The organism is Bacteroidota bacterium (genome assembly GCA_017303975.1).
In the GTDB taxonomy this organism is placed as follows: domain Bacteria; phylum Bacteroidota; class Bacteroidia; order JAFLBG01; family JAFLBG01; genus JAFLBG01.
This window is the reverse complement of record JAFLBG010000012.1, coordinates 1-57,671: the sequence shown is the minus strand read 5'-3', so window position 1 is coordinate 57,671 and position 57,671 is coordinate 1. Positions and strand designations below refer to the sequence as shown.

Here is a 57,671-nt window from a genome sequence, read left to right as displayed (position 1 = left end):
TAATAACTCAATCCGGCAGAATAGTTATTGAAAATTCCTAAAAACATAATCGGCATAAAATACATCATAAACTTCATCCCGGGCATATCGTTATTGGTTGCCATTAATTGACTGTTACTGTATGTGTATAGTATAGTAGAAACAGTCATTAATAAAGTAAACAAGCTTATATGATCGCCATAGAATGGAACATTAAAAGAAAAATCTAATATCGAATCGTAGGTAGATAAATCATCCGCCCACAAAAAGGCTTGTTGCCTTAGCTCGATAGATGCAGGAAAAAATCGGAACAACGCAATTAGGATTGGCATTTGTAATAAAAGTGGAATGCATCCTGCCATAGGATTTACACCCGCCTTTTTGTACAAAGACATCATTGCCTGCTGTTTTTTCAAAGGATCATCGTTGCCAAACTTTTTATTTATCTCATCTACCTCAGGCTTCAAAATTCGCATCTTAGCAGACGACAAATAAGTTTTATATGCAATCGGAAATAATAAGGCTTTGATAATAAGCGTTAATATTAAAATTACAATTCCGTAGTTTAAATTAAATCCATCTAAAAAATTAAAAATAGGAATAACCAAAAATCTATTTACCCAACCTAAAATTCCCCAACCAAGCGGCACCTGCTTTTCTAACGACAAACCATACTCTTTTAATGTTTGGTAGTGGGTTGGTCCAAAATAAAACTGCATATCAAAGCCTTCCTTAGCCAAGTGCTTGTACGGAATTGTAAGATTAGAAGTAAATTCTTTTACATAATTTTTAGAGCCCACAATCTTCTTTGTGGTAGCATCCATTGGCTTTTCGAAGTCTGTTTTTGCAATTAAAACAGATGTGAAAAACTGTTGCTTAAATGCAAGCCATTTAATTTTCGACTCAAACGATTTTGTTTCATCACTTGTTTCGGAAATATAATCAACCTCATCTTCGTTGTACTTAAAATAAATTGTAGATGCTGCTTGTTGATTTTCAATACTTTTTTCTTGCGAAGGAATTTTCATCTCCCAATTAAGCGTAAGCTCATTTGTATTTGAAGGAATAATATCCTGTAGTCCTATTGTGTTGATGGAGAATCCTAATAAATACGTATTGCCCTTTAGGGAGTAGGTATATTCTAAATACTTATCAGAGCTGCCGGCAAATAGTTTAAAGGAAATAGAATTTGAATCCGTTTTATTTACAGAAAAAGATTCTGAGTTAGCAGTAAAATAAAGCGAATCACTAACAATAGCTCTATTTTGAGCAATAAATATTGTTCTAAGAGCAGAAGAGTCTTTATCGAATAACTGTAGCGGTTTGCCGGAATAGGTTTTATAATTTTTTAGTTCTACAGAAACTATTCGGGCGCCTTTAGAAGATATTGTTGCTTTTAAAAATTCGTTCTCCAAAGTGTAATATTTTTCTACACCTTTAGATGCCGAAGCAAAAACACCATACATACTTTTGCTTGCTTCGTTTTGTAACGAATCGGCATTTACAGGCATGGCTTTGCCTGTAGAATCTAGAGCTCCAACAACAGCCATTGCAGCAACGTTAGAATTTGCCGGAATTTTATCAGACACAACATTGCTAGCCTTTAAAAGTGTGTCTGTCTTTTGCTTTTCAATTACGGCTAACGAATCGGCAGTTTTTTTTCTTTGAGCAATTTCTTCATTTGAAGGTGCCGTAATATATATCCACCCAAATAAAATAAATCCTATGAGTGTAAGTCCTATGATTGAATTTCTATCCATAATAAAGCTAAAGTGCCCGCAAAGATAGGAATTGTTTTGGAATAGATATTTTAAAACAAAGAAGGATTATCCTTGCTCAAAAAAGTAGTCAATTAGCTCGTTTATTATCTCGGGAGAGAAATGCTTATTACCTTCAAAATAAGAGTCAATACCTAAGGATATTTCATCCTGAGAAATTAATCCGTCTTTATCCACATCAGCATACTTAAACTTTTTAGGGAGTTTAACCTGTATGTTTTTTGAATTGGTATGAGATACTAATTGTGCATTTTTTTGCTGACTATCAACTTCTTTAACTCTTTGCTCTGCTAATGTTACAGAATTGTAAGTAAGCTGGCCAGAAACGAACAATTCCTCCGAAACTATTTTACCATCGGCATCATACGTTTTCCAAACCCCATCTCGTTTATAATCTAAGGAACCTTCATCATACGCCAAAACACCCTCTTCCTTTATAGTTCCATTATCAAAAAACTCTCTCAATGTATAGGTCTTCTTTTTTTTATCGGTAAGCTTAAACTCACTTATCAGCACACCATTTTCTGAGTACGATTTTCTATTTATTAAATAATCTACATTTTTGTTGTACTCTTCAAAAAAATCAACCTGTCCGTTGGGGTAAAAATCTGTCTCCTTTTGTGCAATCCCATTTCTATAATGTACTATTGCCTTTTGAGTTCCGTCCTTGTAATAAGATTTCATGATGTAACTGCCCAAACCCACAGCCTCAAAACTACGCTCTAATTGACCATTGGGATAGTAATTTTTATAATAATTAAGATGACCGTCTTGATAATAACCTTTGTGAAGTAAATTGCCGGTATTGTAATAATCTAAAGCCCATCCTTGTTTGGGAATATCAATTTCATCCAATCGTGCAGAATCGCCCCCAGTAAACTCATTAAATTTCTCATAAAAACTAATACCGTACTCTTCGGTAGCCACCTGCTCAAAGGAATACTTAGTGCTATCCTTTATCCAGGCTTGCATGTGAACAAATAGGAAGCAAAAAATGAGTACAAAATTGGATTTTCGCATATTGTTTATCAACAACTTGATGTTAATACGAATATGCGCTATAAAAGTTTCATTGTCCAACCAAAATTAGCAAAAAATAAGAATGCTAACACGAACAAGCACGGCATAAGCCATTAAATAACAGATAGTTGAGGGATCACAACTTAATTCTCTACTAATTGAGTCCTTAACGAATTTGAAGTTTTTATTTAAATAACATATTGAAAAAGAAACAACAAAACGAACATCTTAGGTAATTTAACCCCAAACCCAATAATTAAGATTAAAATAAACTATTATATTAGCCGACCAAAAATTAAGTATATATGGAATTAACAGCCAAATTGAGCCAAGTTTTGCCTTTGCAAACAGGAACCGGAAAAAACGGACAATGGAAAAAACAAGATATAATTGTAGAAACGGAAGGTCAATACCCTAAAAAAGTATGTATTTCTATTTGGGGCGATAAAATAAATGAAAGTCAACTGCAAGTTGGCAATAAATTAAACATCTCTTTTGATGTTGAAAGCAGAGAATATAATGGGAAATGGTACACCGATGTAAAAGCATGGAAAATAGAAAGTGCCGGAGGATCGAATAATACTGCAGGGAAAAACGCACCTTCTTTCGAGCAAGAATTACCTCCTCTGCCTGAAACAGAAGACGATTTGCCATTTTAATTAACACAAACCCTTTTAATGGCTCTTATTTTATCACTAGAAACATCTACCACACTTTGTTCGGTTGCATTGAGTCTAGATGGAAAAACTATTGCGTGTAAGGAATTAAATGATGGCTATACTCATGCCGAAAATAGTACCCTCTTTATACAAGATGTTCTTACTATAGCTAACAAAACACTAAACAATGTTGATGCTATTGCGGTAGGTAAAGGACCAGGCTCTTATACAGGACTACGAATTGGCGCATCAACTGCAAAAGGATTATGTTATTCCTTAAAAAAACCTTTGATTGCTATTGACTCCCTACTTATAATGGCAAACGCAGTTTCGTCAATAGAATCTGATGCGCTTATATGTCCAATGATTGATGCTAGAAGAATGGAGGTTTACACCGCATTGTTCTCGGCAGAAAAAAAACAATTATTAGAAACTTGTGCGATGATTATTGACCACAGTTCTTTTGCCGAAGAACTAAAAACCCAAAAAATATATTTTATTGGGAATGGTGCCGAAAAATGCAAACCCATATTCGCCAACAACACGAATGCATTTTTTATAGATACTATTTACCCATCTGCCAAGGAAATGGCAAGCATAGCAGACCAAATGTTCTTACAAAAAAAATTTGTAGATGCTGCCTACTTCGAGCCTAATTATGTAAAGGATTTTTACACGCCCACAAAAAAGTAGAATAGCTATTTATTTATATACACCACTTTTCTAATCTCGGGCTTAGACGCTCCATTTTTATAAATATGTACAAAATATACACCTTCTAAAATGGCTTCTTTTTCCAAGCTAAGAGGAATGCGATGCTTTCCTGTTCCATACGTTCCTCCAAGAATAAGTGTTTCGCGACCTAATACATCTACTAGCTTAACATCTAATTTTGCCTCTTGACTTAACGATAAATACACCAACGTATTTCTTGAAATTGGATTAGCGTAAAGAATATAATCTTCATCATTAGGCAACGCAATAATTTTATGAAAATTAGTATCTACAACTTGTCCATTAGATGTAATTACTGGCGACCACAATCCCGCTCCATTCTTAGCTTTTGCACTAATGTAATAAGTTGTACCATTTTGCAACGCAATAGGATTAATAGTAATGGTTGTACTATCGAAATTGTTTGTCCAACCAACTAAATCAGAATCGCCTGCGGAACTTCCAATTGCAAAATAATATTCTTCAATCCCGGAATGTGGGTCGGAACTGGAAGTCCAATTAGCGGAAATGCTGGTAGCAGAAAAATTGATTGCCGAATCAACCAACAACATGCTTCCATCGTACATATTCTTAATTGCTCCGGGAGCTGTCCAATCGGCATTTATGTAATAATAATCTACCGCAGAAAGATTTCCGGCCGAATCGGTGCAGATAGTTTTTAATCGTGCGGCCTCGGTAAACGGATCTATATTTTGATAACGAATATCGCTAGAAGAAGTACCTACTGTAATATTTACAGATGCTCCCCTGGAGCGATAAATTTTCAATTCGTTTACATAAAACTGAGAATTGCCCGACCTAAATGAAATATGTGTACCACTTGCAATTGGAGAAGAATCAGTAACTGTACCAACTAAAATGTTATTTTGATATACACGAATTAGTCCGGTAATTCTATCATACAATACTTTGTAATCGTAGTACACATTCACAGAAAAGGTAAGCGGCACATCTAACATAGGAGACGCAAAGCTATTATTAATGGTCTTATAGATTTGCAATTTTTGGTCGTCCAATCTAAACCATACAAAATAAGAATTACCGCGCTGCAAGGAATCCGGATTATCGCACATAAAGTGAAAACCGGCTCTTCTATTATTTCCGGCTCCCGTTATTTTACCTACAAAGTGATACAAGTACCTGTTAGATAATGTTTGAGTAAGTGGCGCATAAATATTTGTATTGTTTTGCGTATCGTCCGATTGATAAAGTGCCTGAGAAGTAATGTTCCAAGTACCTGTTTTTGCAGTCCAATCAGCATGAATAGCCTGATCAAAATTATCAGAAAAATAACCTCGTGTATTATTGGCTCTCCACTCTGTTCCATCAAAATCAATAACTTGATAGTATCCCCTATCTACTCCACTACCTCCAACATTATCAGAATCAGTAACTGTTGCAACAAAATCTTGTGTTTGCCAATTTAAATTTGCTTGTATTTGCGTGGTAGGCGCAACTATATCTGTAGTAGATGATGATGAGCCGGAACCATTATAGGTGAGAGCCCATCCACTAGAAATAGTAGCGCAATCTGTTCTAAAATCAAGCAACAAACTCCCTCCGGAGGATGTAATTGCACCAGGATTTGTTGTACCTGAATACCTACCAATTAAAGGTGCACTGGTTGTGCTTCCATCATAAATATACAACCAATCGAAATTAGTTTCGGTGCTAAACTGAGTAAAATTAATAGAAACCGTTTGTGCACCGGATGGTTGAATAAGAATAACTTGTCTTAAATCGTTCGTATAATTACCACTAGCACCGCCATTATCATACAATGTTCCGGTAGTTGCAGTTACTGTGGTAATTGTTGGATTATTATTTATCATGGTATAAAATTTATACCAATTCCAGTTTGGACCCGGATCATTATGTGTTTGTCCAGGAAAATGTTGGTGTCCTTTTATTCGATAACAAGTTGTACTAATTAAACACTGACTAGTACTTCCACTACATGCCGGACCATGATACGTGCGCAAAGGATTAATCCCATAACCACTATTACAAATATCCCTAACCAAAGCAGATGATGCGCTATACATGGCGGAAGTAAACCAACTAGTTTGAGATATCCAACCTTCGTGCTCAATACCAATTGTATAACTATTATTACTCTTTAAGTGAAAGCCTTTATCACTTTCTCTAACCATTTGTGTTATTTGGCCATCTGAAGCGCGAATATTGTAGTGAGCAGATACATTGGAGGCACAGTTTTTAAACCAAGAAATGGAACCTGCATAGGTACCCTGCATAAAATGTATTGTAACATCAGTAATTGCAGCACCGCTTCTAGAACCGTAGTTGCAGCTTGCTGCCGGATCCCACAATGCAGGAGCATAATCTGTAGATTGAAGAGTTGGGGTATTCGAATACTTATAAGACGCACCATTAGTTTCGTCCATTATTTCATAACCATCTATTGTAACACTCTTAGCACTTAACACAGATAGATTTGCACCGAATATTTTTTGCAAATCGATGTGGTGATCTGGAAAGCCATAAATAGATTGGTAAATTCCATTCGTTAAAAATTTATAGATTACATACAACTGCGAGTTTAACGCAAAATTATTTGTAATGTCTGCATCAATCGGAAGCTCACTTAACTCAATAAGAATTGGTACATGATTTTCCGGGTCTGTATTTAAAGCTAGTTTTTGCTGTAATACGGTATACGCTTTTGCATACGCAAGAATAGAGGTACGAACATCTGTCAATATCTGTTGCTCCGAATAACCCGATAACAGAGCTACTTTCGTAAGATTGTTTCTAAAATATTTTTTTCCATCCAAAGTCAAACCCATTACGGTGTACATTTTAGGAATATCAATGCAACTTCCCTCCTCACTATCTGTTAAATTATAAAATCGAGTTTGATTAAAAGATACAGCCTCCAACATTCCCTTGGGAATAGAAGGATTAGTTTGATAAGCCTCGTTAAAGTATAACTGATATGGATTTACAACTTGCTCGTCCGCCTTTAAAATACACGAAAAAAATAGTAGGTATAAAAATAGTGGTAATCTTTTCATACAGTAATTGGTTAAGATTACTGCAATTTAAGAAATCAGAGTCCTCAATCCAATAATTTTATTTCATATTTATGAACTGCACAGGGATCTCGTAATCGTTAGACCGCACCAAACTAATTACTTGCTGCAAATCGTCAATTTTTTTGGCAGAAACCCGTATTTTATCATCCATAACCTGAGCTTGCACCTTTAGCTTTGAGTCTTTTATATCTTTTATTATTTTGCGTGCTGCATCTTTGTCTATCCCCTCCTTTATCTTCAGCTCTTTGCGTACCATATTGCCCGATGCGTATTCATCTTTTCCGTAATCTAAACAAGCAGGATTTAACTTTTGCTTTATCATTCTTGCCCGAATTACATCAATAATTGAATCTACGCGCATAGCATCTTCTGTGGTAATGGTTATTGCCTTGGCTTTTTTATCTAGTTCAATAAGTGTTTTAGAATCTCTAAAATCAAACCGTGTTGCAATTTCTTTACGTGCTACATTTATAGAGTTATCTAGTAACTGTAGGTCTATTTCGTTGGCAATATCGAATGATGGCATAGTTATAAATAATGAATTTTGAATAAAAAATACAAAAAATCAAACAATTACTTAAATATTAGCAGCAGCTTCCGCCACCCGCTCTCCATCAATAGCTGCAGAAATAATACCTCCGGCATAACCGGCTCCTTCTCCGCAAGGGAAAAGTCCTTTTAATTGTGGATGTTGAAACGTTTCTTTATCTCTTGGAATGCGCACCGGTGATGATGTTCTTGATTCTGTAGCAACTAGAACAGCTTCATTACTATAATATCCTCTCATTTTCTTGCCAAACTCTTTCAATGCTTTTTGTAAACGAGTACTTACAAATTTAGGAAGCAACTGATGAAGTTCAGCTGATACTACTCCAGGCTGATAAGATGTTTGAGGTATATCGGCAGATAATTTATTATTTACAAAATCTACTAATCTTTGGGCAGGCGCCACTTGTGTATTTCCACCTGCTTTGCACATTTGTTGCTCCACACTTTGTTGAAAATACATTCCCATTAATGGGCCATAATTCTTAAAGGCTGGAATATCCTTCTCCTCCACACTTACCACCAAACCGGAGTTTGCAAATGGGTTGTTCCTTTTTGATGGTGACCAACCATTGGTAACAACCTCTCCGGGGCTTGTAGCGCATGGTGCGATAATCCCTCCCGGACACATACAAAAAGAGTAAACCCCTTTTCCATCAACTTGTTCAACCAAGCTATATGAAGCTGCCGGTAAGTACTTACGTTGCTCCTCTACTTCTTTTATAGCACAATGGTATTGTATAGAATCTATCAAGCTTTGAGGATGTTCTACACGTACACCCAATGCAAAGGGTTTGAACTCAAGCAAAATACTTTTTTTGTGCAATAAAGTAAATATATCCCTTGCAGAATGACCCGTTGCAAGAATTACAGAATTAGCTGCCAGCTCGTAAATATTCGATGATATTAAATCCTCAACCACAACACCACTTAGCTTTTTATCAGAAGCCAGCAAGTCAATTACTTTTAAGTTAAATAGCACTTCTCCTCCTGCTTCTTGAATTTGCTCTCGCATAGCAGTAATAATCTTAGGAAGTTTATTGGTACCAATATGTGGATGTGCCTCAACTAATATTTCGCGACTAGCACCAAACTGAACAAATGTTTTTAACACCTCAAACACATCGCCACGCTTGGTAGAACGCGTATACAATTTACCATCGGAATACGTTCCTGCACCACCCTCACCAAAACAATAATTAGAATTTGGATTAACTACCTGCTCTTTGTTTATTGCAGCCAAATCTCTTCTGCGCTCTCTTACATCTTTGCCTCGTTCTATGACAATTGGTTTTACACCTAATTCAATTAACTTTAAAGCAGCGAAAAGTCCGGCTGGGCCAGCTCCTACAATAATTACCGTTTTGTTGGAACTTACTTTTTTATATTGTTTAAATTTAAAATCGTGGTCTTTTGTTGGAATTTCATTTACAAAGACTCTAACTTTTAAATTAATTTTAATATTCCTACTTCGAGCATCAACCGACCGTTTTAAAATTTCTACTTCTGTTACTTCGTTTTCTAAAATCCCAAAATTGCTACAAACACTAGCTTTTATTTGATTTTTATCTGCGGCAACAGCAGGAGAAACAACTAAAGAAATTTCTTTTATCATTTTATACTATTTGCAATTATAAAATAGCCTATTTTCCTTTCCTCTCCCTGCCCTCTCAATGAGAGGGATATACATTTGTAGCCTATTTTATAATTACAAATGGTATTAGAATTGGCATTATCCCTCAAAAGTAAATGAAAGCAAGAACATTCTTGAATTTAGTTTATCAAGGCTTTTAGAATAAATAAAATTATCACGAACCAAAATATTACTTAAGCCAAATACCCATTTAAACTCAATTCCAAATTTAAAGTAGGTTAAATAAAAATCAAGTCCGGTGCCTAATTCGTATGCAAAATCTTTGTTGTTTAGTTTAATTATTGCCTCATTGGGGTTAGTTGTTTTTACATCTTTTTGCGAAGCTAAGTCAATTGTATATCTACCGCCTCCCACAACGTATGCACCAAAATTATTAAGGCGTTTAGATCGATATTTTATATTTAATGGAAAATCCAAAAAAGTAGATTCTACTTGCTTGCTCAATAAATACTCTCCTTTGCTATCCTTCATTTGAAACTGAATATTGCGTTCGCTAAAAGCCAAATCGGGCAAAAAACGAAGAGTTACATATTCATGCAATCTAACTTCGGCCATTATTCCCAAATTAAATCCGGTTTTAGGAGCCGATTCTATCACTAAAATACTATCAGGCTTATCAAGACTCGAAATAACCGAAAAATCGGCACGATTTACTCCTAAATAAAACCCGAAATTAAGAACCGACCTGTAGTATTTGGGTAAGTTAGGCACCTTGGCATCTTGAGAATACAAGTAGTTTGCTAGCAATAGCTGAAGTGCAAAAAACAATAGGATATTTCTTTTTATGATACTCAAAATGGGTTATTCAAACTATGTAACGCAATAATTAACTTTTTATTTTTCAGCAATATACAATGTTGCTATACCGAAAGTTAAAGGAATTTGTTTACAATTCGAAAAACCGGCTTCTTTCAATTTATCTAAAAATGCAACTCCGTAAGGGAAGGATTTTACAGATTCCGGCAAATAGCTGTAGGCAGAATAATCTTTAGAAATTAATTTACCGATGAATGGCATTAAGTTTTTAAAATAAAACCAGTATAGTTTTTTAAAAAGAAGATTAGATGGTTGCGAAAATTCCAAAATATAAGCTCTCCCATTTACCGTTAATACTCTTCGCATTTCTTTAAGTCCGGAATTTAAATTTTCGAAATTTCGTACTCCAAACGAAACAGTTACGGCATCAAAAGAAGCTTCGGGGAATTGAATATTTTCAGAATCTCCCAAAGACAATACAACTTTATCCGACAATTTATGCTTTAAAATTTTTTTCTTGCCTACCTCCAACATATTAGCAGAAATGTCTATTCCATGAATTTTTACAGAATTTATAGTTGCTAATGAAATTGCCAAATCTGCGGTGCCTGTAGCTACATCTAAAATAGAAACAGGGTTGCGTTCTTCTACTTTTGCCACCAATTTCTTTCGCCATTTTTTATCTATACCCATAGAAAAAAAATGATTCAAAAAATCGTAGCTGTGTGCAATGTTGTTAAACATTTGCGCTACCTGCTCTTTTTTGGCGGAAGACGATTCTTTATAAGGCACAACAGGATTCAAACTACTTGATGGATTTAGTTAATATAGCTTCTGCCTCTAACAACAATTGTTTCTTATTAACAGGAATAACACCAACATGTTCGCAAACCAAACCTCCGGCTAAATTGGCTAATGAAGCTGTAAATTCAATTGGAAGTTTCAAGGCAGTACAAAGTGCCGCCACACTAACTACGGTGTCCCCTGCTCCGGACACATCAGCAATAGAACGTTTATGAGCCGGGATTATTTTTTTATAGGTACCATCATTTACATATACTCCATGTTCAGATAAGGTAACCATGATGCTATCTATTGAATGTTTTTTTCGGAATGCGTCTGTTATTACATTCAGTTCCTTTTCGTTAATTATTTCAATTTCAATTTTTGCTCCCTCGCACAACTCCTTTAAATTTGGTTTAAACAAGGTGCTTTTTGCATAGTCGTTAAAATTAGCCCTTTTAGGATCGACAATTATTGGGATGTTTTTTTTATTCGCGAGTTTAGTAATGTCGCTTATCAATTCTGGGAATAACAATCCTTTATTATAATCTTCAAATACTACAGCATCAATTTTAGCCTCGGAAAATAAAGAAGTCACTTTATCAACAACCTTTTTCGCATCAGCTTTACTAAGTCTGTCATTCAACTCTTCATCTACACGCACTAATTGATGATTATTGCCAATAATTCTTGTTTTAACAGTTGTTATACGGGCATTACTTACAACAACGCCTTTATGTACTAACTTTTGTTTTTTCAACAGGTCGGTAAACACTTTACCATAATAATCATTGCCTGTAACACAACACAGTATTGGGTTTGCGCCTAAAGCTTGAATATTTAGTGCAACATTTGCCGCACCACCCAATCTGTTTTCTTTTTTTTCAACCGCTACAATAGGCACAGGAGCCTCAGGAGACAAGCGATTTACTTTTCCCCAAACATAAGAGTCTATCATGCCATCGCCAACAATTAATATGTTTAAGCGATTAAAAGATTGAAAAAGTTTATTTAGTTGATGCCTATCCAAATTAATATTTCTTTAATCTAACTTATCCAACGATTTTTTTATTCTTTCCATTGCGTCTTGCAACCTTTCTTCTGAAGTAGCGTAGGAGATTCTAATATTCGTATCTTCCCCAAAAGCCTCTCCCGGCACAAGTGCAACATGCGCATCGTCTAACAAATAATTACACAAATCGGTAGCATTTTTAATTTTATAGCTACCAAACGACTTACCAAAATAAGCTGTAACATCCGGATAAACATAAAATGCCCCCTCCGGAATATTTACTTTTAACCCATTTATATCTTTTAATAATCCAAGCACCAAATCTCGTCTTCGCTTAAACGCATCTCGCATAGGTATAATTTCTGCAGGATCCATTTCCATAGCTGCATACATTGCTTTTTGTGTTATGGAGCTAGTTGCTGAAGTAAACTGACCTTGCATTTTATCGCACGCTTTTGCAATCCAAAGTGGAGCGGCAATAAAGCCTCCTCTCCAACCTGTCATCGCAAATCCTTTGGAAACACCATTTACAGTAATAACTCTATCCTTTATAAAATCAAACTGAGCCATAGACTCGTGCTTGCCAACAAAGTTGATATGTTCATATATCTCATCAGAAATAATATATAACTCAGGATACTTTACAATTACTTCGGCTATAGCTTTTAGTTCTTGTTTAGAATAAACGCTCCCTGTAGGATTACAAGGAGTACTTATCATTAGCAATCGAGTTTTTGAGGTAATGTGTTTTTCCAACTGAGCCGAAGTAACTTTAAAATCGGTTTCAATAGTTGATGGTACAATTACAGCAACTCCATCGGCAAGCTTTATCATTTCTAAATAACTTACCCAATATGGCGCAGGTACCAACACTTCATCTCCAGGATTAACCAAACTTAACACCACATTTATAATTGATTGTTTAGCTCCGGTAGAAACCACAATCTCTTCTGCTGTATAGTCTAAATTATTATCACGTTTAAATTTTCTTGCAATAGCTTGTCTTAATTCTAAATAGCCAGACACATGAGTGTAGTAGCTAAAATTATCGTCAATTGCTTTTTTAGCAGCTTGTTTTATAACATCAGGTGTAGTAAAATCGGGCTCCCCCAGACTTAAACTTATAACATTAATCCCCTGTGCTGCTAATTCTCGGCTTTTACGAGCCATGGCTATTGTTTGTGATTCAGATAGCCTTTTTATACGGTCTGTAAGCTTCATAAAATTGCTTAACCAAACTAGGTTGGTAAGATTATTAGTGAATTATATAGTACATAAATGTAGTATTTTTCAGCTAATTACGGAATAATAAAAGTGCTTTTGAATTAGACCCTATTCCCTATTTAAAGCCAAAAACTTTTTTTAGAATATCGGTAACACGTGCAGCGGGATCTTTACGAATTTTAAGTTCTTCTTCTGCTACAAGTTTAAACAACCCTTGAATAGCCCTATCGGTTACATAACTTTCTAAATCGGGATTAATTTTTTGAACCATGGGTAACTTATTATACTTTTTTGCCAACGGATTCCAATATTTCGTAACATGAACTTTCTTTAATGCTGCAGCAACCTTAGGTTTAAACTGTGCCTTAAGTTGCGCCATAGTTGCTTGTTGCAAATACTGAGTTGCTGCATTATCACCGCCTTTTAAAATAGATATTCCATCCATTATTGACATTTGCGTAACAGCAGCAATAAAAATAGGAGCCGCATCTTTAGCAGCTTCTTCAGCTGCCCTGTTTAAGGTCATTACAAATTGATCTACCTGTTTGTTCATTCCAAGGTTTCGCAATGTTTGATCTACTTGCTTTACTTCCGGAGGAAAAGGTATTTTTATAGCCGTATTTTTATAGAAACCATCCAACTTAGAAGCCTTTGCCGTAGAATTGTTTGTGCCAACAGTTAAAGCTTCTTTTAAGCCTTTTACAACTTCATCATTGGTAAGCGAAGCGCCATTTGAACCTGTGATGGTATTAATTACAGAATTAACGTTAATTTGCCCATTCACAACTATTGTTGAAAAAAGGACTACAACTAAAACTAGATTTCTCATATTATACATTTACACATCTAACTTACAAATATTCTGCCAAACTATACGTAGTAAAAAAGTGCTTTCATTTTATTTACTATAAAAAGCAAAAAAGGGCACAAACTTTTTAACTTTAAACTTTAGAAATAAAACTATGATAGCAGAGTTAATTACTATAGGAGACGAACTTTTAATTGGCCAAGTAACCAATACCAATGCCGTTTGGATGGCACAACAATTGAATCAAATTGGAATTTCTGTAAAACAAATTACATGCATCTCCGATAGTAAAGAAGATATAATTAAAACCTTAAATGAAGCTCAAAAACGAGCTCAAATCATTTTGATTACAGGCGGCTTAGGTCCTACAAAAGACGACATTACGAAACACACCCTGTGCGAATATTTTAACACCCACTTAGTTTTTAATGAGGATGCTTATAAAAATGTGGAACGCCTTTTTGCATTAAGAGGTTTTTCTGTTTCGGAAATAAACAAAAGACAAGCAGAAGTGCCTGCCAATTGTATTGTAATACCTAATAACTCCGGCACCGCTCCGGGCATGTGGTTCAACTACAATGAAAATATAATTGTTTCGATGCCGGGAGTTCCCTATGAAATGAAGGGAATAATGCAACAGTCTATTTTACCCGAGCTAAAAAAAAGATATAAACTTCCATTTATTTATCACAAAACAATTTTAACGCAAGGTGTAGGCGAATCCTACTTATCTGAAATAATAAGCGATTGGGAGGATAGCTTGATTGCATTGAATTTAAAGCTTGCCTATTTACCATCTCCCGGAATGGTAAGGTTGCGCATTTCAGGAAAAAGTGCTAATGAATATGAGCTTAAAAATACTATTGAAAATAAAACAAAAGAACTTGAAGCTATCATTTCCCAATATATATATGGATTTGAAACGTATGGCGAAGAACCGGAAACAATCCAAAAAATAATAGGGACTCTACTAAAGAAAAACAAAAAAACACTTTCGGTGGCAGAAAGCTGCACAGGTGGCTATATTTCTCACTTAATAACAAGTGTAGCGGGTTCCTCGGAATATTTTACCAGCGGAGTATCGCCTTATAACAACAACATAAAAAAACAATTATTTGGCGTGCCGCAACAAATGCTTGATACAGTTGGAGCTGTAAGCGAAGAAGTTGTGAAACAACTCGTTATTGGCTCTATTGAATTATTTAATACAGATTACGCAATATCTGTATCTGGAATTGCCGGTCCGGGAGGAGCTACGGCCGAAAAGCCTGTAGGTACTGTTTGGATTGCCGTAGGCAACAAAGAAAAAATAATTGCCGAAAAATATTTATTTGGCGATGACAGGGAGCGCAACATTCAAAAATCTGCCACTACTGCATTAAATATGTTGCGAAAATTTATTCTAAATGAATCAGAAAAATAAGTGTGGCTCTTAAAATCTCTATTTGAGAAATACATTTATTCCAAATCCTGTTTGTAAATCGGGAGCATTATCAACTAACAAATCCTCTCTTACATAGACACAGTAAGCAATTCGTCTGTGGGCAAAAGTAAAAATAAAACTCCAAGCTTGTAAGCCACTATACAATTCTGAAATAGCGTAATGCCAATGAGAAGTGTGTCTATTACCGGTTAAAACCACATGTTCGAAATCGGAAGGATTAAAATAAGCTGATTGCAAATTATAGTTAAGAGCTAAAGAAATTGCACGTTTCTTTTTTAGTTGCTTTTGATAGGTAACATTACTTTCAAAACTTGAAATAAATTTTCTACCACTAATAGCAACCCTATTTCCATACACAATAGTAGCTTGGCGCAATGCACCAGCACTTATTCCCAATTCTAACGATTTATTTTTTGCAAAATTAATTTTCTTTACACCAGATGTCGAAAAACCTATATCTGCAACAGGATTATACTGCGAGGTGTTTACACCTATGTGAGCCCCAAAATTCAGATATATTTTTCGTTTATCGTTTATTGTTAGTTTAGGATAATACAGATAATCCAATTCAATTCCCGGTATTACAAAATCGCCAGAGTTCATTCTTACATAATTATCGTTTGCATCTTTATACACAATTTGCGCATTATTTAAACCATAAAATTTTCTAGAAAAAGGATCCTCGCCACCCGCAATATTACTATGAAACCACTCAATCGAATTATCCGATGTTACTAACGAAAAAGGACCTTTCCCTTTATCGAGCGAATACGAACGAATTCCAATAGTTATCTCCTGGGTTGTATTTATTGGCAAGCAAAAAGACATTCTGTATGAACGCAACACTCCATCTGCCAAAAACTCTTTCGTTTTTGAAAGGACAGTATTCACATCAAACTTTCCTTCTCGCTCGTGCCAAGGAATACCCTCGGCTATTTTTTGATCAACAACATCTTGCAATTCATATGATTTTACATATGGTAGCCATACATTTCCATTTGATATTTCAAATGAAAAAGATTTTTTTTGCTGTGCATATGTTTTAAAATTGTGATTTATTCTAGCAATATACATTCCTAATGGATGTACTGACAGTGTATTCGGTTTTATAATTGGAAAAACAATATCAACCCCAACAAGCAATGAATCCGAAACTTGGCACTGTAAATTAATTTGAAAAAAAAGCAGTAAAACACAAACTAAAAAAAAACGCATTATAAATTAATTAGTACCCACAAAAAAATTATTCTGCCTCCAAGCTTAGCGTATCTTCTAATAAGCTAGGGAATTTAGAGTTATCAGTTGTTAAAAATATATCGATTGATGCTCCGGAGTTAATATACCTTTCATTCCCCGATACCGGAAATTGCTTGTACACTTTTGATTTTAAAGAATCTGAAGGCACATCGTAACTAACAGAGCCTAGTAATAAAGATAGTTCGCCCAACCGCTCAAAAGCCTCTTGTCTTGTGTAACCAATTAGATAAGGGATTGTAATTTGCTCATCTCCCAATCCTTTCCCAACTAGCAAATCAACAATAGTTCCTTTTGGAACCATCTTACCTATTTCAACTTTTACACCTTTTACTTGTTGCTCCAAAACGCAATTACTACACTGATCTGCCTTGTATTTTATTCTGCCCAAACGCAAACCGTATGTTTCTATCAATGAAACGGCCTGTCTTAATGATTTATCTTGCAACTTTGGCATTGCTACTTGAGGAGGCATAACAGCAGTTACATACAAATAAATTGTTCTATCTTTTTTTACCATTGTTTGAGGCTCCGGGTCTTGCTTTAATACAACACCTTTCTCTGCCTTGGCATCAAAAATAGAATCTATCACTAAATAGGTTACCTCTTTTCCTTTTACAAAATCTTCCAAACGGGCTACGGAAACACCTTTAAAATCAGGAACTTCAACCGTTTTTCCGTGCAACGTATAATAGTTCATCATAAAAAAAACAAGCCATAAAAAAAACACCGCTCCCAGTATAGAGAAAAGTATATTTCTTACAAATGGATGTTTCTTAAAAAAATTTATTACTCCCATTAGGCTAGTTGTTGTGCTGATTTGCGTTTTCGTTGAAATCCAAAATCTAAAATTTTATCAATAAAATCAAATGGTTTGTATCCATTAATTGCCGACTGATGGAAAATACATGTTGCAGGGGTCATCCCAGGTAAAGAGTTTACCTCTATAAAAATAACCTCTACTCTATTCACATCATAAACCCGAACAAAAGCATCAATACGCGTATATCCGTTTATGTTCAATATTTTCGCAGCCTTACCTAATTCTTCTTTTACCTTATTCGAAATCAATTGCCTTTCTTCTTTATTAGCCGAATAGCGCGCAGGAGTAATATTTTGTCCTTGTCCTGCTAAAAATTTTTCTTCTAACGACAATACATCTCCTTCGCTTAATGCTTCCGATGCTTCAAAAACTTCATACGAAACACGTCCAAATTCATCAAACTTAGTAAGCATACCTCCGGTAATTTCTAAAAAATGTATGGCATCGCGCTTAGAAATTAACTCTTCTATCAACATTACTTTTTTTGACGGGAACTCTTCTTTTGGTTTAATATGAAGCATCTCCGCAGCTTTTGTATTCAACTCATTAGAAGTTCTAAATATAAGCTCTGCAAATGCTTCTAGCTCCTCAATGCTTTTAATCTTTTTAACTGCAGAACTACATCCGTCATCCACAGGCTTGGCTATAAGCGGGAACTTAATTTCATTTACAATTTTTTCCAACAAACTATTTTTTGCAGTGTGCCACTCCAAATCGCTTACCAACAAATGATTGGCAATCAGCAACCCGTTTTGTTTCAAAATTTCATTTGTTCTATACTTATCTATAGTAATGCGCGAACTCTCTACCCCCGAACCATTATATGGAATATTCAATTTATCTAATTTCTCTTGCACTGCGCCATCTTCTCCAGGTCGGCCATGCAAAGCAATGAATACACCATCAACTAAATTGGTTAAATCTGAATACGAAATTTTTTGGGGAGCACCCAGCTGATTCTTTGCCGCATATTTAGATGTGATAGAAGAACATTGTGTTATAATATCTCTTACAACGGGATGTGTTTTAAAATTATTTATTTTCTCCTTTATATCATCTGCATTGTCTTTCAAAAGAATATTTATAGGAATTTGGAACAATTCATGTTCTTCGTTACTTCCAGTTAAGAAAATTGGAATAGGTTCGTACTTAGTAGAAGATGACAATTTCTCGTAAATATTTCTACCACTTTCAACCGATATATGTCGCTCGGAAGAATAACCTCCTAGCAATACACCAATTCTTATTTTTGAAGAAACTGCTTTTCTATCTTTATCAATCGCTTTATCTAAGGACGTTACAAGCTTTGCAAATTCTAAGTTCTTAGAGTCGTTGACACGCTGTGCTATTGAGGTTCGAATTATATAAGTTAAAAACTGTGATGGATTCAATCCAATTTCGGCAGCCTGATGAAAAAAGAATGAAGATGGCATCATTCCCGATGTGGTATTGGGGTCGTTTAAAAACACTTCGCCTACACCATTTATAAATCCATCAATGCGGGCATATACACCAAAATTTAAGCTTCTAAATAATCGCTCGCACTCTGTTCTTATTTTATTTATTTGTTCATCGGGCAATTCGATTGGAGTAATTTTTCGAGACAACCCGGGTAAATACTTAGATCGATAATCAAACAATTCTTTTCCCTTTCTTATCTCCGTTGGCGGCAAAGCCAAACCATTTCCATGTTCGTTTTGAACAACAATGCACGAGAATTCTTTTCCCTCGATAAACTGCTCAATCAATACAATTGCTTCGGCATCATGTCCTTCTAAATAAATAGAATCAAAACCTTCTAGTTTTTCGTTTACAAAACTCAATAATTTTTCCGGATGGTAAATAGTTTCTACAGATCGTCCAACTGCACAATCTACAGGCATTCCAATGCCCTCTCGAATATCTGTTAACACGCGAATATATTCAACTCGCTGCTCAGTTTGTAGGGTTTCCCAAAATTCTTTTTTTATTTCTCTGCAAAAAAAACTTTTATCAATGGCATCTGCAATTGCTTGATGAGATTCTTCCGACACAATACTTATCCCAATAGAAGAGCCTTGTGTAGCCGATTTAACAACACAAGGAAAACCAAGGGTACTTTTAATTTTAGCAGCAATTATAGCAACTGTATTATGGTCTTTTTGGTAAACCCATTCGTTTCTTTTGATTGTAAAATACGAAGGGCTTTTAAACCCCGCATTTATCATCAACTCTTTTTGAATCGTTTTGTCTATCCCAATTGCTGACGATAAAATTCCTGCTCCAGAATAAGGAATTGACAAATACTCCAACAATCCTTGAATACGACCATCTTCACCATTAGGACCATGAAGACACAAAAAGGCAAAATCTATTTTCTTTTTCAAATCTTCGGCAGACAATACTTTGCCCAGTGTACTTACTAATTTCTTTTGTTGCGACTTCGTTAACTTACCAATGTTTTCCGCATAAATCTGATATCCATTCTCCGAAGTCGGCAAACTATCTACCGGTGGATAAAAATCACGCACACTACCTTTATAAATATACTCCCACCTCAACTCCACAAAATTGCCAAAACTATCCACAAAGATAGGCACTGCATCAAAAAGCGATTTATTCAAATTATCGTAAACCGTTCTCCCTCCGGCAAAAGATATTTCGCGTTCGCGAGAACTTCCCCCAAATAAAATTCCAATTCTAATTTTTCCCATAGCAACTATATTGCATCGTTGGTTTGTAAATTTTTATAGCCAATTCCCTTATTTAAGAAAATCTGCTTCAACTAAAAATAGGTAAAAGAGTAACTTAAAAAACTATATGTTGGTTAAGTAATTAACTAACTTTTTAACAGCTAAGGCTCGGTGGCTAATTTTATTTTTTTTAACCAAATCCATTTCTGCAAATGTTTTAGTATATCCATTAGGCATAAATACTGAATCATAGCCAAAGCCCGAACTACCTTTTCTTTCGGTGGTTATACTTCCCTTGATAACGCCTTCAAACAGTTCTATTCTTCCATCAAGGAGCAAACACAAAACCGTTCTAAATTGTGCTGTTCTGTCTGATTTACCACCTAACTCATTCAGAAGCTTGGTTATATTATCTTCTGAGTTTTTATGATTTCCGGCATAACGAGCAGAGTACACACCCGGGGCACCATTCAATGCATTTACCTCTAATCCGCTATCATCCGAAATACAATTACAACCATAGTTTTGATGTACAAATGTTGCTTTTTGTATTGCATTTTGTTCCATTGTATTGCCAGTTTCCGGAATATCTTCATGGCAATTAATATCACCTAGCAGGCATAGCTCTATTTGCGGAAGGTCTAGCAAGCCTGATAATTCGGTTAACTTACCCTTATTGTGCGTAGCAAGAACAATTTTAGTCATGCGATGAATTGTATTATTCAGATACTAAAATAATCAAAGAATACAGTATTATATGCCAGACAATACATAATTGCCTAGATACCAAACTAAAAGAGTTGACAACTGTCATTTTTAAAAATTTGACTTGTATGTCAATAATTAGGATATTTGCAGCCAATTATTAACTTAAAACTTAACCAAATGGCAATACCTTCAGTAGATTTAGCAGATTTTTTATCTGGCGACCCGGCAAAAAAATTAGATTTTGTAAACAAATTAGGAAAAGCATACGAAGATGTAGGATTTGTGGCTGTAAAAAACCATGGAATTCCAATGAGTACAATAGATGATTTATACAAGTACGTAGAAAGTTTTTTTGCACTGCCGGTAAATGTAAAAACCAAATACGAAATACCTGAACTTGCTGGACAAAGAGGCTATACATCTTTTGGGCGAGAGCATGCAAAAGGCTCTGACGCTCCGGATTTAAAAGAATTTTTTCAATATGGGCAAATTGTAGAAAAAAACCACCCTTTAAAAAATGAATATCCTGATAATGTTGCGGTAAAAGAAATACCAGCTTTGAATGATACTTTTTTTAATGCTTACCGCTCGTTTGAAAAATCGGGAAAAGCTCTATTACAAGCCATAGCATTGTATTTGGGGTTAGATGAATTCTATTTTGACAAGTTTGTAAACAACGGAAACTCTATTTTAAGAGCCATACACTACCCTCCAATTAAGGAAGAACCAAAATCTGCAATTAGAGCTGAACAGCATGAAGATATAAACCTTATTACCCTATTGGTAGGCGCATCTGCAGATGGTTTGCAAGTATTAGACAAACAAGAGCGCTGGGTTTCTGTTACATCATTACCTGACCAAATTGTGGTAAACGTTGGAGATATGTTACAAAGATTAACCAATAACAAATTACGCTCAACTACACATCGTGTAGTTAATCCTCCAAGAGAATTATGGGGGACTTCACGTTTCTCAATTCCATTTTTCTTACATCCAATTGCTAACATGTCGTTAGCATGTTTAGATAGCTGTATTACTAAAACAAATCCAAAGGATTATGATGATGTAACAGCAGGCGAATACTTAGATGAGCGCCTAAGAGAAATTGGATTAAAAGCCTAATACTAATTTTTAGTACAATCAAAAAGCCCAAACTGTACTTGACAGTTTGGGCTTTTTGATTGTGGTTTGGAATAACCGATTGGTAGTAAAGAAATTTAATCCTTCAGTACTTGGATTTTTTGGCTTAAGGCGCCAAGTTTTACAATATAAAAACCCGATGCCAATTGACTTATATCAATAACAGTGTTTTCATTTACAACGTTACCTTCAACTACAATTGCTCCTTTAAAATCTAGTATCGAATAAGATTCTTCTAACATAGTATTATCTCGCAATTTAATTGTTAGTTGATGAATTGACGGATTAGGGAAAACAAGGAAACTATTCGAAGATGACTCAACAAGCCCCAAATTATTTAAAACTGTAAGATTAGCTGCATTTGTAGTATCAACACATCCTCCATTTGACAAAATACAACGGAATAAATAATTGTTCATCGAAAGAACCGTATTTGAGACAGTTAAAGTAGGGGTAGAAACACCACTATACGGACCAGCATTACTCAAATTTTGATAGCCAAAACCAATATCAGCTTGCCATTGATAAGAAGTAGTTGCAGAAAAAGATGTGGCATAAAAAGCACTATTTCCAACAGTAACTGTTTGAGAGATTGGATGAGTTAAATCATGAGAATTACAACTATTATAAATTTTTAATATTTCTTGTTGAGTAAGTTCTTTATCCCAAAAACCAAAATCATCTAACTTACCATCCAACACCTCATTATTAGCAGCTATTGGATCTGCACAACCCAAATATAATTTATAGAAGTAGCTCTGAATGGAAGTTGCATTTGTAACCGACTTATCAAGTACACCATTTATATATAACTTATATGTCGATCCAGCTTTTTGATAAACGATATGATTCCAAGTGCCAATAAATACATTAGTATTAGATGTAGCGTTTAACAATACATTCCAGGAAGAAGCAGGAGCTCCGTTACCTATCCACATTGCATATTTATTGGAATTCCACCAATTTGAAGAAAAGCTTATTCCATTGTGAGGGGTAGAATTTAAAACAGAATAGGTTGATCCAACATTATTAGGATTCTGTTGATTATTTTGAAGTAACCAAAATGCTATTGTAAAATTGCTCCAGCCGTTATTCCAAAAACTGTGGTTAATAAAAATATTATCATTAATTCCATCGAAAGAATAAGCAGAATTCAAACTATTAAATCTATCGGTCGTAAGCGTTGCACCATTTACAGTTCCATGATTACCTTTCCCACTTTCATCGTTGGCATTACCATTAAATGGATACCAAGCTTTCAAACTATCTGTTGGAAGCCAAGATGGAATTTGAGCAAAAAAGTTGGAATTACAGAATAATACAATACAAACAAAACTTATTACTTTTTTCATTGAAAACATTTTGTGTAAAGTTAAAATAAATTAGGGACAATCAATAAGTACTTAAGCGTATAAAAACCAAATCTAACCTGTAAAACACTATCAAAAACAGAGATAACATACTTTACCATTATCTCATCAATCATTGGTGTAACACCTATCCAAAAAGTATTATGAAGAATATCCAATACATTCCTAAGTTCGCAAAGTTACTTAACTCCTTTTGATATTTTTATTTCAGCAATATTCCCTAAATAAAAATTTGATGTATTTTGCATACTACCCATGCATAGTGGTAATTGACTATTTTCAAAAGCCTCTGTTACCAATATGTTAGATTGTAGGCGATTATCTATATAACTAGAAATAGTTACTCCATCCACCTTAAAAGTCATTTTTGTTTGCTTGTTCAATTCAACATTGCATAAAACTCCTTTGCCTTTGAATCCAAATATGTACTGATTCGGATTATCTTTTTGTTGCTGAATTACAAAACCCTTATTGCCATCAAGATTAGACAATACAGCTCCTCCTGTATTAATGCCAGTAATACTGTTTGAAGGTGGTGTGAATAAAATATCAATAGTAAATGCATTACCTAATTGTAATGGGGTTACCTTGGCCTCACATAATTTCAAATTCTCTTCGCCATCTGTATTGGCATTAATATAAAAAACGGTGCTATCATCTTTAATTAACTTAGATTGATATTTACCAAACTCTCTTCTTTTATAATAATATAGTGATGGTAACCCTTCTATCGGATTAAGTTCGTAATATGCTGCAATGACATTTAAAAATTTCGTATCGAACGGCCGGTAAAACTGCGGTTCAACAAAAAGTTTTTTATTTTCATTTTTTATTTTTTCAATAATTTTTTCGTAATCTTTTTTAAAAAATAGTTCAACTCTACCGGGACTTGCAATAGAAGCGGTCTTTGACAAACCATGATGAATACCCTGATAATGATCGGCCGATAGAATATAAATTTTCTCTCCATCATCGCATAATTTATCAATTGCAAAGGCGGTGTTTTTAATTTGATTTTCTTCCGATTGCTGAATCACCTTACTTTTTTTATCATAAACCAAATCCCATAGCTTGGGCATACTTTTCAACAATTGAAATGGGGCAAAAGCAATAAAATAAAACGAAAGCAGAAATACCGGTATATATATTTTTTGATCCTTTATTATTGAAAATAATTTGTCAGTATAAATTGGCAATAAAATAAAAGCAGGAAAGTAGCAGCTATACAACTGCCAGTTATGACTTCTGCCTTGGTAGTAAATCAAACCTAGTGTACCTAAAAAGGTAACAACAAATACAGCACTAGAAAATTTCGATTTATTATTTTGCAAGAAACTATTTACAGTTATTACCCAACCTATACCATAAACAATAGCCACTAAAATCCATGGTTGCATACCAGTTGGCATTGGAAGCATTCCAAAACCAATAAAAGAAAAAGTAGATATGGTTTTAAATAGCATTGAAAAATCAGGACTAGCGCCATAAAAAAATCTAATAAAACAAGAATAAGTTAAAAATGCAGCTACTAATAACACAACTGCTTGTATAAAAATTAACCCTGTTTTAATTAAGGAAGTTTTGAAATCACTAATATTAAACTCATAATAAACATAATAGGCAATTAAAACTATAAAAGAAAACAAACCAAAATCGGGATTCCATAACACACCAAAAGCAAATAAATAAAACGAAAGAATTTTTATTGGGGTAATGTTCAATGCATTATTATTAAACAAGTTTTTAAACAGTTTCCCCTGATTTACTTTTTTTGCGTTATATATAACTACATACATAAATAATGTTAATGGCATAAGCCACCTGATTGGTGCACAAGAAAAACCAGAATAATAACTTAACGCAATGGCTTGAAACATATAAGTCATCGAAAAAAACAAGCAAAAACCCAATAATAGAATCAATTTATTCTCTATAACTTTGTTCATGAAGTATATCAAAAAACATAGACAGGAAAACAAAATAACCCCCATTGTCATAGTATAACTCAATATACTTAACCCGGCTAATTTTAAAATTGGCATTATAAAATGAGGGTATAAGCCGTAGGTGTTTACAAAGCCATCCACCAACAATGGCGAACCATTATAAACCTGTACCGTTGAATAAAAGTTAGCGCAAAAATTATATTTATTCTCATATGTGTATGGAAACTTAAAAGAAGAAATGAAAAATGTTATCAATGCTAATGAAACACAAAAAACAATTATTAGTTTATGTAAAACAGAATCAATTTTTCTTGTTAATTTTTTTATCGTTAAATAAGCAATAAGGGGAAATAAAATAAGGGAATAAAACAGTAAGTTCTTATATAAAAAAGTATCAATGAAAAAGAAATCAAAATTGGTTTTAGAAATATAATCGTGAGAGTTTAAAGGCGAGGCGTGCCAAGGATTGTCATTGGTAAAACAATAATATAAAAAATAACATGAAGCACCAATGTTAATTGCAGAGATTATATGAATAATATTATCTTTTAATTTAGTGGTGGTTTTAAAAAAATAATCAAAAGCAAAATACGTAACAAATAAAGTTAGTATGGTTAAGATGATTGTTCCCAAAAAAACAATTTTTTCCTTAGGCTCTGGTATAGCCTGAACTACCATTGGACTTATTAATATTTCTTTTGCCTTTTTAATTGCTTCATTGGAATTGTCCGGAGCAAACTTCGATAAGACTTTTATTGCGACCATGGATGCTAGAACACCTATCCATATCATTATTGAATATTTAAAGTACTCTTGCCTTAAATTTGTATTTGTTGATTTTGCCATTTTCCTATGAAAAAATTTAATTAAAATTATACTTAAAATGGATTTTCAATAATTGTAAAGGAATTTGCAAAAGATGTATCAGTTTTAAGTTTGAACCTTGTATTTCTTCCCATTGAGAAACCGAATGCTCATATAACACACTAGTAGTTTGCTCTTTTTGTTGATTCCGTAGCCTCAATAATATTTCGGTATCAAATAACCAACTTGTTAAAAAACCATCTCCACATACAAAAGGCACAATATCACTTTTCATAATTTTAGCCCCACATTGTGTATCATGTATTGGAAATTTTAAAATTAAACTGGCCAATGAAGCAAAAATTCTACCTAATAAAAGTCGGTGCGGTTTTCTATTAATTTTTGCTCCTAATCTTTTTATACGTGAACAAAATATGAGTAATAAATTGGGGTTCCGAAAGGCAATTTCTTTTAACCGACTCAACTCTGATAAAGGAGTTGCCAAGTCTGCATCAAAATAACCAATATATATAAATTGATTCATTTCATAACACTTAACCATCCCCAACCTTACTGCTTCGCCTTTGCCTTTGTTTTTTTCTAAACTCAAAAATTGCGAGTTTTGAGGTCGTGTTTTGCATATTTCCTGCAAAACTGACTCTGTAGAGTCAACACTACCATCGTTTACAAATAGAAAAAAAAAAGAATTTTCATGTTCCTCTAAGAAACGTTGAAAAGCCAATCTATTTATCCGTTTGGCTTCATTAAAACAAGGAACCACTATCGCTATTTTTTGCATGAAAAGTCTTTCTAGTTATTATTAAGTGTATATGAAACCAATTTACGTCTAAAAAAAATGAACCATTAAGTATCTATAATTTCAAAGTATAAAAATTAAATTATTTACCCGTTATTTTTGGCTCAATTTTTTTTGCAATAAATACATTTGTCAGATATATGGACTCATTATTAGGCAATAGCTTACTTAATCCTTTTCCAAACAAATTAATTAAGAATATTACACATTTTTTAAATAAGCCAATTTCATTACTCTTATACCTCACCTCTTTTTTCGAGAAATAAGTGAAGAATAATTGAGTATACGTTTCTATAAAAGTTCCAGATTTATAGCAAGAAACAACTTCGAAATTATTTTTTTCAAATTTATGATTCAATGCAAACATTGTATAGCGGGCATAGTCAAATGGAACCTCATGTTCGTTCCAAATGAATGGACAAGTGACAAATATTAATCCATTTGATTTGAGCACTCTATTAAACTCAATTAGCTTTTCATCCAAATCAAATAAATGCTCAAAAACTTCAGTACAAAGTATGTAGTCGAATTGTTCATTCTTAAAGGGAAGTTTTCCTCCATCATATAGCACATCAATTTGTTCATTTTGATGGGGATGTCCCTCATTTTCATAATCAAGCCCAATATACTCAGACACATTCATCAAGCTTTTATATGGCTTACCTCCGCAACCAAAATCTAACAGCCGCCCCCCTTTCACATATTTAGAAAAATCTAGAGCTGCTTGATACAACCCTTTTCTAGCAAAATAAAAAGGTGATGTTAATTTGGGATCTATAAACTCTGACATTCTATCAAGAAATAATTATATAGCCAAATGTAATAAATAATGGTCTTTAAAATTTATATTTATGGTATATTTATAAAAACACCCTTAATCAAATGCCAATTAATACACTTATTGCAAATGAAGACGCAACTATTGTTGATGAAATAAATGCAAATAAGTTAATCTCTAATTACAAAAAAAAATACAACCTGGATGTATCCTATTTATTTAAAGATACACCTAACGTGAAAATTTTAAAATGCAGCAAAACAGGGTTTCGTTTTTATTATCCCATAGAAGTTGAAGGTGATAATGAGTTTTATAAAAATTTATATTCTAACCACACATCTAATTTATATAAAACTGAAAAATGGGAATTTCTTGAAGTTGCGAAAATGATTTCTGCTAATTCTACTGTTTTAGATATTGGTTGTGGTGGGGGTGAATTTTTTAAATTTTTGGACGGTAAAAATTGTGAATGTTTTGGATTAGATAAAAGTGATTTTGCAGCTGAACTGTTACTATCTAAAGGCATTAAATTCAGTAAAGAGTCTATCGAAGATTTTTCAGAAAAAAATAAAGAAAAATTTGATTACATCACAGGATTTCAAATTTTAGAGCATGTAAAGAATCCCGGTACTTTTTTAACGTGTTTATGCAAAATGCTTAAAAAGGGAGGAACTCTTTTTATTGCAGTTCCAAACAATGAGCCCTATTTTTTGAAATACGACAAATACCATACCTTAAACTTACCACCCCACCATATGGGGCTTTGGAATGAAGAGAGCTTAACCAAAATGGCCCCATACTTTGGGCTAACATGTAAGACTATAAAATTTGAAGGTTTTGATTATGCCTTAGATTTCTTTAGTCGCAAAACGGGCATAAATAATACTGTAATTAGAGGACTACTGAAAAGTTTATTATCTCTTTTTTTCACGAACACATTGGGGAAGCGTACCGTGTTAGCCATTTATACCAAAAATTAATTTAAAAATGGGGACTAGATGTAATATAGGCTGTGCAACTGATAAAAATTATGCCCAACATCTAGGTATAATGATTTATAGTTTGTTAGTAAATACAAAAACTCCAACCAATTTCGATTTTTATATAGTTGATGGAGGTATTTCTAATGAGGACATTAAACGCTTTGAAGAAATTCAGAAGCAGTTTAATTGCAAAATGTACTTCTTGAAACCAGATAGAAAATATTTTGAAAAATTAAAGGTTTATGAAATATATAGCGAGGCTACGTACTACAGATATTTCTTGATGGATACTACTGCTGTAGAAAAAATGCTTTTTTTGGATTGCGATATGATTGTGGAAGGAGATGTAAGTGAGCTTTACGAAACAACCCTAAATGGGAATATCTTGTCAGCTGTTTTTGATCCCTTAGTGCCTAAAAAACATTTAGAAAAATTAAAACTAGAAAGCTATTTTAATGCGGGTTTGTTTTTAGTTGATTGTAAAAGATGGCAAAAGGAAAAAATATCACAAAGAGCATATCAATTTCAACTAGAAAATGAAAAAATGTTAGAGTTTCCTGATCAAGATTCTCTAAATATAGTTTTGAAAAATAATTGGCAAATGTTGTCCTTTAAGTGGAATGTTCTAGCAAAAGTAGGGTTAGTAAAATATGGACTAGGAAATCTAAACTGTAAATACGCTTCAAAAAAAGAGATAATTGAAATTTTCAATAACCCACAAATTATTCATTATGCAAATAGATTATTTAAACCTTGGAATTATTTAGATCCAACACCATACAAAAAAAACTATTTACATTATAAAAATCTATCACCATGGTCATCAGTGCCTCAATTTGGCAATTCTGCTTTGGGAATAATAAGTAGATTGAGTTTTTATGTATCCTTTACACTTAAATACTTTTTCAGGAATTTTAAATAGTAAAATTTTAGTTAACCTATGCAATATGGCAAAAAAAACGAAAAATAATCAACCTGCTAAACAATCAGCTACAACCAATACAGGAGCTTCGTCAAATATTAAAAAAAACAATTCAACGATAGAAGAGAAAGTATGTTTAGGACTGCTGGTTTGTCTAATTATTCTTATTTACATCATTCGTTCCAAATTCATTAACATCCCATTTGAGCGGGATGAAGGCAGTTATTGCTATAATGGCTTACAGCTAATTGATGGTAAAATTCCATATAAAGATTTCTACGAGATGAAATTTCCTGGTATTTTTTATTTATACGCTTTTGTGATTAAATTTTTTGGCGAAACAGTTCAAGGAGTTCATACCGGTTTTATGTGGATTAACATTTTATCGATAGTGTTTGTGTACTTGGCGTCTAGAAAAATGTTTAGTCCTATTGCAGGAATTATTTCTGCTACAACAATGGCATTCGTCTCATTAACGCCTAGTTTAAGCGGTTTTACAACTCAATCAGAACATGGTGTTGCATTATTTATAAGCTTAGGTTTGTTACTATACGCTTATGCTCGAAGCAAAAATCATTTTTTATTCTATTTATTTGCAGGTGCATGTATGGCAATGGCTGTAATGATTAAAACTACAAGCATTTTTATGGCAGTTTGGGGTGGAATAATAATAGTTACAGAGTTTCTGTTTGAAAAGGAAAAGAAGTACAAATATTTTTTTAAAAATATTGCAGCATATTCAGTTGGAGGCTTTTTAATAGTTGGAATTTTCTTTTTAATTATAATAGTAAAAGGAGGCTTAAACGAAATGCTGTATTGGACTTTCGAATACTCAAAAAAATACACCCAACTAATGCCTTTTGAAGAAGGAGTTAAATACTTTAAATACACTCGAGATGCTATATTACAGAATCATAAGTTTTTTTGGTATCATTCGATATTAGCTTTGGCAGTTTGTTTATTTCGCTTTATACCTTACCAATTAAAAGCTTTTGGAATTACATTATTGGCTTGTTCATTTTTAACAATAGTTCCTGGTTATTTCTTTTACGGACATTATTGGATACAGGTTGTGCCTGGATTAGCTGTTGTTGCGGGACTAACATATCATTGTATAAAAACTGCTTTTGAAAAATTAAAACTTGGCAAGTTCAGTATAAAATATATTTACTTGACAGTTTTCGGAATTCTAGTTTTTAATCATACCAAAGCACAAAAATCATATTATTTTCATCCCAATTACGAATTAATTCTAAGGCAAACCTATGGAAATAATCCATTTCCAGAGGCAATGAAGATTGGTGATTTCATAAACGCCAATACCAAACCTGAGGATAACATAGTGCTTCTTGGATCTGAACCAGAAATTTATTTTTACACAAAAAAAAGATGTCCATCTCGTCACTTTTATTTTACGGCACTTGTAACAAATGTGCCGGAACATAAAGAATGGCAAAGGCAATTTGTAAAAGATACAGAAAAAGCAAATCCCAAATATTTGGTTTATTTCGACCATCAAATCTCATTAATGGTTCAACCAAATGTAGATCATTATGTTTTTGAATGGGCTAATGAATATGTAACAAAAAACTACAAATTGGTTGGTTTGATAGATATGACAGATGGTCAGAGAAGTAAGTATTTATTTGGAAATGAAATTGGAAATTATCAGCCATCACCAGGAACTAATATTTTTATATATGAAAGGAATAATTAAAACTGATGTGATTTAATCGTTGATTATTTCTTTCAATACAGTAGAAATGTTTTCTATATCAAGGCCCGATTCTTTTTGATGAAACCCTTGATCTCCATACCTTTTACTTAGATAACCTTTTGCACAAAGAGACTTAAAAACTTTTAACTGTATGCCTTTTTTTAAAATTTCAACGGAAAGTTGTTGAGCTAAACCACCAACACTTACATGCTCTTCCACTACTACAAGTTTGCCTGTGGATGAAAATAAACTCTCTACTTCTGTAGTAAATTCGAGAGGAAGAGAATTACATGTTAAAAGATTTACACGATTTTGAATATTATTCTGCTGAATGGCCTTAATAGCATTATCCACAACAGGTCCCATGGCAACAATCGTAACTTCCGCTTTCTGATTAAAAAGTAAAACATTAAAACTTCCATAGTACTTGTTATCAAAAGGGTTTTCATTCCCTAACCCGAGTCTTAGGTAGGCCGGTCTTGAATTTTTTATAATTGCATTTAAAATAGACCGCACATCTCCAGTAAATGCAGGAACCCAACAAGTATTATTAGGAAGTCCACTTAAACAGGCAATGTCCTCAATAGCGTGATGCGAGGATCCCATAATACCATAACCATAACCTCCTCCATTACCAACTATAAATACAGGTAGGTTATGAAAACAAACATCGTTACGAAACTGCTCTAAACAACGATAAACAATAAATGGAGCAATGCTATAACAGAATACCTTATAGCCTTTATAAGCCATGCCAGCCGCCATACTTATCATGTTTTGTTCGGCAACACCTGCATTTATAAATTGTTTAGGAAATTTATTTTGTAAATTTTCTAGCGCATTGAACCCAAGGTCTCCTGTTATAAAAACGACTTTTTCATCTTCCGATAATATCTTTTCAATATGAATAGAAAATGTTTTTCTCACAACTTTTAATTATTTATTTGCAACAATGAATATAGATTGAGACATACGGTTTATACCAAATATCTTTTCAGCTATATTACCAATAAAAATTACAGACTTAATCAAGAAAACTGGAATAATTGGAAGCAAGAAATCCTTGTAACTTACTTTAATATTTTGGAACCCAGCTGTTTTAAGTTTGTTCTGAATAAATTTGCGTGTAAATGCCATTTCATCAGGCTCAAGATGAGCAAGTTTTCTAAAATATGGGAACGAAAAAATTACATAACAGTATGGGTTTTTTAAATTGGGTTCAAGAAAAATCATTTTGCCATTTGGTTTTAGCAAAAAACGAATGTTCTTCAAAGCTTCATCAAGATTATAATATAAGTGGTGTAAAATACCATTGCCTATTATGTAATCAAATTGTTTTCCTTGTAGTGTTTCAGGTTTATTAAAATTCAACACTTCAAAAGATAAATTAGGCAAAATGTATTTTTCTTTTGCTTCTTCTATAAAAGGTATACACAAATCTGTACCTAAAACTTTTGCACTGGAAGTTGACGCTATTAAATTTGAAATTTCTCCAGTACCGCAACCAATTTCAAGAACATCTACATTCTTTGTTAATTCCATTTCATCCATCATAATCTGGCATCTTCTTTTAGTTCTGATCACCAATGTTTTTGATGGAGCAAAACCTTGATTATAGCCTCTATCATCTTTTATTGAAAACATACAACGTTATTTTTTAGCTTTTTAAATACGATAATTAATCATTTTTTAACTGCTGAGAAATAAATGTATTTATTTCCTCATTGGTATTATAACGTTTATCTCCTTTACGAATAGTTGTACGAATAAATTTGGGTCGTTTTTTTGTCTCTTCAAATATTTTGCTGATGTACTCTCCTATGAATGACATTGCAAGTAATTGAACACCTCCAAAAAAAAGCACTAATACAATTATTGTTGTTATACCATGTGGTATATTAGGATACAACAACCTTGCTATAATTTGAAATATAGCTGCTACAAAAGCTACGGCAGTGCAAATAAATCCCAAATAGCTCATAAACTCAAGAGGTGCAAAGCTAAAAGAGAATATGGCCTTTTTTGCCCACCAGAAATTTTTCCTCCAATTGTTAGTCGATACTCCAAACATCCTTTCAGGTCTAACATAATCAACCCCAGTTTGCTTAAACCCTACCCAGGCTCGCAACCCTCTCAAAAATTGATCTGTTTCAGGCAAAGCCACTAATTGCTTAACAGCCTTTCTATTTATCAAAGAAAAATCCCCAGCATCCAAAGGTATTTTTACGTAGGATAATTTACTGAAAAGACGATAGAAAAGTTTATAAAAAAAGTTAAGTAACAATGATGTTTCCCTCTTAACCCTTCTTCCATAAACAATATCATACCCCTCTTGCCATTTTTTAATAAATGCAGGTATAACTTCAGGAGGATCTTGCAAGTCACCATCCATAAGCACTACAGCGTCTCCTGTGGCAATCTCCATTCCACTTAAAAATGCCGACTGGGAACCGAAATTTCGCGAATGAGTTATTGCAACAACATTAGAATCTTTATTGCAAATTTCTTCCAACACTTCCAATGTATTATCCGGAGAACAATCATTCACAAAAATAATTTCATAACGAACTTTTACATCATTAAACGTCTTCACTAAACGCTCATACATAAAAGGGATTGCTTGTGCATCTTTATAACATGCAATAATTGCACTAATTACGGGGTTGAGTTGCGGTTTTTCAAATGCGGGAATAATTTCATTTTCATAATTGATTTTCTCCTGCCATTCGTATGTTTTTCTTAAACCATCTACCAATGACACTTTTGCTTTCCAGTGTAAAAGTAAGTTGGCTTGAGAAGGATTACCATACCATTCTGCCAGATCCCATTTCCTGTTTTCCATACTTCCCCAAACAGGAACAGTATTAACAGCAAATGTCTTTATTGCTGTATCTACAAGATCACGCATCGTTATTTTTTCTCCACTCGCAATATTAAAAGACTTACCAGAGGTTTCTCGATTTATATTGTTTGCAGCACAGATAAATGCTTCAACGGCATCGGAGATATAAACAAAATCCCTGCTTATATCAGGCGATACAAAAGGAGGGAGTTTTTTCTGACGAACATTTTCAATAAGCCTAGGTATTAACCTGTCTGGTTCTTCCCAATCTCCATAAATAGAATATAAACGAAGATTGACAGTAGGTATATGATGGACTTTTGAATAAAATTGAACTAGATAACTTGCAGAGACCTTTGAAACCGCATAATGGCTATTGGGCATAACCTCATCCTTTTCGGTTGGTGCTGCGCTATTATATCCATATTCCGAACTACTCCCGGCATGCACATAGGTAATTTCAGAAGTACAATTTTCTAATACATTAACTGTGCCAATCACATTTGTGTCATAAATCAAACCAACATTCGACTGCTTTGAGTATGCACCGTATGCGGCTAGATTGAATATAGTTTTGGGTTGATATTCATTAAATGCTTTAGTTACAGATAAAGAGGATAATATATCACAATGTATAATATTGCCAAATGGAACATTAAGCAATTTCAACCTCCATGCTTTCGTTGAGTCGTGAGTAATTGCAAAGCAATCTTTTCTGACTTTAAAAATAGTGTCGAAAAGATTAGCTCCTATAAAACCACTGGCGCCAAAAACAAAAATAGGACCATTTAATTGCTTTATTTTTTCTTCAACGCTCATTTTTTAGGTAACTATTGTTAATTTCGCTTTGTGCTTGTTTGTATTGCAGCTCATTCATTGGTAAATAGTGCCATTCCATTTTATTTTCCATATAGCTTACCCCTTTACCTTTTGTTGTATTTGCAATGATCACTTTTGGGGTATCATTGGTTGATTTTTTTAGAATTTCGATAGTGTCAACAATGACATCAATATCGTGTCCATCAATTTCAGCGCATTCGAAACCGAGTGCTTCCCACTTTTCCTTTGATGCCGAATCTCCAAGTATATCTATAGTATTTCCAAATCCTTGTATTTTGTTTTTGTCTATTAACACAATTAAATTATTAAGTTTATGTTGTACTGCAAAATGCGCTGCTTCCCATGTTGTGCCCTCATTGGTTTCTCCATCTGACATTAAAACATACACCCACGCCTTATTATTTAAAAGCACATTCGATTTAGCTATTCCACAAGCAATTGGGAAACCATGGCCTAATGAACCTGTTGCAAATGGAATTGATTTAAAAGCATTTGGAGCAGGATGAGCTGGCAACAACGTGCCATTTTTATAAAATGTTTTTAATAATTCGTCTGATATCTCTCCTATGTGATTTAATGAAGTATACAAAGCAGCGGCAGCATGTCCTTTTGAAAGAATAAAATCATCCTTTTCTTTCTTATGGTGAATCATACACGCAATCAACAAATCAATACAACTCAATGAACAGCCAATATGACCAGCTTTTGCCAGAAAATACATTTCTAATATTTTTAAGCGCAAATTGCCTTGTAATGATTTATAATTTAACGTTCCCAAGAACTACACTTTTTGATTATTACTGCAAGCAAAACTATAAATTTATCGATATAATATACAATATTTTGACAACTTAAGGACTTCCACAAAAACGGTTGAAGGAATTCTAAACTGTTGAATGAGTTGATTATCGAATATTCAATACATATATTCTTATCCAAATAACCTATAAAATTTGTATCATTACGACACTAAATTCTATACCATGTCTTTGACAACTAATTTTAAAATAGCACAGGATGTTTTGAAGGATTTTTCTACTCCTGAAAATTTCAAAAAAATTGAACTAGCTGCCTCTTGGATTATTGAAACTTTAAAAAAAGATGGAAAAGTTATTAGTTGTGGTAATGGTGGATCTATGTGCGATGCTATGCACTTTGCAGAAGAAATGACAGGAAGATATCAAAAAAACAGACCTGCATTAGCGGCAGTTTCTATATCTGATCCCTCACATATAACTTGCGTTGCCAATGATTACGGCTATGAATTTATTTTCTCTAGATATGTCGATTCTGTTGGCAGAACAGGCGATTTATTGTTAGCCATAAGCACAAGTGGTAATAGTGAAAATGTTATTAAAGCAATAGAAAGCGCAAAAGCAAAAAACATTAAAACCATTGCCCTAACGGGAAAAGATGGGGGAAAGATTGCTTCATTAGTAGATCTTGAAATTAGAGTTCCTTATGCAGGATTTGCTGATAGAATTCAGGAAATACATATTAAAATAATTCACAATCTTATTCAGTTGGTGGAACAAGCTATCTATCCTGAATTGTGTAAATAATGAATGCTAGTTCAGATATTCCTGTAATTATACTTGCCGGAGGAAAAGGTACGCGTATAAAGCATCTATTGGGCGATTTGCCTAAACCAATGTACCCCGTTTTTGAGATTCCTTTTTTAGATTATGTAATATCATATTTAAAAAAATTTGGCTTGTCTAAATTTATTATTTCCTCAGGGTACCAATCGGAAATAATAGAACAACACTACAAAAACAAACCTAATATACTTGTAATTAAAGAAGAAGAAGCCTTGGGCACAGGTGGAGCTATCATGCATTGCATGCAAAAGGATAATTCTTCTGAAAACTATTTAGCATTAAATGGTGACACCTTGTTTCTAATTGACTTTAGCAAATTTTTAAACTTCTCGCTTATTTCAATGCGCACGTGTATTGCATTAAAAAAAAATCAAGACACTGCAAGATATGGAAGCATTGCGCTAAACACAGAGAGTACGATTATTTCGTTTAGCGAAAAAAACACAAGTAATGTAGAGGAACTAAAATTGATAAACGGAGGCATCTACTTTTTAAATAAAAAAGAAATTGAAAATTTAGACTTGCCTAAAATTAACAGTCTCGAAGTAGATGTGTTTCCTCAATTAGTTTCAAAAAGAACTCTAATGGGCTATTCACAAGATTTTAATGCTGAATTTATCGATATAGGAACACCTGAAACCCTTTACCAGGTAGAGGAGTTTATCTCAAAACATAAACTACAAATAAATTAAGTTTAATTTGTGTATTTTTAAATAACACAAATTAAAAATGATTATATCTAAAACTCCTTTACGTATAAGCTTCTTTGGAGGTGGTACAGATTACCCGGATTATGTTTTTAAACATGGAGGTATGGTGCTATCTACCACCATTGATAAATATATTTATATCACATTAGACAAAATAAATCCATTAAGCGAAGTAAAGTATAAGATTGCTTATTCCAAATTAGAGTCTTGCAATACACTGGATGAAATCCAACACCCTTCCGTACGTGAATGCCTTAGATTTGTTGGCATAACAGAAGGAATTGAAATTCACATCATGAACGACCTTCCTGCAAAAACAGGATTAGGAGCATCTTCAACATTTACTGTTGGCTTGCTGAATGCATTATATACCTACACCAACAAAAAAGTAAGCAAAGAGCAGTTAGCCAAAGACGCCATTTATGTAGAGCAAAAACTTATTGGCGAAAAAGTAGGCCTGCAAGATCAAGCTGCTGCTGCAATTGGGGGCTTTAACAAAATCACCTTTGAACAAAATGGAGATATTAAATCCACCCCATTAAATTTAGACCAGTCTAAATCTAACGAGCTACAAAACAACTTATTATTATTTTACACAGGAGTGCAGCGCTTTGCAGAGGACATTTTAAACGAGCAAATAAGTAAAACAAAAGAAGGATCTATCAACACGGACCTTTCTGCTATAAAGCATATGGTGGACAAAGGACATCAATTGCTTACCCAAAACCAACATGCCAATTTTGGAAAACTGTTGCACGAAGCATGGATTTCAAAAAAGAAACTATCTTCTGCTATTTCGAGCAATGCACTAGACAACATGTATGATTTAGCAATGCAAGCAGGTGCTTTAGGAGGAAAACTGCTTGGTGCAGGAGGTGGAGGTTTTTTTGTTTTTTATGTAGAACCTAAAAATCATGCACAAGTAAGAACAGCACTTAAAGAGTATCAAGAAATACCTTTTAGATTTGACACGCATGGCTCACAAATTATCTATCAATAAGAAAAAAAGTCATTATGCTAAACAAGGCTATTTTTCTGGATAGAGATGGTGTAATAAACCACGAAAACGGATACACAACTAGTTTATCTGAATTTAAAATTTTGCCGGACGTGCTATTGAATTTAAAAAAATGGCAAGAATTAGGCTATTTACTTTTTATCATTTCTAATCAAGGAGGAATAAGTAAAGGGTTGTTCACACAACAGGAATTAGAAAAGATGCATACATTTTTTTTAGACGAGTCTAAAAAAGCAGGAGTATCAATTTCTGAAATTTATTATTGTATGCATCATCCGCAATCCAACTCGGGTAAATGTATTTGTAGAAAACCAGATTCGGTTATGTTAGAGAAAGCAATTGCTCGATTTTCTATTGACCCTAAACAATCCTATTTTATTGGAGATAAAGATACTGACATGCAAGCAGCTCAAAAGGCGGGAATAAAAGGCATTTTGGTTCCAATCAATGATTCATTAAATAAAATTAACATTCACTAACTACTCACTCCTATCTCAAATGCTAGCATCTATTCTTTTCGAAATTATTGGCTATACAGCGGCAACATTAACTACCATTGCATTCCTACCCCAACTCGTACGCATCATAAAAACACGTTCAACAAAAGATGTATCGTGGGGAATGTATTTTATAATGCTTACCGGTGTTGGTCTTTGGCTTACCTATGGTTTACTTATACAAGCCTGGCCAATTATTTTTGCCAACACTATTACTATTGTTTTAGTTGGTGCTATTCTATATATAAAATGGAGTGTGGAGAAAAAAAAATAACCTTCTCTATTCTTCGTGCCCTTTGCCCTGCAACGCTTGTTTAGGAGGATAGATAGTATCCAAAGGAGTTGTATCAAAAGTATCAATCTCTACCAATTTATCTAAATCTGGTTGCCCCGCATTTACCCATGCGGTGTACCAATAGCTACCTACCATTAAAATAGCCTCGCGCATTCTTCGTTCTACCATACCGTTCAACATTCTGTCGTATTCATTCGCATACTCAATTGAGTACACTTTTACATTTTTTGCTCCGCGTGTTTCGTAAGAATATTTTTTATCTGAATCAAACCTAGAATTTAGACTCGCCTCAAAATTCAATACCGAGTCTTTTGCAGCAAAACTAGCCCTTACAATTTGCCATGCTGTATATTGCGATTTATCTATGTATTTAGCCCTACCTACAAAGTAGTCGTATTCATTACCTTTCAGCTCAGGAATACGCGACTCCCAAAAGCCATGTATGCCCTTTTGGTTAGTTAATTGTCCATTGTAATTTTTGGTAGTATGTAATGGAACATGCGCATCTGCAACATAGTGACCAATATCAGCAGAATAACGAAGAATTTTATTGATATTATTTTCTTTAAAGGCAAACGTTAACCTTCCTAACATTACCTGAATATGCCATGGCACAATACCATGAGCCTTCAGGGAGTCTTCTGAATATTTAACAACAGCTTTCTCCCACAACATTGGAATACTGTCAAAAGGATGATCTCCATATCTATCTATATCAATAAAATGACGTGGAGCTTCTTGTTCGTCAATACTTCTTCGACTATCAGCATCTACAGCATGCTCCGTAATAAAATCAATATGTTTTTTGTAGAACCCAATCATAGCCGGAGGAAGTGTAAACACAGCCATGTTGTTAATTTTTTTGTGTCCATAAAATCCCCACGAACTAATTTTAGGCGAGTCTAAAATTGTGAATAATATGAATAGAAAAGAAAGTACAACTGTTTTTTTCACAACATTAAGATAGAACAAACTAACATTTATAGCAATATCCCACTCTTACACCAAACCTTTTCTCGAAACAAAAAAAATTGTACATTTATATAATTGAAAAAAATAATTTCCATATTTCTCTTACTTCAATTCTTAACAAATCAAACATTTGCAGAAGAATTGGTTAAGCTGCCTACTTTATTTATTCATTTTAACCATCACGCTCAAGAACATAAAGATGTAACAGGTTTTTACGACTTCTTAAAAAAACATTATTCTCAAAAAGACCAAGAACATGAACAACATGATAAGAATGAGCATGGTAATATGCCGTTTAATCATGATTCAAACTCCTGCATAAGCTCGCATAGCCCAATTAGTGCTTATTTACCAATTACCTTAAGTACGTCCTTCTTAAACAACATTGTTGTCGATCAAAAATATTATTTAACAGACGATCAGATAAAAGATTCTTGCTTTTATTCTATTTGGCAACCGCCAAAACTTGGCTAGTCCTCTTTTCTAATAAACCAATTAGATAATACCTATCTAATTTACCTCACACAATTAGTAATGCTAATAGTGGCATTTTGCCATAAATATTAATTACAAGTATATGTTAAACAAAATCATATTGTTTTCTATTAAAAACAAAATAATAGTTGGGCTTTTTACTATTGCACTCATTATTTGGGGAAGCTACTCTGTTACTCAACTACCTATTGATGCTGTACCAGATATTACCAATAACCAAGTTCAAGTAATCACAACATCTCCATCTTTGGCAGCAGAGGAAATAGAACGTCTTGTAACATTTCCTGTAGAACAAACAATGGCTACCATTCCTGGAATTGAAGAGATACGTTCCTTTTCCAGATTTGGCTTATCGGTCGTAACCATCGTATTTAAAGACGACATTGATATTTATTGGTCAAGACAACAAGTAAACGAGCGGCTAAACCAAGCCAAATCACTCATTCCAAATGGCACCGGTAGTCCTGAGCTAGCGCCACTCACATCGGGGTTGGGAGAGATATATCAATACGTATTGCACACACAACCAGGCTTTGAAAAAAAATACAGTGCGATGGATTTAAGAACTATTCAAGACTGGATTGTTCGCAGACAACTACTAGGAACAGAAGGAGTTGCAGATGTAAGTAGTTTTGGAGGGTATGTAAAACAATACGAAATTGCTCTAAACCCAGACAAGCTAAGAAGCATGAACATTAGCATTGGAGAGGTATTTAAAGCACTTCAAAAAAACAATCAAAACATTGGCGGTGCATATATCGACAAAAAGCCAAACGCCTATTTTATAAGAAGCGAAGGTTTAATAGGCAGCATAGAAGACATTGAAAAAATAGTGGTAAAAAACAATAATAATGGTACTCCTATCCTCATTAGTAATATTGCGTCAATTAACTACGGCCACGCTACACGTTACGGTGCAATGACTCGCAATAATGAAGGCGAGGTAGTTGGAGCAATTGTAATGATGCTCAAAGGAGCTAACTCTTCGAAAGTAATTAGCAATGTAAAAGAGCGAATCAAGCAAATTGAAAAAACATTGCCAGAAGGAGTTGTAATAGAGCCATTCTTAGACCGAACCAAACTAGTAAACAATGCAATTCATACTGTATCAAAAAATTTAGCAGAAGGCGCTCTCATTGTAATTTTCGTGCTGGTCTTATTACTTGGAAATTTTAGAGCAGGATTAGTTGTTGCTTCTGTTATTCCGTTAGCTATGCTATTTGCAATTGCCATGATGAATTTATTTGGTGTATCGGGAAACCTGATGAGCTTAGGCGCAATTGACTTTGGTTTAATAATTGATGGCGCAGTAATCATAGTTGAAGCAACGCTACATACAATTACGTCAAAAAAATTAAACAAACGGCTTACGCAAACAGAACTAGATACAGAAGTGTACGAGTCGGCTTCTAAAATGAGTAAATCGGCCGTATTTGGAGAGATCATTATACTTATCGTATATCTCCCTATACTAGCGTTGGTTGGCATAGAAGGAAAGATGTTTAAACCAATGGCGCAAACAGTTTCGTTTGCAATTACCGGAGCATTTATACTATCGCTTACTTATGTCCCAATGATATCGACTTTATTCTTAAGTAAAAATCAAACAAATGCAGCTACAATATCCGATCGCATAATGATATTTATTCAGCGTATTTACTTGCCAATAATTAATCTAGCCTTAAAAAGAAAAATACTCGTTGTGACAACGGCAGGTATTCTGCTTATTGGGAGTTTTTTTGTATTTATAGGATTGGGAGGTGAATTTATCCCCACATTAGATGAAGGTGATTTTGCAGTAGAAACTAGAATATTAACCGGAAGCTCGATTTCTCAAACAATTGAAACCTCCTTAAAAGCTGCAAAAATATTGAAAGATCAATTTCCGGAAGTAAAGGAGGTAATTGGAAAAATAGGCACAAGCGAAATACCAACTGATCCAATGCCTGTAGAAGCCTGCGATTTAATTATTGTGCTTAAAGATAAAGAGGAATGGATATCAGCAGACAATCGAGAAGAGTTGGCAGAAAAAATGTCGAAAGCTCTGAACAGTTTAGCAGGCGTAACATTCAGCTTTCAACAACCTATTCAAATGCGATTCAATGAACTAATGACAGGAGCTAAACAAGATGTTCTAATAAAAATTTACGGTGAAGATTTAAATACTCTTTCTAATTATGCCACTAAAATTGGCAAGCTATGTTCCACGATAGAAGGAGCTCAGGACATTTACATAGAACAAGTAACTGGTCAGCAACAAATTGTAATAAAATTTGACAGAGATAGAATTGCTCAGTTTGGCTTAAACATTGAAGACGTGAATCAAGTAATAAAGACGGCATTTGCCGGAGAAAGCGCAGGACTTGTATATGAAGGTGAAAAAAGATTCGAGGCTATTGTTCGGTTAGAAAAAGAAAATCGACAAAGTATAGACGATATACGAAATCTATTTGTGAGCGCGCCTAGCGGGAATCAAATACCCTTATCACAATTGGCATCGGTGGAATTTAAAATTAGTCCAAACCAAATACAACGTGATGATGCAAAACGAAGAATCACAGTTGGTTTTAATGTTCGAGGTAGAGATGTGGAAAGCGTAGTAAATCAGGTAAAAGAAAAAATTGATTCAAAAATTAATTTTAGTCCAGGATACTATCCAACCTATGGTGGAGCATTCAAAAATTTACTAGAGGCACGAAAACGACTATCAATAGCATTTCCAGTAGCACTGCTTCTCATATTTATACTATTGTATTTCACATTCAATTCTATTAAACAAAGTTTACTCATTTATACAGCCATACCCTTGTCAGCAATAGGAGGCATAGTGGCACTTTGGATACGAGGCATGCCGTTCAGCATCTCGGCAGGTGTAGGATTCATTGCACTATTCGGAGTAGCGGTATTAAATGGTATTGTGCTCATTGCAGAGTTTAACAATTTAAAAACAAGAGGTATGACAAATATACAAGAGATTATTTTAAAAGGAACTGCAACAAGATTGCGTCCCGTAATTATGACAGCCATGGTGGCATCATTAGGCTTTCTACCTATGGCACTTTCCCATGGATCAGGAGCTGAAGTTCAAAAACCGCTCGCCACAGTAGTCATTGGAGGTTTAATTTCTGCAACTCTATTAACATTATTGGTACTTCCTGTTTTATACTTTCTTATGGAAAGTGTAAAAAAAGACAAAAAAAGAATTCCATCCGTTACACTCTTATGTATTCTACTGGTGGGTGTACCAATATTTAGCAGAGCGCAAAGTAACACCTCTGCAATTACAATTGAGCAAGCAATTGCAGAAGCACTAAAAAACAATGGCAACTTAAAAGCAGCAAGCTACGAAGTAGAATATAATAAAAAGCTTAAGCAAACAGCTACTGAAATAGGTAAAACAAATTTTAATCTAATGCACGGTCAATACAATTCCATAAACATAGATAACAACATTTCGATCAATCAAACTATTCCATTCCCTTCATTATTTATACATGAAGCCAAGCTATACAAGGAAATGACAAAAAGTAGTGAACTGAAATTACAAGTCACTCAAAACGAAATAATACACCAACTAAAATCAACGTATTATCATTTACAATTTCTAAACTCGGAACAATCTCTACTACAAAGTCAGGATAGCATATTTCAATCTTTTTACAAAGCATGCGAAGCTCGATTTAGAATAGGAGAAAGCAATTTATTAGAAAAGACAACTGCAGAAACACAATTGTTGGAGGTTAAAAATTTGTTGCTCCAGAATCAATCCAACATCAAAATATATTTACACAGGCTTCAATCATTAATAAACACTCCAAATGCTGTAAAACCAATCAATTCGGAAATTAAGAAACTTGAGTTAAATATACCATCCGACAGCAGTAACTACATACAAAACCCTTCACTTAAATACGTAAAACAGCAAATTGAAGTATGCAACAGGCAAGCAAAGCTAGAAATGGCCGCCACACTGCCCGATTTTAATATTGGGTATTTTAATCAATCATTAATTGGCTATCAAAATACTACCGGAACTGATCAATATTTCAATGCATCTAAACGTTTTATTGGAGTACAATTAGGTGTTTCAATTCCAATATGGATTGTCCCACCATTAGCAAAAGCAAAAGCCGCCAAAATAAATAAGTCTGTTACAGAAAATAATTATGAGCAGTACCAATCAACTGTAAAATCGGAATACAATCAAGCAATAGAAGACTTCTTAAAAAATAAAAACACCCTCTATTATTACGAAACCAGCGCACTTTCAAATGCAAACCTAATTATAAGCCAAGCAGGCATAGGTTTTGCAAATGGAGATATCGGCTATATAGAGTATTTGCAAGCCTTAAAAAATGCATTACTTATAAAAGGGAATTACCTGCAATGTTTAAATCAATACAATCAAAGCATCATAACCATAGAATATTTATTAGGAAAAAATTAAAAAAAGATACATTATGAAAACAATAATTAGCAAATATAAATACACAGTAATAGTTGTTATAAGCGCACTATTTATAGCATGTGAAAAAAAAGCGATTCCTACAGAAGAAACAACTCCCACCCAACAAGAAAGTGACATAGTGGAATTGACAGAAGAACAATACAAAAATGCAGACATAAAAATCGATACTTTTGAAATGAAATCAATTAGCGGAACCATTAAAGCAAATGGAATACTGGATGTACCACCACAAAATTTAGTTAGTATTTCCGCTCCAATAGAAGGCTTCTTAAAAACCACCGAACTGTTGCAAGGAATGAAAGTAACAAAAGGGCAAGTAATTGCCGTACTTCAAAACATGGAATACATTCAGCTACAGCAGGATTATAAAGATGCACAAAGTCAATTGGAATTTTTAGAATCAGAATACAAAAGACAAGAAGAATTAGGAAAAGAAAACATCAACTCAAAAAAAATAGCGCTACAAGCAAAAACACAATACCAAAGCATGCTTGCAAAATGGAGTGGATTAAAATCAAAGCTTTCATTACTAAATATAAATCCCGAACAAATCAAAACAGGAGAATTTCAAAGTACGATAACCCTTACAGCTCCAATAAACGGATATGTTACACAAGTAAATGTAAATATTGGAATGTATGTTACGCCAGCAGATATTATGTTTAAAATTGTAGATACAGAACACCTACATGCAGAAATAACAGTATTTGAAAAAGATGTTATGAAGTTAAAAATTGGACAAAAAGTACGCTTTACCTTGGCCAACGAAACGAAAGAACGCCTTGCAACTGTTTATCTAATTGGAAGGGAAATTGGAGAAGATAGAACTGTTCGTGTTCATTGTCACTTAGATAAAGAAGACAAGGAACTATTACCAGGTATGTATTTAAAAGCGTATATCGAAACCAACCAGCAAAATGTAACTGCTTTACCAGAAAGAGCTATTATAAATTTTGAAGACAAAAATTACATTTTTGTATGCCAACCAAAGGAAAATAAAAATATGTATCGTTTTAAAATGACTACAATTTCTACTGGTATAACTGAATCAGGATACACAGAAGTAATTCTTCCTCAAACATTAAATAAAGACAGCAAAATAGCAACAAATGGAGCGTATCATCTGCTCTCAAAAATCAAAAATAGTGAAGCAGAATAAATTGTAATTAATAAAGCTACTTATATAAATTATACCTAAACCCTCCAAAGCCTCTAATTCCTTGAATTGGAGCATAATTGTAGGTTGGGTCAAAAGTGTAATTATTAGGATTATCTATACTAACATATTTATCAAATGGATCGAATGGTCGAATGATAGGATGTTTTGGAATAAAATTGAAAATATTTTTAAGCCCAGCAAAAATTTCAAATTTACTAGTTAGTTTCTTTGTAAACTGAATGTTTTGAATAGTGTGCCAAGGAGACTCTTCCGGTCTGAAATCATTTGGCAATAAAGGTAAGCGCATTGGACTTTTTACAATACCTGTATAATCAACAGTAACGCCAAGTGATTTAAAAGTATAACTAATTGTAAAATTTCCGGAAACAAGAGGAGTAAATAATTGATTAAAACGCACTAAAGAATTGGTAGAATCTGCTTGCATCAAGTAAGATTTCATAATAGTGGCGCCCAACAAACACTTAAATCCATTGGTCATACTCCAATCAATAGAAAAATTAGCTCCATTAGAAATACCATACCCGTCTAGGTTAGCATAAATAATTTTATTGGCATCTGTAAAATAATCGGGAACTATCTTATTAGCAAAATAGGTATAAAACAAACCTGCATCTAAATTCAAATAACCAGACTTCAAGACAAAAGTGGATGTGTAATTTAAATTTGCATTCCATGATTTCTCAGGACTCAAATTTTCCTTTATCACCACTTGCCTAGAACCTGTAAGGGCTGCATGATCTTCGGTAAATACGTTTACTACTCTAAATCCATTTCCAACAGAAACTCTTAACGTATTTACATCATTCAACTTTTGCTTGAGGGCCAATCGAGGTGAAACAATTAGCCCATGTACTGAATTATAATCAATTCTGCTACCAACAAGTATAGTAGTTGATTTTACTTTATGCTCATACTGTATAAATACACCAGGCATAAAAATTCGTTGCGGATTATTTGAAAATTTAGACGAGTCTAAATTACGTTGTGTTGCAACAGTATTATCATCATAAAAAGTAAAACGCATAGGAAAACCAAGCAATATCTTTCCATTGCTACCAACTTTTCTATCGTTCAACGACTGCAAAAAAGCTATGTTTTGATTTGCCATATAGGGCACAAAACCATAAAAAGAATTTTGTTTGTGAGCCGTAAACGAATATTGAAGAAAACTATTCCACTTAGTAATTGGCAACTGATAATTTCCCAATACCTCTATCCTATTGGTATAAATAGACTCTCCATAAATACTATCCGTGCCCCTAAAAGATTTGTTCCAGTTTAACTCTCCACCAAACCTATCTTCGTAAATATATCTAATAGCAACAGTTGCAGCATAGTTATTCTTTCTTACAAACGACAATTTATTAAAAACAGAAATTCTATTTTGTAGTGTTATATCTGTAAATCCATCCTTATTTACATCTACCCTATTCGATAGATTAAAATAATTCACACCCAGTAAACCTTCTATGTTTTTGTACTTGTACTTAACCCCTACATCTGTATTACTTTCAAGCTGAGAAGACATCCATGACTCAACACTTACGTTTGGAGCAGTGTTAGGACTTTTGGTAATAACATTAATTACACCTGCAACAGCTTCCGATCCATACAAGGTAGAAGCCGGACCTTTAACCACCTCTACTCTATTAACCAAACTATTAGGAATACCGCTTAATCCATATACTGTAGCCAATCCGCTAACAATTGGCATTCCATCAATTGTAACCATCGTATAAGGACCTTCCATACCATTTATATGAATATCTCCTGTACTGCACACATTGCAGTTTATTTGAGGTATTACTCCATTTACCATTTGCATAGCATCAAATAAACTAGAGGTAGGATTTTTTTGAAATAATTTAGGAGTAATTACATCAACTGAAATAGGTGATTCATTTTTTGATATTTCTTGCAGCGTACCGGACACAACTACCTCATTCAAGGCATTTGTAAATTCCTTCAAAACTATTACAACGGAATTCTGCTTAATAGAATCAATAGTAACTTTCACTTCGTTATCCTCAAAACCAACGCATTTTGCCAAAATAGTATATCTACCATAACGAGGCGTTTTTAATGAAAACTTACCATTTTCATCACTTACAGTCCCCAACTGCGCACCTTTTATTCCTACAGTGACAAATGGAACTGTGCCACTACTGGAACGAACTACACCTGACACAACTTGGCCCAACACATTACTAGGAAGATAAATCAACACAAATACTAAAAAGAATACCGTTTTCATTTTAAGCAATTATACAAAATAAATTTAGACCAGTCTAAATTTTTATTTATATTTACATAAATAATTTATTCATGCATTCCAATACCGAAGAAAACTATTTAAAGGCTATTTACAAACTAGCCGAACTAAATGACCATTTAGCAGTAAGCACCAACTCTATTGCCAATCAAGTTAAAACAAAGGCTGCGTCAGTGAGTGATATGCTTAAACGACTACACAACAAAAAGCTTATCAATTACGAAAAATACAAAGGTGTAACACTATCTGCAAAAGGGAAAAAAGAGGCTCTTCATATTATTCGCAAACACCGTTTGTGGGAACTATTCTTAGTAGAAAAACTTTCCTTTGCATGGGATGAAGTTCATGAAGTAGCTGAGCAATTAGAGCATATACACTCAGACGAATTAGTAGATAAGCTAGATAAATTTTTAGGGTACCCTAAATTTGACCCTCATGGAGATCCTATTCCAGACAAAAACGGCATAATGCACACCCGAAAAACAAAATTGTTATCAGAGATTAAAACAAACATCAAATGCGTTGTTACAGGGGTAATTGACCACACCTCTACTTTCTTAAAGTATCTCGATAAAATTAAAATCAAAATTGGTGACGAAATAAAAGTTACAGAAATAAACGAGTACGACAACTCATTACACATTATACTAAAAAAGCAAAACTCGCTTTACATAAGTAATACTATTGCTAAAAACATTATTGTAGAGTTAGAATAACCATATGCAACCTATCATAGATTTTCTTACAAGCATTAATCCTATTTGGGCAGCTTTGCTTGCAACCACATTTACTTGGTTTTTAACGGCACTCGGAGCCTCTCTTGTGTTTTTCTTTAAAACAATGGACAGAAAAATACTCGATCCTCTTTTAGGATTTACGGGAGGAGTAATGATTGCAGCCAGCTTTTGGTCATTGTTAGCGCCTGCAATCGAAATGTCAGAAGGCAAATCATTGCCGGCCTGGTTTCCACCTGCGGTAGGCTTTTTGGCTGGAGCACTTTTTTTGTATGGATTAGATAAAGTACTACCTCATTTACATATTAACTTTAAAGAATCGGAAAAAGAAGGAGTTAAAACAGATTGGCATCATACCATTTTGCTTGTTTTGGCAATAACTTTACACAACATTCCCGAAGGATTGGCAGTAGGCGTTGCTTTTGGAGCAGTAGCACATAACTTGCCACATGCCGATATTGGAGCTGCAATTGCACTAGCAATCGGTATTGGTTTGCAAAATTTCCCGGAAGGTATTGCTGTAGCTATGCCTCTTAGAAGACAAGGGGTGAGTCGTGCAAAAAGCTTTTGGTGGGGACAATTGTCTGCCATTGTTGAGCCAGTAGCTGGAGTAATTGGTGCCATTGCTGTTTTATACGCACAACCAATATTGCCCTATGCGCTTTCATTTGCAGCAGGCGCTATGATATACGTAGTAGTGGAAGAAGTAATACCCGAAACTCAACGAGATAAATATACAGATCGATCTACCCTAGGCTTAATTATTGGATTCATTATTATGATGGCTTTAGATGTTGGATTAGGCTAAGGTTTAGATTAGTCTAAATTTTACTAATTTTGTTCGTACAATAAAATTTAGAGACGTTGTTGCACACTCATTTCTTTGGGACTAAATACAAAAACTATCAGCTTAACTGTTTGCTGGTTCTTATAATTGCAATTTCATCCTGTACAAACAACACAAAAAAGCAGCACCAAAAGGTTGATTTAATTGCACCGGATACAGTTTTAGCTGAATCCCCTACAACCATTTATTTAAAAGATGTTCCGTTACCTTCAGAAATAGATTTAACGAATTCCGCGCAAGAATATTATACAGCTTTAAACGGAAGATTTGAAGAGACCGTATTTATATCTCCTCCAAAAACAAACAATAAAGGTTTTAATGGTTTATTTAAATCCTTCACGATAGAAGATGGACTTCCTGTTGATATGATATTCACTTCGTATGCAGATAGTAAAGGAAACATCTGGTTCGGTACATCTGGCGGTGGATTAAGTTGCTACAACGGAAAACAGTTTACAAATTTCAATGCCAGTAACGGATTAGCGGGAAATCAAATTATTTCCATTTTAGAGGATAGTAAAAAAAATATTTGGGCGGGAACATACGGAAGCGGGCTATATAAGTACAACGGAAAAACATTCATGTGCTTCAATGAAAATAATGGCTTACCCAATAATTACATTACAGCTATATGCGAAGATAGTAATGGAAATTTATGGTTGGGGACAATTGAGAAAGGAGTGATTTTTTATGATGGAAAAACATTTAAAAATTATACAATTAAAGAAGGTCTTCCCAGTAACTTTATTTTATCTATTACTGAAGACTATACCAAAAAAATATGGATAGGCACAGAAAAAGGTATTGCGACCTTTAGTAACGAAAAGATTAACATAAATAGCAAATTAAAATTCTTATCAACTAGTAAAATAAGATGTCTCTACCAAGACAATGAAAACACCATGTGGATTGGCACCTCAGGAGCAGGGTTAATTGCATGCAAGGGAGATTCTACAAAAACATACTCTGTAAACGATGGAATACCTAGCAATATCATATTTACTATTTCTAAAGATAAAAATTCCGGGTTATGGCTTGGAACACCCTTAGGAGCTAGCTTTTTAAAAGATAATAAATTCACAAACTATACAACAAACGAGGGACTTCCAGAGAATGAAATAAGAAGCATTTGTTCCGATCTATCTGGTAATGTCTGGCTATCAACAATTGGAACGGGAGTGGCTTGCTTTTATGGAACCTCATTTACTAATTTTAATCAAGCTCATGGACTATCAGAGAGTATTATAACCGCTATAGAATCTGACTCTAATAAACATATTTGGCTTGGAACCTACGGTGGTGGTTTGATACAATCAACAGATACAGCATTCATTGTATATGGGAAAAACCAAGGTGTACCGCACAGTGTTGTTCATGCTGTAAAACGAACCAAAGATCATAAAATATGGATAGGTACAGAAAATGGATTAAGTTGCTTTTACAATAATAAATTTACTAATTACACTACAACCCAAGGACTGCCTTATAAAATAATCACTTCTATTGAAGAAGATAAATTTGGAAACTTATGGTTGGGATTTCAAGAAGGAGGGTTAAGTTATTTTGACCATTCAAAATTCGAAAATTACAGCACAAAAGAAGGACTGTTAAGTAATAAAATTAAAAACCTATACGTAGATACTAAAAACAGAATATGGATAAGTTATAGTGAGAATCTGAGTTGTTTTGATAAAAATAAATTTATAAACTATACATCTAAGCAAGGCTTATCTAACAACAAATGTAGAGATATTGTAGAAGATAAATTTGGCAATGTATGGATATCAACATATGGTGGTGGGATTAATCGATTTGACGGAACCAGCTTTTTAAATTTAACCACAAAAAATAATTTATCTAGTAATTCAGTTTTTCAACTTGAAATAGATTCATCAGGCCTGCTTATTGTTGCCGGGAATGAAGGTATTGATATTATTAGTGGCTTTAAAACTCCTAATCACAATACAATTCCTATTGAGAATAATTACAAAAATGACAAACTAAAAAACCTCGATTTTCAATTAGAATCGTTCAATTCATCTACAGGCTTTCCTTTTAGAGATATAATGATGAGCCAACGAACAGTAAAAAACGTAAATAAAAATACAACCTTGATAGCAAGTGGTTCTTCTAAAACAGGCTTGATACAATTTAATTTAAACGAACTAAATAGAAACAAAAATGCGTTGCAAACCGTTATACATAGCATTAAAATAAATAACAGATCGTTACCGTGGAGCACTTTATCTACAAGCATTTCAAATAGCGACAGCTCTATAATTACTGAAAATACTATTCAAGAAGGAATGCTATTCGGTACTTTTCTAAAAGAAGTAGAAGTTGATTCTATGAAACAATTGTACCAATCAATTAAATTTGATAGCCTAAGCAACTTTTATTACCAACCTCAAAATCTAATACTACCTTATCATTACAACGATATAACCATCGAATTCACTGCAATAGAACCTGCAAAACCGTTTGCCGTAAATTACCAATGGATGCTAGATGGGCAAGACGATAATTGGCAACCTGTTTCAAAAGAAACCAAAGTACATTACGGAAATTTAAGAGAAGGTGCTTATACGTTTAAACTCAAGTGTCAAAGCCCTGATGGTATTTGGAGTGAGCCTATTTCCTACCGTTTCAAAGTACAGCCACCTTTTTACAGAACGTGGTGGGCTTACTTGTTTTATTCTGCGCTAGCAGGCAGTTCTTTCATCTTAATTTATAGATGGCGAACAAGAGCCCTGTTGGAAGAGAAAAAAGAATTAGAAAAAATTGTAAAAGAACGCACGATACAGGTTGTTAAGCAAATGGAAATGGTTGAAGAACAAAAAGAATTAATTGAAAAACAAAAAGAAGAAGTTGAAGCACAGCATGAATTAATCGAAGAAAAAAACAAAGAAATAACGAGCTCCATTAATTATGCACTTCGCATACAGCACTCCATATTGCCTCCGGAAGATAGATTAAAACAAATTTTTTCCGAATATTTTATTGTTTACAAACCAAGAGATATTGTAAGTGGCGATTTTTATTGGGCCGAAATTACAGATAATAATTTTTTCTTTTCGGTAGCTGATTGCACCGGACATGGCATACCGGGTGCTTTTATGAGTTTGCTAAACATATCCTTAATGAATGAAGCGGTATTAAGCAAAGGCTACACCTCTCCTTCCGAAATATTTGGATTTGTGCGAAAAATACTAAACATATTTAGTGAACGTCAACAAAACAAAGATGGAATGGATGCCGTTTTATGTGTTTTAGACAAGTCTAAAAAAACATTACAATTTTCATGTGCCAATAATACACTATGGTTAGTCAGAAATAATGAGTTAATCGAATACGATTCCGACAACATGCCTGTTGGTAAATATTATGTTGACGCTCCATTTATGGTACACACACTGCAGTTGCAAGATGGAGATACAATCTACCTTACCACCGATGGATACCCGGATCAATTTGGAGGTGAGAAAGGAAAAAAATTCAAATCTAAAGCCCTAAAAGAGTTATTAGTGAAAATATCTCCACTTCCATTACTAGAACAACAAAATATTTTAGACAAAGCATTTGAAGATTGGAAAAAAGGATACGACCAAGTAGATGATGTGTGCCTAATGGGAATTAGAATTTAGACTAGCCTAAAATAACTGTAAATTATTATTCTCAGAAAATCTACTTTTTTTTCTTAATTTAAGCATTCACAATATTCACTTATGATTACTGCTGAAACTCATATAACGTTCGATAAAAAAAAGTATTCTAACGAAACTCTTATTTCTCTTTACAACAACATTTTACTACCAAGATTAATAGAAGAAAAAATGTTGTTACTACTCCGACAAGGAAAACTATCCAAATGGTTCTCCGGAATTGGCCAAGAAGCCATATCGGTAGGCACTTCCATGGCAATGAATAAAGAAGAGTATTTACTGCCCATGCACCGAAATTTAGGTTTGTTTACTTCACGCAATATTCCTTTAGTTAAATTATTTAACCAATTGCAAGGCAAAAAAGACGGCTTTACCAAAGGGAGAGATAGATCATTTCATTTTGGCACACAAGAGTATAAAATTGTTGGAATGATATCTCATCTCGGCCCGCAGCTTGGAGTAGCAGATGGAATAGCACTTGCCAACATCTTAAAAAAAGAAAAAAAAGCTACTCTTGTATTTACAGGAGATGGCGGTGCTAGTGAGGGTGATTTTCACGAATCATTGAATGTTGCTGCTGTTTGGAATTTACCTGTAATATTTGTAGTTGAAAATAATGGATATGGTCTATCAACCCCATCTAACGAACAATTCAAGTGCAAACAATTTATTGATAAAGGAATTGGCTACGGTATAGAAGCAATTCAGGTGGATGGAAACAATATTCTAGAAGTTTATAACACTGTTCAAAACCTTGCTGCATCTATCCGAGAAAAACCACGCCCAATTTTATTGGAATGTATTACCTTCCGCATGCGCGGACACGAAGAAGCATCCGGCACCAAATACGTACCCAAAGAGCTTTTTGATGTGTGGGGCAAAAAAGATCCTGTTGCTAATTATGAAAAATATTTGATTGAACAATCTATCTTAACAGCAACGGAAGTCGAACAAATTAGAGCTAAAACCAAGGCAGATATAGATACCGCAGTAAAAGAATCTTTTGTGGAAGAAAAAATTATTCCCATTACAAAAGAAGAACTGGACGATGTGTATGCTCCATTTATTGGCTCTTCCACTGCACCTGCGAATCAACACAAATCAGAAAAACGATTTATAGATGCAATATCAGATGGGCTACGATTGGCTATGCGTAAGCATTCCAACTTAGTTTTAATGGGACAAGATATTGCAGAGTACGGAGGTGTCTTTAAAATTACCGATGGTTTTGTTGAAGAATTTGGAAAAGGCAGAGTACGCAACACTCCACTTTGCGAATCCGCAATATTAGGCTCCGGATTCGGTCTATCTATAAATGGAATGAAAGCCATGGTAGAAATGCAGTTTGCCGATTTTGTAACAGAAGGGATGACACAAATTATAAACAACCTTGCAAAATCGCACTACCGTTGGGGACAAAAGGCTGATGTAGTAGTACGCATGCCTACAGGCGCGGGCGTAGGAGCTGGTCCATTTCATTCACAAAGTAATGAAGCCTGGTTTTTTCATACTCCGGGATTAAAGGTAGTGTATCCTGCATTTCCGAGTGATGCAAAAGGTTTATTGCTTAGCGCTTTTGAAGACCCTAATCCTGTTATGTTTTTTGAGCACAAAGCATTGTACAGAAGCATTAATGAAGAAATTTTTGAAGACTATTATACAGTAGAAATTGGCAAGGCTAAATTGCGCAAAGAAGGAAACGATTTATCTATCATAACATACGGACTAGGAGTACACTGGGCTCTAGAGATCTTACAAAAACACTCCAATATAAATGCCGACTTATTGGACTTACGTACCCTACTACCTTTCGATAAAGAAGCCATTAGTAAAACAGTAAAAAAAACAGGTAAAGTTTTAATATTGCACGAAGACACACTCGTAGGTGGTATTGGTGGCGAACTTTCTGCATTTATTTCAGAAAATTGTTTTGACAATTTAGATGCGCCTATACTGCGCTGTGGTAGCTTAGAAACTCCAGTGCCAATGTCTATTGAATTAGAAAATAATTTTTTAGCGAAATCTAGGTTAGAGGAACAATTACTGAAATTGTATAACTACTAAATTACACCTCCTTCTTAATTACTAGTAGAGCTCTAAAGGTATTGCAATTAGTTAGTTCTAGCCCAGTCATCCTGAGCAGAGTCGAAGGATTTTGAATGGGCTAACGCGTACCCTTCGACTAGGCTCAAGGTGACCGACCAACAAAATATTTAACCGTAATTAGACAGTAGAAGCTTTTGAAAAAAGCGCACTATCTGTCTTAGTACGGGTAACCCCAATTTAGTATTAGTAAGGCTTTCTTACTTATTCAAAAACACTAAAAGCCTTACTAATGCTTAGTTGTAGGCAGTTGTATTTTTCAACTGCCTATTTAGGGTTAAAAAAAAATTCGAATTTTGAAAAAAGTATTTGTCTGAATTTTTAAAATGTGAAATTGAACGAAACTCTCAGACTCTTACTGAATAATAATTTTCTTATTGTACAATTTATCATTGCTTGAGGCGCTAATGGTATACAAGCCCGGAGACAAATCAGAACCACTAGCCAATTGAATCATTAATGTTTCGCTATCTAATACAAACACATTGGAGTAATATTCTTTACCTAACACATCGTGCACCACAATTAGCACTTCCTCTCCAACGGCTCCATCAAACAATACATTTAGATTAGAACTACTAGCAGGATTAGGATAAACAGCAAACTTTCCGCTTTCTGATGTTAAACTTCCAAATTCCACCGCCACTAATTCAGAATAATCATACGCACCATTAAAATCGGTTTGCTTAAGGCGATAATAGGAAACTCCTTTGTATGGCTTAAAGTCATTAGTATCGTACTTTAATACCTGTGTGCTATTGCCCGCACCATCTACTTTGGCGACAAATTCATAATTAATTCCATCTTGTGTTTTTTCAATCGTAAAATAATCGTTGTTGGTTTCGGTGGCGGTAGTCCACTTCAATTTAGCATATTCGTTGTTTATATTCTCAACTGTAAAGGTTAGCAATTCTATTGGCAAACCAACCATACAAGAACCGGCTAACTGTGAGGTATTCCAAGTGCCATTATCGGTCGCAGTGGCAGTAACACTTTCTCCATTATTTATGGTTAAACTACCTAAGCTCCAAGCGCCACTTCCGTTAGCAGTAGCTGTTCCTAAATAGGTCATGGCATCCTCGCAATTGCCTGTTGTGTTTTTAAACACTTCTACCAAAGCATTTGCAGGGGCTGTACCGGAAGCAGAAGTACCAGAAAATGCAGACACAACCGGAGATGCAAAATTAGTATTTCCGGCACCTTGCAAATCAATACCTGCGCTGGTATTGGAATAAATTAAATTTCGAGATATTAAATTGTTAGGGTCTTGAATCACTACTATTCCGTTGGCATTCTGAGTAATTATATTCCTATCTCCGGAAGCAGAAGATCCTCCTATAGTATTATTGGTACAATCTGCATCCCAATAAATGCCAAAGCGTTGGTCTCCTTGAGCCCCACCTGTCAGCAAACTGCCCGTACTAGCCCCACCACCAATATAGTTTCCTTTAACTTGAGCTCCTTCTAACCTACTGCCATAAATACCATACAAATCATTTCCAGATATTACATTGCCTTCTCCAGCAGCAGAACCTCCTATATATATTGCTGTTGAAGGGAAACACTTTATAAGCACAACACCCGACTCTTGAGCACTAGATGCTACAAAAGAAGTACCATTGGCTTGGGGACCAATGTAATTGCCTTGTACCTTAATCTCTCCACTCGAGTTTTCAATATCTATCCCTGCTGTAATATTTCCGGAAATTACATTTCTATCGGATGCTGCGGAACCACCTATTGTTAC

The 57,671-nt window shown here is 34.1% G+C and carries 44 protein-coding genes (1 of these 44 running past the window's edge); 19 read left to right on the top strand and 25 right to left on the bottom strand.

All coding sequences use genetic code 11. From position 1 onward, the window contains the following. Together yidC and J0M08_06335 are read right to left on the bottom strand one after the other, a co-directional pair. A protein-coding gene (gene yidC, locus J0M08_06340) for a membrane protein insertase YidC (GenBank protein ID MBN8702664.1) crosses the window boundary here: on the bottom strand, positions 1 to 1,739 show its 5' portion. 178 nt of this gene lie to the left of the window's left edge; the window shows 1,739 of its 1,917 coding nt (coding positions 1–1,739); its start codon is at positions 1,737 to 1,739; the stop codon falls past the left edge of the window. A 66-nt stretch (positions 1,740 to 1,805) separates the two neighbouring features. After that, positions 1,806 to 2,777: a hypothetical protein gene (locus J0M08_06335; GenBank protein MBN8702663.1), complete on the bottom strand. Its 972-nt coding sequence runs from the start codon at positions 2,775 to 2,777 to the stop codon at positions 1,806 to 1,808. A 305-nt stretch (positions 2,778 to 3,082) separates the two neighbouring features. Here J0M08_06335 and J0M08_06330 point away from each other — a divergent pair, with 305 nt between their 5' ends. Next, positions 3,083 to 3,436, top strand: coding sequence for a DUF3127 domain-containing protein (locus J0M08_06330; protein ID MBN8702662.1), 354 nt, complete (start codon positions 3,083 to 3,085; stop codon positions 3,434 to 3,436). Positions 3,437 to 3,454: 18 nt separating this feature from the next. After that, a complete protein-coding gene (gene tsaB, locus J0M08_06325) occupies positions 3,455 to 4,129 on the top strand; it encodes a tRNA (adenosine(37)-N6)-threonylcarbamoyltransferase complex dimerization subunit type 1 TsaB (protein MBN8702661.1) in 675 nt (224 codons plus the stop codon). Between the two features lie 5 nt (positions 4,130 to 4,134). On the opposite strand, the gene J0M08_06320 is transcribed toward tsaB, so the two are convergent. The 8 genes from J0M08_06320 to J0M08_06285 all read right to left on the bottom strand — a co-directional run bounded on the left by J0M08_06320 (position 4,135) and on the right by J0M08_06285 (position 14,031). After that, a complete protein-coding gene (locus J0M08_06320; GenBank protein MBN8702660.1) occupies positions 4,135 to 7,206 on the bottom strand; it encodes an N-acetylmuramoyl-L-alanine amidase in 3,072 nt (1,023 codons plus the stop codon). Between the two features lie 58 nt (positions 7,207 to 7,264). Continuing rightward, positions 7,265 to 7,753 carry a YajQ family cyclic di-GMP-binding protein gene (locus J0M08_06315; protein ID MBN8702659.1) on the bottom strand — a complete coding sequence of 163 codons (489 nt, stop codon included), beginning with the start codon at positions 7,751 to 7,753 and terminating at the stop codon, positions 7,265 to 7,267. Between the two features lie 51 nt (positions 7,754 to 7,804). Then, positions 7,805 to 9,388, bottom strand: a complete 1,584-nt coding sequence (locus J0M08_06310) for an FAD-binding protein (GenBank protein ID MBN8702658.1) — start codon at positions 9,386 to 9,388, stop codon at positions 7,805 to 7,807. A 117-nt stretch (positions 9,389 to 9,505) separates the two neighbouring features. Then, entirely contained in the window at positions 9,506 to 10,195 is a 690-nt protein-coding gene (locus J0M08_06305) for a PorT family protein (GenBank protein MBN8702657.1), read from the bottom strand. A 66-nt stretch (positions 10,196 to 10,261) separates the two neighbouring features. Beyond that, positions 10,262 to 10,927, bottom strand: coding sequence for a bifunctional demethylmenaquinone methyltransferase/2-methoxy-6-polyprenyl-1,4-benzoquinol methylase UbiE (gene ubiE / locus J0M08_06300; protein ID MBN8702656.1), 666 nt, complete (start codon positions 10,925 to 10,927; stop codon positions 10,262 to 10,264). A gap of 61 nt (positions 10,928 to 10,988) precedes the next feature. Continuing rightward, the gene (locus tag J0M08_06295; protein ID MBN8702655.1) at positions 10,989 to 11,924 is read right to left on the bottom strand and encodes a D-glycero-beta-D-manno-heptose-7-phosphate kinase; all 936 of its coding nucleotides are present in this window, start codon (positions 11,922 to 11,924) and stop codon (positions 10,989 to 10,991) included. A gap of 84 nt (positions 11,925 to 12,008) precedes the next feature. Next, positions 12,009 to 13,199, bottom strand: coding sequence for a pyridoxal phosphate-dependent aminotransferase (locus J0M08_06290; protein ID MBN8702654.1), 1,191 nt, complete (start codon positions 13,197 to 13,199; stop codon positions 12,009 to 12,011). Between the two features lie 118 nt (positions 13,200 to 13,317). Continuing rightward, a complete protein-coding gene (locus J0M08_06285; protein ID MBN8702653.1) occupies positions 13,318 to 14,031 on the bottom strand; it encodes a DUF4197 domain-containing protein in 714 nt (237 codons plus the stop codon). A gap of 133 nt (positions 14,032 to 14,164) precedes the next feature. Here J0M08_06285 and J0M08_06280 point away from each other — a divergent pair, with 133 nt between their 5' ends. Next, entirely contained in the window at positions 14,165 to 15,433 is a 1,269-nt protein-coding gene (locus J0M08_06280; protein MBN8702652.1) for a competence/damage-inducible protein A, read from the top strand. A gap of 18 nt (positions 15,434 to 15,451) precedes the next feature. Here the strand turns inward: J0M08_06280 and J0M08_06275 are convergent, their stop codons facing one another. The 4 genes from J0M08_06275 to J0M08_06260 all read right to left on the bottom strand — a co-directional run bounded on the left by J0M08_06275 (position 15,452) and on the right by J0M08_06260 (position 20,908). Then, complete coding sequence (locus tag J0M08_06275; GenBank protein MBN8702651.1) at positions 15,452 to 16,669, bottom strand: hypothetical protein; 1,218 nt, start codon at positions 16,667 to 16,669, stop codon at positions 15,452 to 15,454. Positions 16,670 to 16,697: 28 nt separating this feature from the next. Continuing rightward, positions 16,698 to 17,507 (bottom strand): PASTA domain-containing protein, encoded by an 810-nt coding sequence (locus tag J0M08_06270; protein MBN8702650.1) that lies wholly within the window; start codon positions 17,505 to 17,507, stop codon positions 16,698 to 16,700. Next, a complete protein-coding gene (locus J0M08_06265) occupies positions 17,507 to 20,215 on the bottom strand; it encodes a D-alanine--D-alanine ligase (GenBank protein ID MBN8702649.1) in 2,709 nt (902 codons plus the stop codon). Before J0M08_06265 ends, J0M08_06270 begins: the two co-directional genes overlap by 1 nt. 111 nt (positions 20,216 to 20,326) lie before the next feature. Next, the gene (locus tag J0M08_06260) at positions 20,327 to 20,908 is read right to left on the bottom strand and encodes a non-canonical purine NTP diphosphatase (protein MBN8702648.1); all 582 of its coding nucleotides are present in this window, start codon (positions 20,906 to 20,908) and stop codon (positions 20,327 to 20,329) included. Positions 20,909 to 21,088: 180 nt separating this feature from the next. Between J0M08_06260 and J0M08_06255 the strand changes: the two genes are divergently transcribed. Beyond that, positions 21,089 to 22,033 (top strand): isopenicillin N synthase family oxygenase, encoded by a 945-nt coding sequence (locus tag J0M08_06255; GenBank protein MBN8702647.1) that lies wholly within the window; start codon positions 21,089 to 21,091, stop codon positions 22,031 to 22,033. 95 nt (positions 22,034 to 22,128) lie between these two features. On the opposite strand, the gene J0M08_06250 is transcribed toward J0M08_06255, so the two are convergent. The 4 genes from J0M08_06250 to J0M08_06235 form a co-directional block, all read right to left on the bottom strand. Continuing rightward, positions 22,129 to 23,403 (bottom strand): T9SS type A sorting domain-containing protein, encoded by a 1,275-nt coding sequence (locus tag J0M08_06250; protein ID MBN8702646.1) that lies wholly within the window; start codon positions 23,401 to 23,403, stop codon positions 22,129 to 22,131. Between the two features lie 197 nt (positions 23,404 to 23,600). Then, on the bottom strand, positions 23,601 to 26,213 hold the full coding sequence (locus J0M08_06245) for a hypothetical protein (GenBank protein ID MBN8702645.1): 2,613 nt from the start codon (positions 26,211 to 26,213) through the stop codon (positions 23,601 to 23,603). Between the two features lie 16 nt (positions 26,214 to 26,229). Beyond that, positions 26,230 to 26,970, bottom strand: coding sequence for a glycosyltransferase (locus J0M08_06240; GenBank protein MBN8702644.1), 741 nt, complete (start codon positions 26,968 to 26,970; stop codon positions 26,230 to 26,232). Between the two features lie 100 nt (positions 26,971 to 27,070). After that, positions 27,071 to 27,778 carry a class I SAM-dependent methyltransferase gene (locus tag J0M08_06235; protein ID MBN8702643.1) on the bottom strand — a complete coding sequence of 236 codons (708 nt, stop codon included), beginning with the start codon at positions 27,776 to 27,778 and terminating at the stop codon, positions 27,071 to 27,073. A gap of 224 nt (positions 27,779 to 28,002) precedes the next feature. Between J0M08_06235 and J0M08_06230 the strand changes: the two genes are divergently transcribed. The 3 genes from J0M08_06230 to J0M08_06220 are packed head-to-tail and all read left to right on the top strand — an operon-like array spanning position 28,003 to position 31,388. After that, complete coding sequence (locus J0M08_06230; GenBank protein MBN8702642.1) at positions 28,003 to 28,746, top strand: class I SAM-dependent methyltransferase; 744 nt, start codon at positions 28,003 to 28,005, stop codon at positions 28,744 to 28,746. Positions 28,747 to 28,753: 7 nt separating this feature from the next. Next, positions 28,754 to 29,671, top strand: coding sequence for a glycosyltransferase family 8 protein (locus J0M08_06225; GenBank protein ID MBN8702641.1), 918 nt, complete (start codon positions 28,754 to 28,756; stop codon positions 29,669 to 29,671). A gap of 25 nt (positions 29,672 to 29,696) precedes the next feature. Then, positions 29,697 to 31,388, top strand: a complete 1,692-nt coding sequence (locus tag J0M08_06220; protein ID MBN8702640.1) for a glycosyltransferase family 39 protein — start codon at positions 29,697 to 29,699, stop codon at positions 31,386 to 31,388. 12 nt (positions 31,389 to 31,400) lie between these two features. On the opposite strand, the gene J0M08_06215 is transcribed toward J0M08_06220, so the two are convergent. Genes J0M08_06215 through J0M08_06200 form a run of 4 tightly spaced genes read right to left on the bottom strand, consistent with a single transcriptional unit; the run spans position 31,401 to position 35,791 of the window. After that, complete coding sequence (locus J0M08_06215; protein ID MBN8702639.1) at positions 31,401 to 32,315, bottom strand: transketolase; 915 nt, start codon at positions 32,313 to 32,315, stop codon at positions 31,401 to 31,403. 9 nt (positions 32,316 to 32,324) lie between these two features. Beyond that, positions 32,325 to 33,032, bottom strand: coding sequence for a class I SAM-dependent methyltransferase (locus tag J0M08_06210; GenBank protein ID MBN8702638.1), 708 nt, complete (start codon positions 33,030 to 33,032; stop codon positions 32,325 to 32,327). 34 nt (positions 33,033 to 33,066) lie between these two features. Further along, positions 33,067 to 35,049 carry an NAD-dependent epimerase/dehydratase family protein gene (locus tag J0M08_06205; GenBank protein MBN8702637.1) on the bottom strand — a complete coding sequence of 661 codons (1,983 nt, stop codon included), beginning with the start codon at positions 35,047 to 35,049 and terminating at the stop codon, positions 33,067 to 33,069. After that, positions 35,039 to 35,791, bottom strand: a complete 753-nt coding sequence (locus tag J0M08_06200) for a transketolase (protein ID MBN8702636.1) — start codon at positions 35,789 to 35,791, stop codon at positions 35,039 to 35,041. Before J0M08_06200 ends, J0M08_06205 begins: the two co-directional genes overlap by 11 nt. Positions 35,792 to 36,053: 262 nt before the next feature. Between J0M08_06200 and lpcA the strand changes: the two genes are divergently transcribed. Genes lpcA through J0M08_06175 form a run of 5 tightly spaced genes read left to right on the top strand, consistent with a single transcriptional unit; the run spans position 36,054 to position 39,170 of the window. Then, positions 36,054 to 36,632, top strand: a complete 579-nt coding sequence (gene lpcA / locus J0M08_06195) for a D-sedoheptulose 7-phosphate isomerase (protein MBN8702635.1) — start codon at positions 36,054 to 36,056, stop codon at positions 36,630 to 36,632. Further along, complete coding sequence (locus J0M08_06190; GenBank protein MBN8702634.1) at positions 36,632 to 37,363, top strand: NTP transferase domain-containing protein; 732 nt, start codon at positions 36,632 to 36,634, stop codon at positions 37,361 to 37,363. Before lpcA ends, J0M08_06190 begins: the two co-directional genes overlap by 1 nt. 37 nt (positions 37,364 to 37,400) lie before the next feature. Beyond that, positions 37,401 to 38,381, top strand: a complete 981-nt coding sequence (locus J0M08_06185) for a kinase (GenBank protein MBN8702633.1) — start codon at positions 37,401 to 37,403, stop codon at positions 38,379 to 38,381. 14 nt (positions 38,382 to 38,395) lie between these two features. Continuing rightward, the gene (locus tag J0M08_06180) at positions 38,396 to 38,878 is read left to right on the top strand and encodes an HAD family hydrolase (protein ID MBN8702632.1); all 483 of its coding nucleotides are present in this window, start codon (positions 38,396 to 38,398) and stop codon (positions 38,876 to 38,878) included. A 19-nt stretch (positions 38,879 to 38,897) separates the two neighbouring features. Then, the gene (locus tag J0M08_06175) at positions 38,898 to 39,170 is read left to right on the top strand and encodes a SemiSWEET transporter (protein MBN8702631.1); all 273 of its coding nucleotides are present in this window, start codon (positions 38,898 to 38,900) and stop codon (positions 39,168 to 39,170) included. 6 nt (positions 39,171 to 39,176) lie between these two features. On the opposite strand, the gene J0M08_06170 is transcribed toward J0M08_06175, so the two are convergent. Beyond that, a complete protein-coding gene (locus J0M08_06170; protein ID MBN8702630.1) occupies positions 39,177 to 40,145 on the bottom strand; it encodes a S1/P1 Nuclease in 969 nt (322 codons plus the stop codon). 93 nt (positions 40,146 to 40,238) lie between these two features. Here J0M08_06170 and J0M08_06165 point away from each other — a divergent pair, with 93 nt between their 5' ends. The 3 genes from J0M08_06165 to J0M08_06155 all read left to right on the top strand — a co-directional run bounded on the left by J0M08_06165 (position 40,239) and on the right by J0M08_06155 (position 46,285). Further along, positions 40,239 to 40,637: a hypothetical protein gene (locus J0M08_06165; GenBank protein ID MBN8702629.1), complete on the top strand. Its 399-nt coding sequence runs from the start codon at positions 40,239 to 40,241 to the stop codon at positions 40,635 to 40,637. Between the two features lie 103 nt (positions 40,638 to 40,740). Next, a complete protein-coding gene (locus J0M08_06160) occupies positions 40,741 to 45,105 on the top strand; it encodes a CusA/CzcA family heavy metal efflux RND transporter (GenBank protein MBN8702628.1) in 4,365 nt (1,454 codons plus the stop codon). 13 nt (positions 45,106 to 45,118) lie between these two features. After that, on the top strand, positions 45,119 to 46,285 hold the full coding sequence (locus J0M08_06155; GenBank protein ID MBN8702627.1) for an efflux RND transporter periplasmic adaptor subunit: 1,167 nt from the start codon (positions 45,119 to 45,121) through the stop codon (positions 46,283 to 46,285). Between the two features lie 16 nt (positions 46,286 to 46,301). On the opposite strand, the gene J0M08_06150 is transcribed toward J0M08_06155, so the two are convergent. Next, positions 46,302 to 48,560: a TonB-dependent receptor plug domain-containing protein gene (locus J0M08_06150; protein MBN8702626.1), complete on the bottom strand. Its 2,259-nt coding sequence runs from the start codon at positions 48,558 to 48,560 to the stop codon at positions 46,302 to 46,304. 71 nt (positions 48,561 to 48,631) lie between these two features. Here J0M08_06150 and J0M08_06145 point away from each other — a divergent pair, with 71 nt between their 5' ends. The 4 genes from J0M08_06145 (at position 48,632) to J0M08_06130 (ending at position 55,885) form a co-directional block, all read left to right on the top strand. Next, the gene (locus tag J0M08_06145) at positions 48,632 to 49,294 is read left to right on the top strand and encodes a metal-dependent transcriptional regulator (protein ID MBN8702625.1); all 663 of its coding nucleotides are present in this window, start codon (positions 48,632 to 48,634) and stop codon (positions 49,292 to 49,294) included. A 4-nt stretch (positions 49,295 to 49,298) separates the two neighbouring features. Then, complete coding sequence (locus J0M08_06140; protein MBN8702624.1) at positions 49,299 to 50,120, top strand: ZIP family metal transporter; 822 nt, start codon at positions 49,299 to 49,301, stop codon at positions 50,118 to 50,120. A 110-nt stretch (positions 50,121 to 50,230) separates the two neighbouring features. Next, complete coding sequence (locus tag J0M08_06135) at positions 50,231 to 53,803, top strand: SpoIIE family protein phosphatase (GenBank protein ID MBN8702623.1); 3,573 nt, start codon at positions 50,231 to 50,233, stop codon at positions 53,801 to 53,803. A gap of 81 nt (positions 53,804 to 53,884) precedes the next feature. Further along, entirely contained in the window at positions 53,885 to 55,885 is a 2,001-nt protein-coding gene (locus J0M08_06130) for a dehydrogenase E1 component subunit alpha/beta (protein MBN8702622.1), read from the top strand. Between the two features lie 394 nt (positions 55,886 to 56,279). Here J0M08_06130 and J0M08_06125 read toward each other — a convergent pair. Continuing rightward, positions 56,280 to 57,671 (bottom strand): right-handed parallel beta-helix repeat-containing protein (locus J0M08_06125; GenBank protein ID MBN8702621.1); only part of this gene is annotated, 1,392 nt, incomplete at its 5' end.

Coding starts and splice junctions, on each gene's coding strand:
- J0M08_06335 (MBN8702663.1), bottom strand. CDS start 2,777: ATGCGAAAATCCAATTTTGTACTCATTTTTTGCTTCCTATTTGTTCAC.
- J0M08_06330 (MBN8702662.1), top strand. CDS start 3,083: ATGGAATTAACAGCCAAATTGAGCCAAGTTTTGCCTTTGCAAACAGGA.
- tsaB (MBN8702661.1), top strand. CDS start 3,455: ATGGCTCTTATTTTATCACTAGAAACATCTACCACACTTTGTTCGGTT.
- J0M08_06320 (MBN8702660.1), bottom strand. CDS start 7,206: ATGAAAAGATTACCACTATTTTTATACCTACTATTTTTTTCGTGTATT.
- J0M08_06315 (MBN8702659.1), bottom strand. CDS start 7,753: ATGCCATCATTCGATATTGCCAACGAAATAGACCTACAGTTACTAGAT.
- J0M08_06310 (MBN8702658.1), bottom strand. CDS start 9,388: ATGATAAAAGAAATTTCTTTAGTTGTTTCTCCTGCTGTTGCCGCAGAT.
- ubiE (MBN8702656.1), bottom strand. CDS start 10,927: ATGTTTAACAACATTGCACACAGCTACGATTTTTTGAATCATTTTTTT.
- J0M08_06295 (MBN8702655.1), bottom strand. CDS start 11,924: ATGATAGACTCTTATGTTTGGGGAAAAGTAAATCGCTTGTCTCCTGAG.
- J0M08_06290 (MBN8702654.1), bottom strand. CDS start 13,199: ATGAAGCTTACAGACCGTATAAAAAGGCTATCTGAATCACAAACAATA.
- J0M08_06285 (MBN8702653.1), bottom strand. CDS start 14,031: ATGAGAAATCTAGTTTTAGTTGTAGTCCTTTTTTCAACAATAGTTGTG.
- J0M08_06280 (MBN8702652.1), top strand. CDS start 14,165: ATGATAGCAGAGTTAATTACTATAGGAGACGAACTTTTAATTGGCCAA.
- J0M08_06275 (MBN8702651.1), bottom strand. CDS start 16,669: ATGCGTTTTTTTTTAGTTTGTGTTTTACTGCTTTTTTTTCAAATTAAT.
- J0M08_06270 (MBN8702650.1), bottom strand. CDS start 17,507: ATGGGAGTAATAAATTTTTTTAAGAAACATCCATTTGTAAGAAATATA.
- J0M08_06260 (MBN8702648.1), bottom strand. CDS start 20,908: ATGACTAAAATTGTTCTTGCTACGCACAATAAGGGTAAGTTAACCGAA.
- J0M08_06255 (MBN8702647.1), top strand. CDS start 21,089: ATGGCAATACCTTCAGTAGATTTAGCAGATTTTTTATCTGGCGACCCG.
- J0M08_06250 (MBN8702646.1), bottom strand. CDS start 23,403: ATGAAAAAAGTAATAAGTTTTGTTTGTATTGTATTATTCTGTAATTCC.
- J0M08_06245 (MBN8702645.1), bottom strand. CDS start 26,213: ATGGCAAAATCAACAAATACAAATTTAAGGCAAGAGTACTTTAAATAT.
- J0M08_06240 (MBN8702644.1), bottom strand. CDS start 26,970: ATGCAAAAAATAGCGATAGTGGTTCCTTGTTTTAATGAAGCCAAACGG.
- J0M08_06235 (MBN8702643.1), bottom strand. CDS start 27,778: ATGTCAGAGTTTATAGATCCCAAATTAACATCACCTTTTTATTTTGCT.
- J0M08_06225 (MBN8702641.1), top strand. CDS start 28,754: ATGGGGACTAGATGTAATATAGGCTGTGCAACTGATAAAAATTATGCC.
- J0M08_06220 (MBN8702640.1), top strand. CDS start 29,697: ATGGCAAAAAAAACGAAAAATAATCAACCTGCTAAACAATCAGCTACA.
- J0M08_06210 (MBN8702638.1), bottom strand. CDS start 33,032: ATGTTTTCAATAAAAGATGATAGAGGCTATAATCAAGGTTTTGCTCCA.
- J0M08_06205 (MBN8702637.1), bottom strand. CDS start 35,049: ATGAGCGTTGAAGAAAAAATAAAGCAATTAAATGGTCCTATTTTTGTT.
- J0M08_06200 (MBN8702636.1), bottom strand. CDS start 35,791: ATGTATTTTCTGGCAAAAGCTGGTCATATTGGCTGTTCATTGAGTTGT.
- lpcA (MBN8702635.1), top strand. CDS start 36,054: ATGTCTTTGACAACTAATTTTAAAATAGCACAGGATGTTTTGAAGGAT.
- J0M08_06190 (MBN8702634.1), top strand. CDS start 36,632: ATGAATGCTAGTTCAGATATTCCTGTAATTATACTTGCCGGAGGAAAA.
- J0M08_06185 (MBN8702633.1), top strand. CDS start 37,401: ATGATTATATCTAAAACTCCTTTACGTATAAGCTTCTTTGGAGGTGGT.
- J0M08_06180 (MBN8702632.1), top strand. CDS start 38,396: ATGCTAAACAAGGCTATTTTTCTGGATAGAGATGGTGTAATAAACCAC.
- J0M08_06175 (MBN8702631.1), top strand. CDS start 38,898: ATGCTAGCATCTATTCTTTTCGAAATTATTGGCTATACAGCGGCAACA.
- J0M08_06160 (MBN8702628.1), top strand. CDS start 40,741: ATGTTAAACAAAATCATATTGTTTTCTATTAAAAACAAAATAATAGTT.
- J0M08_06155 (MBN8702627.1), top strand. CDS start 45,119: ATGAAAACAATAATTAGCAAATATAAATACACAGTAATAGTTGTTATA.
- J0M08_06150 (MBN8702626.1), bottom strand. CDS start 48,560: ATGAAAACGGTATTCTTTTTAGTATTTGTGTTGATTTATCTTCCTAGT.
- J0M08_06145 (MBN8702625.1), top strand. CDS start 48,632: ATGCATTCCAATACCGAAGAAAACTATTTAAAGGCTATTTACAAACTA.
- J0M08_06140 (MBN8702624.1), top strand. CDS start 49,299: ATGCAACCTATCATAGATTTTCTTACAAGCATTAATCCTATTTGGGCA.
- J0M08_06130 (MBN8702622.1), top strand. CDS start 53,885: ATGATTACTGCTGAAACTCATATAACGTTCGATAAAAAAAAGTATTCT.